Source organism: Microbacterium cremeum (assembly GCF_015277855.1).
Classification (GTDB): domain Bacteria; phylum Actinomycetota; class Actinomycetes; order Actinomycetales; family Microbacteriaceae; genus Microbacterium; species Microbacterium cremeum.
Genome location: NZ_CP063812.1, coordinates 1,878,660 through 1,935,812, shown reverse-complemented (window position 1 = coordinate 1,935,812; position 57,153 = coordinate 1,878,660). Strand labels below are relative to the sequence as shown.

Below are 57,153 nucleotides of genomic sequence, written 5' to 3'. Positions count from 1 at the left end.
GAAGCCCCGCGGCGGAGTCTCGGCGTGCATGCCCACCTGGAGGTCCACCTTCTCGACGTCGGCGTACATCTCCTCCAGCTCACGGGCCCACACCGGGTTGTCGGTGAGCTCGTCGAAGGTCGCCGCCGGCCGCAGATGCAGCTGCCGGCGGAACTCGTTGTAGCGAGGCACCCCGCGCTCGCGGTCCCGCATGATGTCGAGGGCCGCGAGGTCGAGCCGCAGACCGTCGGGAAGCGTGATGTCCTGCATCCACCGCGGGAAGTTGTGCAGTTGCACGGCACCCGGATGCTGCACCCCGAACGAATACCAGAGATCCGCCACGCGCGTGCCCGACGTGAGCACCCGGTGCGCGTTGAGCAGGATGATCTCGGGGAAGTCCATGCTGTCCAGGAGCGAGCCGTCGTCGACGGAGTGCACCTCGAGCGTGTCGGGCAGAAGCGGGTGGAGGCGGTAGACCGCGGCGAACTCCTCGGTGAGCTGGTACGGGCTCCCGTGGTGGTCGGAGGCCGAACCCGGAATGCCGCTGATCACCTCGCTCTTGCTGATCCGCCCGAAAAGGCGGTGCAGCTTCTCTTCGGCCAGCCCCCACCAGTTCGCCCGCATGGCGACTTTGAGGACCGGGTGCGAGATGATCGCGGGCGTCCACTCCACGGTGTGGATCTTCGCGATGAGAGCCGAGATCACCAGCTGGGCGATGCCGAACAGCTCGTCGTCGGTCAGGCCCGGGTGCTCGGCCTTCAGACGGTCGCACACCGCGTTGTGCTCCAGTGTGAACAGGGTGTGCAGCAGGCCCAGTCCGACCCACCAGTTCTCGCTGAACCCGGTGAGCGCGACGCCGGTCTCGGGGTCCAGTGGGAGGTGCCCGTCCTTGAGCACCAGCTTTCCGTCGACGTGGCTGCGCACCTCGTCGCGGCGCTGGGCGGTGCTTCCGTAGATCGCCGACGCGTCCCACCAGTGGGACTGGCTGTTGAGGTAGGTCGGCGGAAGGTCGCGGTCGGCGTCGGTGCGAGTGTCGTCGGCCTTGGTCCTCGGCACGCGCATGGGCGACTCGAACCAGTCGTCGTCCTCGGCGATGTCGATCTCGAGCACGTCGGCGGGCTCGCGGCCGTGCGCGAACCAGTCGTGGGTCTGGAACTGGATCCACGCGGCGGCCAGGAGGTTGAGCGACGTCGCCGGCGTGAAGGCGTCGCGTCTCATCAGCCGGCGGCTGATCTCGCGCGGATTGGGCGTCATCAGCTCGTCGCCCTCGGCCGGCCACGCGTGCGCGAGAGGGACGTTGCGTGCGAAGCGCGTGCCTGCGCGCCCCATGTCGGGATCGGAGAGGTCGTTGTAGGAGCCGTCCGGGGTGCGGAACCGCCGCTGCTCGTCGGTCGCTGCATCCGTCGTCACCGCCGTCGTCCGCGCGGGGTCGCCCGGAGAACGGGTGTCGTGGAGGTTCTGCTCACGCAGCTCGTCCCGCAGCGCGATCAGGTTGAACAACCCGAGGAGGAACGGCAGCCGGTGCCAGGGTCGGCGGCGGTTGATCCGTGCGTAGAAGCTTCGCAACACCTAGGTTCTCCTCACAGCCGGCGGGATTCGCAGGAGGGCAGGTCAGTGGATCTGCCCGAATCATAGTGAAGAGAGCACCGACCGGCCATGGTTCGTACATCGGGTTTCCTCGCCCGTCGCGACGCATCCGTTGCGGCCTGCCGTGAGAGGTCACTAGGTTGTGTCCCACGTGGGACCGGATCATCGCCGGTGCGGCATGTATCTGCGGCGCCGGCCCTGTCTCCTTCCAGTGTGTCGCCTGGCCCGGTCCAGTCGTCGATCCCCGAGAGAGCGAGCCGATGATCCCGTCGCACCACGATCCCTTCCGCCGGCACGATGCCGGGTGTTCCCCGGAGACGCGCTGAGATGGGCGCCGTCGAGTACGTCGACGCGGTCGTCGTCGGATCCGGTTTCGGTGCGTCGGTGTCGGCGTACCGTCTGGCCGAAGCGGGCCGATCGGTCGTGGTGCTGGAACGCGGACGCGCGTACCCGCCCGGGAGCTTCGCGCGCAACCCGTATGAGATGAGCAGGGCGTTCTGGGAGCCGAAGGACGAGCTTCTCGGACTGTTCGACATCCGCTCGTTCCGCAAGCTGGAGGCCATCGTGTCGTCCGGGCTCGGCGGCGGGTCGCTCATCTACGCGAACGTGCTGCTGCGCAAGGACGAGAAGTGGTTCGTTCACGACTCGCCGCTTCCGGGAGGCGGTTACGAGAACTGGCCGATCGGCCGCCACGAGCTCGACCGGCACTACGACGCCGTCGAGGCCATGATGACCCCCGCGCCCAACCCCTATCCCGATCTGCCGAAGGCCCAGGCGCTGCGAGAGGTCGCAGAGAAGCTGGGGCTCGAGGCCTTCTCACCGCCGCTGGCGATCTCGTTCTCGGTGCGCCCCGGTGCCGAGGCGCTGCAGAAGCAGATCGTCGAAACGCCCGAGTACGGGAACATCCACGGCGTCACGCGCCTCACCTGCCGTCTGTGCGGCGAATGCGACATCGGCTGCAACGAGGGCGCGAAGAACACCCTCGATCACAACTACCTGTCCGCCGCCGCACGCTACGGCGCCGACCTGCGCACACTGTGCGACGTCGACGGCATCACGCCCCTCGACGGCGGCGGCTACGAGGTGCGCTATGTGCGGTACGGCGAGATGCTCGCCGACGGACGGTACGAGCGCACGCGCGAGGTGATCCGCTGCGGACAGCTGTTCCTCGGAGCGGGCACGTTCGGCACCACGTCCCTCCTGCTGCGGAACCGCGTCGCGCTGCCCGCGATCGGTCGCGCGCTGGGCACGCGCTTCAGCGGGAACGGAGACCTCATCACCTTCTGCCTGGGTGCGGAGTCCACGACGGAGTCCGGCGCCACGCGGATCCTCGATCCGGCGTACGGACCCGTCATCACCACCGCCATCCGCCAGCCTGACGGGCTCGACGGCGAGGGCCAGGGCCGCGGCTACTACGTCCAGGAGGCGGGTTTCCCCGAGTTCACGAACTGGCTGGTCGAAACCGCCCAGATCACGTCGTCGATGCGACGGGCGGCGAGCGTCGTCTCGCAGATCGTGGCCCACCGACTGGCGAACCGGAACGAGTCGACGATCTCGGGCGAGGTCGCCAAGCTCGTCGGCCAGGGCCGCCTCACCTCGAGTTCGCTGCCTCTGCTCGGTATGGGCCGTGACACACCGGACGGTCGCATCAAGCTGACCGACGGCGAGCTCGACGTCGAATGGACGACCGCCACCAGCAAGGCGTACTTCGACGCCATGCGCACCACGATGCAGCAGATCACGCAGTCCCTCGGCGGGCGCTTCCGCGACAATCCGCTGTGGTGGACGAAGCGCGTCGTCACGGTGCACCCCCTCGGCGGCTCCCCCATGGGGCGTGCCGTGCACGACGGGGTCGTCGACAGCTGGGGCGAGTCCTTCGGCCACCCGGGTCTTTTCGTGGTCGACGGCGCCGCCGTGCCCGGTCCGGTGGGCCCCAACCCCTCGTTGACGATCGCCGCGATGGCCGATCGCGTCGTCGAGCACGTCCTCGAGAATCCCAAACCGGTGCCGGCGCGCACGCAGCGCACCCCCTCGCGCGCGGCACCCGCCGCGTCCGCCGCGCCCGCCGATCCCGTCGCCGGACGCGGGATGGAGTTCACCGAGCAGATGAAGGGCTACCTCGCACTGGACGAGACCGACCCGGTCGCCGGCTGGGAGATCGGCCGTCAGCTGACGCAACGGTTCATGTTCCAGCTCACGATCACCGCGCCCGACGTGGACCGCTTCGTCGCGGGCGACGACCACACCGCTGTGGCGGAGGGATACGTCGACTGCGACGTGCTGGGCGGGAGGCTGCCGGTGCAGCGCGGCTGGGCGAACCTGTTCGTCGCGGCCGGCGCGCACCGTGAGATGCGCTATCGCCTCTGGTTCAGCGATCTGTCGGGCGAGCCGGTGACGATGTACGGGTTCAAGACGGTGCGCGACGACAAGGGCTTCGACATGTGGACCGATACGTCGACCCTGTACATCACGCTGTTGCGGGGACACGTCCCCCCAGGCGCGGAAGGGGCGCAGGATGCCGACGCCGACGTCTTCGGCGCAGGGGTGCTGCGGATCCTCCCCCTGGACTTCGCGCGTCAGCTCACCACGTTCCGCGGCTCCGGGGGCGGTCCGCTCGCTTCGATCGCGAAATTCGGCACCTTCTTCGCGATGTCGATGAAGGATGCCTATCTGCGGCCCAAGCCCGCAGCCTCCGCCGCTGCGCCGAAGGAGCCGTCATGACTTCCGTGCGGTCACGGGTGCGGGACGAGGTCCACTTCCTGGAGGCCGGTGACGGCGCACCGCTCTCGCTCATCCGCGTGCTCGGAGACCTCGACGCGAGCAAGGGCCCGGTGCTGCTCGTGCACGGCGTCGCCATGCGCGCCGAGTCGTTCCGGCCGCCGACCCGGCAGGGGCTCGTCGATGCTCTGCTGGCCGACGGCTGGGACGTCTGGATGCTGAACTGGCGCGGATCGATCGACTTCGGCCCGCTGCCGTGGACCCTCGACGACGTCGCGCTCTACGACCACCCGGCGGCGGTGCGGTACATCCTCGAACGCACGGGGTCCGGCACGCTCAGGGCGATCGCGCACTGCCAGGGATCGACGAGTCTCAGCATGGCCGTCGTCGCCGGCCTCGTGCCCGAGATCGAGGTGATCGTCTCGAACGCGGTGTCGCTGCATCCGTCGCTCCGGCCGTTCTCACGAGTGAAGCTGCACGCGCTGCGTCCCGTACTGCAGCGCGGCAACGCGTACGTCGACATCCCGTGGCGGGACGGACCGGAGCGACTCGTGCCCCGCGTCACCCGGAACGCGGTGCGCTTGTGGCACCCCGAGTGCGGCAATCCGACCTGCAACATGGCGAGCTTCGCACTGGGGTCCGGGCATCCCGCCCTCTGGCGCCACGCGAACATCGACGCGGCCACGCACGAATGGGCATCGACCGAGTTCGGGCGCGTGCCCATGAGCTTCTACGCGCAGCTCGCCGCCTCCGACCGTGCCGGTCAGTTCGTGTCGGTCCGCGCTCGCCATGGCCTGCCTGAGCGCTTCGCGGCGGCGCCGCCGCGCTCCGACGCCCGGTTCGCGCTGTTCACCGGCACACACAACCGGGTGTTCCTGCCGGACAGCCAGCGTGCGACGCACGCGTTCCTGGAACGCCATCAGCCGGGGCGCCACACGCTGCACCTGCTCGACGGCTACGGCCACGCCGACGTGTTCCTGGGCGCACGCGCGCACGTGGACGTGTTCCCGCGCATGCTGGCCGAGCTCAATCGCTGAACCCTCGCGAAGCGCGGGCGCGGATCGCGCCTTGCGAGCCGGCGAGCGTAGCCTCGGACCGATGAGGCGTAGGCATCTGGACTCGAGCGCGATCGCGTCGGCGGGGTACGACCCCGACACCGCTCTGCTGGAACTGGAGTTCACCTCTGGCGAGGTGTACCGGTACTACGCCGTGCCGCGAGCGGTCTACCGCGGGCTGCTCGACGCCGACAGCGCCGGGCGCTTCTTCCGCGACCGCATCCGGGACGTCTATCCGGCCCGTCATGTGCGATGACGCCGGCGCGGCCCCCGCTTCGGGGTCGCGCCGGCGTCGCCGGGAACGCACCTGCCGACGTCACCGCTCGGCGTGCGGACGGATGCGAGGCGGGCTCAGCGGACCCCGGCGCGTCGACGCCTCGCGACGAGCAGGAGGCCCGCCCCGAGCAACGCGACGCCGGCGGCGATCGCCAGTCCGCTGACCGTTCCGCCCGTGACGGCGAGGGCGCCGGTCTGAGCTGCCGTGCCGGCGGGTCCGGCCGAGGGATCTGCCGGGGAGTCGGTGTCGGTCGGCTCGGTCGGGTCAGTGGGGTCCACCGGATCGGTCGGGTCCACCGGGTCGGTGGGGTCCACCGGGTCGGTGGGGTCCACCGGGTCGGTCGGGTCCACCGGGTCGGTCGGGTCCACCGGGTCGGTCGGGTCCGTGGGGTCCACCGGGTCAGTCGGGTCGGTGGGGTCAACCGGATCCGTCTGCGTGCACGGGATCTCGCCGCCGAAGAGGTGGTGGTGCAGTTCCCCGCCGCCGTGTGCGGTGAACGAGCGCGTGATCCACTGACCGTTGTGCGAGATTCCCGAGTCGAACGTGACGTCCGCGTTCGGCGCGAAGACGGCGCCGAGCTCGAGCCCGCTCACCGTCACCGGACCGGCGATCTCCGACAGGTCGAGCATGATGAATCTCGCCAGCGTCTGCTGAGCGCCCTGCTGAGCGCTCCAGCCCTCGATGTTGACCGGCCCGATCGCGGTGGTGCCGGAGGGAACTCGGATGATCAGCGGAGCCTGTGCGGTCGGGACGTAGCCGTCGAATCGGTCCTGCTTGATCACCTTCGGGCCCCACTCGCCGACGAGGTCGGCGTAGTCCAGCACGTTGGGCCGGTCGTCGGCGAAGCCGCTGGGGAACACGAGCCCGCCCTGGTCTTCGACCGTGACGTGGTTGACGCTGTCGGTGTCGTACATCGCCGTCAGGCACGAAGCGGCTGCTGCCGTGGAGCCGAGGTACGCCGCGACGGAGTCCTGATCCGTCGCGACCGCGTCGAGCGCCGCCTCGTCGTAAGGCATGCGAGGCAGGTGCACGACACCACCGGCCGCACTCTGCAGCATCACCTGTCCGGCATCGGGCGCCGCCGTGACGTCGGTGGTGTCGACGAGCTTGGCGGTCGCGTTCCATTCGGGCGTGCCGCTCGTCGCGCCGGCGTTCGTGACGTCGAAGGTGCCGCCTCCCAGGCGGCCGGCGAGGATTCGCACGGGCACGCCATCGACGAGCGGCACGGTGTAGTCAGCGCTTCCTGCCACATGGTGGATGAGCGGATAGTTGGCAGACGGCGTCGACAGCGTCCCGCCCGCAGCGACGGAGCCCTCGAGCTCGTGGTTGCCGAGGCTCACGTCGCCGCTCGCGACGACGGTGAATCCCCGGCTCGACGCGAACGGATTGACGGTGGATCCGGCCGCGTACGCGCCCGGAGCCGCTGCCATCGAGACGATGCCGACGGTCACTGCGCCTGCGATGAGGGCACGCCTCGAGCGCGCGCGGAAGAGTGGGGACATGTGGATGCTCCAGGTCGAGAAGGCACGCTGTCACGAGGGACAGCGGACGACATCGCTCGGGTAGCGAGGTCGGCTCGGTCGTCGCACCGAACGGGTGGCGGTGCAGAACGCGAACACCTATCAAGACGCGCGCGTGGTCGGGACATGACGCGACCCAGGAGACTCCCAGGTTCGCCTGACCGGCAGACCGGAAGCGGCTCGCGGCCTGCGCGCGCGGGGCGATCGGCGAGAACCCCGTAGACAGCGAAAACCCCCGGCGAGCCGGGGGTTTCAGGTGGTGGGCGATACTGGGATCGAACCAGTGACCTCTTCCGTGTCAGGGAAGCGCGCTACCGCTGCGCCAATCGCCCGAGTCGAACTCCGGTCGGGACCGGGAGTGGAGGTGGCGACGGGATTCGAACCCGTGTAAACGGCTTTGCAGGCCGGTGCCTAGCCGCTCGGCCACGCCACCGCGTGTGGTTTGACCCCACGTGCCGCGATCCCCCGGAGGGGATCCCTGCACTCGAGCGGATGACGAGACTCGAACTCGCGACCCTCACCTTGGCAAGGTGATGCGCTACCAACTGCGCTACATCCGCATTTCGTTCCCCGGATTCGCATCCTGGGCACTTGAAAGACTTTAGCCGATCCTCGGCGTCATGCAAAACCGAACGCGCCCCGCGCGTGTCACCTCTGCTGGTTCGAGCCAGGCCTCCACATCCGGTAGGATCGTTACTCGTCCCCCTCGGGGAACGGGCGATTGGCGCAGTTGGTAGCGCGCTTCCTTCACACGGAAGAGGTCATCAGTTCGAGTCTGGTATCGCCCACCGATAGAAGGCCCGGTCACAGCGACCGGGCCTTTTCGTTCGTGGTCCGTCAGTGCCCGACGGGCCAGCCGTAGCGGCGGTGCAGGACGTCGGCGATCCGCACGAATCGATCCAGATCGAGCGCGGATGCCTCGCGCCGCATGCCGTCTCGATGCACGCTGTAGATCTGCTCGACGTCCACCCACGAGGGCCGACGACGGGAGTCCCACTCCCCCGTGCCGATCGCGAGGAAGTCGCGGTCGCCCTCGTGGGCCTTGCTGGTGAGCCGGACCGCGTAGACGCGGTGCTCGTCCTGTCGCGCGATGACCAGCACGGGGCGGTCCTTCCCGCGACCGTCGTTCTCGTTGTACGGGACCCACGTCCAGACGATCTCGCCCGCATCGGGGTTGCCGTCGGGATCGGGCGAGTACGTGATCCGAAGCGCGTCAGGCGACGGCGGCGGGACTTCCACGGTGCCGGCGTCGCCGCGGATCGCGCTGCGCGGGGTCGGCGCGGCGGATGACGGCATCCGCCGGCGGAAGAGGCGCGCCAGTCGCGCGAGAAATCGGGAGGGCTCGGTCACGCGTTCACGATAGGGCACGGTAAAGGGGCGCCGCGGCCGGGGGGAAGCCGCGACGCCCCTGAGGGGTCTGACGATGCGGTCAGACGCGCTCGTCGAGGAGGTATCCCTCTTCGCCGTGGACGACGGAGTCGACGCCGGCGATCTCGTCCTCGTTCTTGACCCGGAAGCCCATGGTCTTCTCGATGATCAAGCCGACGACGAAGGAGACGACGAAGGAGTACACCAGGACTCCGATCGCGGCGACGCTCTGCGACACGAGCTGGCCGGCGTCGCCACCGACGAACAGGCCGGTCTCGGTGGCGAAGAAGCCCAGGTACAGCGTGCCGATGAGACCACCGACGAGGTGGATGCCGACGACGTCGAGCGAGTCGTCGAACCCGAGCTTCCACTTGAGCTCCACGGCGATGGCGCACACGGCACCGGCGACGAGTCCGAGCAGAAGGGCCCATCCGGGCGTCAGGTTGGCGCACGCCGGGGTGATCGCGACGAGACCGGCGACAGCACCCGAGGCGGCTCCGACCGACGTGGCCTTGCCGTCCTTGACCTTCTCGACGATCATCCACGCGAGGATCGCGGCAGCGGTCGCGCCGAGCGTGTTGATGACGATCGTGCCCGCGCTGGTGTTCTCCGGACCGAGAAGACCGAAGGTGCCCTCGGCGCCGGCGTTGAACCCGAACCAGCCGAACCACAGGATCGCGGCGCCCAGCAGCGTCAGCGGCACGTTGTGGGGCTTGTGGATGCCCTTCTGGAAGCCGATGCGCTTGCCGAGGACGAGGGCGAGGGCGAGAGCGGCGGCACCGGCGTTGATGTGGACGGCGGTACCACCCGCGTAGTCGATGACGGCCGGCAGTCCGGTGCTCTCACCCCAGTTGAAGATCCAGCCGTCTCCCCACACCCACGCTGCGACCGGGAAGTAGACGAGCGTGGCGAACACGCCGGCGAAGATCATCCACGATCCGAACTTGGCGCGGTCGGCGATGGCACCCGAGATCAGCGCGACCGTGATGATCGCGAAGGTGGCGCCGAAGGTGGCGCCGACGAGCGTCGCGCTGTCAGCCGAGGCGAGCCCGAAGTCCGAGAACGGGTTGCCCGAGAAGGCGAACGTCCCGCCGCCCAGGCTCATGTTGAATCCGTAGAGGATCCACAGCACGCTCACCAGGCCGAGCGCGCCGAAGCTCATCATCATCATGCTGACGACGCTCTTCGCCTTCACGAGTCCGCCGTAGAAGAAGGCGACGCCGGGCGTCATGAACAGAACGAGCGCCGTTGCTGCGATCGACCACGCGTAGTTTCCGCTATCCATGAGATTCCTCATCCATGTGTCGTGTTACTCAAGCTGCCGCAGCGTCGCACTCGGGTCGTGGACTGTCCGGGCCAAGCCAGTTTCGCGACCGGTGGTTTCCGGGGCGCGCCAAGGTGTGTTTCCCGCACGTTACGCACACCCGTGCCGCGTAAACATCGTGTTTCGCGGGGCCGAGTCGACGCCGGGAATCAGGCGAGAGTGGATGCGACCAGTCGCGAGATGGCCCGCAGATACTTCTTGCGATAGCCGCCCGAGAGCATCTCGTCGGGGAAGACGAGGTCAAGCGATGTGCCGGTTGCGCGGATGGGCAGCTCGGCGTCGTAGACACGGTCGATGAACGCCACGAAGCGCAGCGCGGCCGACTGGTCGGTGAACGGCGTGACATCCCGGATGCCGACCACCGAGAGATCATCGATCAGTTTGATGTACCGCGACGGGTGCACCCGGGCGAGGTGGGCGACGAGATCGTCGAACGCGTCATCCGAGGCGACACCGCGGGACGCGGCATCCGCGATCGCCGCGTCGTACTCGGGCGCCGTCAGCACCGCGGCGTGCCCGTCGACGGCACGGTGGCGATAGTCCGTCCCGTCGATGCGGATCGTCTGGAAGCTGGAGGCCATCGCGTGGATCTCGCGCAGGAAGTCCTGTGCGGCGAACCGGCCCTCGCCGAGCGCGTTGGGCGGCGTGTTGGATGTCGCGGCCAGCCGCGTCCCCGAGGCGACGAGTTCGCCGAGCAGCCGCGTCATCACCATGGTGTCGCCCGGGTCGTCGAGCTCGAACTCGTCGATGCACAGCAGATCGGAGCCGCGGAACAGTTCGACGGTGTTCTGGTAGCCCAGCGCTCCGACCAGAGCGGTGTACTCGATGAACGAGCCGAAGTACTTCCGCCGCGCCGGCATCGCATGGTAGACGGCGGCGAGCAGGTGGGTCTTCCCGACACCGAACCCGCCGTCGAGGTAGACGCCGGGCCTCACATCGGGGCGCTTGGCGCGACGGAACAGACCTCCCTTGACCGGACCTGCGGCACCGGAGAACACGCCGAGAAGATCCTTCGCGTCCTGCTGCGACGGGAACGCCGGGTCAGCACGGTAGGTGTCGAACGCGGCGTCGGTGAACTGCGGCGGCGGAACCAGCGCGGCGACCATCTCGGCGCCGGTGAGCTGCGGGGTCCGCTCGGCCAGGTGGACGACGCCCGTGCGCGCGGCGGGGAGGGTCATGGGGATCCTGTGTCGGAGTCTTACAACGGGGCTGTGCTCGCGCGTCCGGGAATCTAGGGTCGGACACGACGGTTCAACCCTAACCGTCACCGAACGCGCCCCGACCCGGGCGCGGCAGCCGGGTCAGACACCTACCGCGTCCAGGAGCAGCCATGACCGTCGAGCACGACACCTCGTCCCCCAAGTTCGCCGAGTACGCCGAGCCCGGCCGCCTCGTGACGGGCGAGTGGCTTCACTCCCACCTGGGCGAGCCCGGTCTCGTGGTGGTCGAGTCCGACGAGGACGTCCTCCTCTACGAGACGGGTCACATCCCCGGAGCGGTCAAGGTCGACTGGCACACCGAGCTGAACGATCCCGTCGTGCGCGACTACATCGATGGGGCGGGGTTCGCCGCGCTCCTCAGCCGCAAGGGCATCGCGCGCGACGACACCGTGGTGATCTACGGCGACAAGAACAACTGGTGGGCGGCGTACGCGCTGTGGGTCTTCTCGCTCTTCGGTCACGCCGACGTGCGCCTGCTCGACGGCGGTCGCGACAAGTGGATCGCCGAAGGACGCCCCGTCACGACCGAGACGACGTCGCGCGAGCCCACGGACTACCCCGTCGTCGAGCGCGACGACAGCGTCCTGCGCGCGTACAAGGAGGACGTGCTCGCACACCTCGGCAAGGGCCCGCTGATCGACGTCCGCTCTCCCGAGGAGTACGACGGGTCGCGCACGTCCGCACCCGCCTACCCCGAGGAGGGGGCGTTGCGCGCCGGCCACATCCCCACCGCACGGAGCGTTCCGTGGGCGCGCGCCGTCGCGGACGACGGCGGCTTCAAGTCGCGAGCCGAACTCGACGCCCTCTACCGCGGCGAGGTCGGGCTCCAGGACGACGACAGCATCGTGGCGTACTGCCGCATCGGCGAGCGGTCGAGCCACACGTGGTTCGTGCTCAAGCACCTCCTGGGCTTCGGCGACGTGCGCAACTACGACGGGTCCTGGACCGAGTGGGGCAGCGCCGTGCGCGTTCCGATCGCGACGGGCGCGGAACCGGGAGACCTCTGAGCGGCACGCCCGAGGCATCCGCGGCATGGGACGATGGAGGGGATGAACGCCGTGCTGCCTGCGCGTCTCGCCGAGATCCGCGATGAGTTCCTGGAGCTGCCCGAGCCCGAGCGACTGCAGCTGCTGCTGGAGTACTCCCAGGAGCTCCCGCCGATCCCCGCCGAGTACGACGGGCATCCGGAGCTCTGCGAGCGGGTGCTGGAATGCCAGTCGCCGGTGTACATCGTTCTCGATGTCGACGCCGACGGCACCGTCGCGATGCACGCCACCGCACCGCCCGAGGCCCCCACGACGCGCGGCTTCGCGAGCATCCTCGCGCAGGGACTGACCGGACTCGCCGCCGACGAGGTGCTCGCCGTGCCGGCGGACTATCCGCAGACCCTCGGTCTCACGCGCGCGGTGTCACCACTGCGTCTGGCCGGCATGACGGGCATGCTCCTGCGGGCGCAGCGCCAGGTGCGCGAGAAGGCCCCGGCCTGAGTCACGCCTCGGGTGCGGCCAGGCCCTGCGCGGTGAGCCAGGAGCGGATCGTCTCGCTCCAGCGCGCCTGGTCGTAGTTCCACAGCTTGGTGTGCCGTGCGACGTCGAACACCTGCATCTGCACGAGGTCCGGGCGGGCGAGGACGAGATCGTGCGAAGCGTCCGACGGCACGAATCCGTCGTCGTCGCTGTGCAGGATGAGTATGGGATGCCGCAGCTCGCCGGCGCGAGCCACGACGTCGAGCTCGTCGAAGCGGATCGCGCCGCCGGACCGCGTGAGCGGTGCGGCCCACTCGGCCTGCAGGGCGCCGATCGCCAGCCCGCTGACCGCGTTGGGCACCTTCTGCAGTCTCGCCTGGTAGTCCAGCACGACCCGCCAGTCGATCACCGGCGACTCCAGCACGAGCCCCGCGACCACGTCGGCGTGGGCGGAGTTGAGCGCCAGCTGCAGGGCGATCGCGCCACCCATCGACCAGCCCATGACGATGACGCGCCGTGCGCCCCGGCGACGCGCGAAGCCGACGGCGGCATCGACGTCGCGCCACTCGGTCGCGCCGAGGGTGTAGGTGCCGGTGCGACTGCGCGGAGCCTCGCCGTCGTTGCGGTACGACACGACCAGCGACGTGATGCCGAGAGAGTGGAACACCGGCACCGCCCGGAGGCACTCCGCACGATTGGTGCCGCGGCCGTGCACCTGGATCACCCACGTCTCGCCGTCTCCGGCGGGGAAGAGCCACGCCGGACAGGGTCCGACGGTGGACCCGATCAGTTCGGGGGTGAAGTCGAGGTGGAGCTCTTCCGGCCGCTCGTAGTACCAGCCCGAGAACGCCGCCTCGGGAGAGAGACGGGCATCGGTGCCCACGTGCGTGAGAAGTTTGCGCTTGACGCTCGTCTCGTCTTCCGAGAGCACGGACCCGAGCTTGATGTACGCCGAGGTCCCCGTCGTGAACAGGCCGTACCTGCCGGGCAGCTCTGTGTCGGGCGTCCGTTCGAGCGTGATCGTCTGGGCCGCCGTGTCCAGCGCGAGGATGCGCGTGTCGGGCACACGGCGCGCGGGCGTCACGACGCGCCGTGCCATGCGCAGCGACCCGGCGGCGAGCATGCCGAGCACGGCCGCGAGCGCGAGGCTCAGGACCGTGACCGCTGCGCGGATTCCGGCGACGAGAGCAGGAGGCGTCGGCCGGGTGTCTGCGGGGCGGTTGGCGCCGCGCATCGCGGCGCGCCTGGAGTCGACCATCGAGGCCTCACTCTAGTCTGTCCGCGTGGCTGAGCATCGTCCTCCAGCAGCACCGACTTCGTTCGAGCAGGCGGCGGAGGCGGTGCGAGCGATGGAGTTCCGCGCCGACCTGGCGGTGCGAGAGATTCCAGCACCACAAGGGCTCGCGCCGAATGCGCTGGCGATCGCCGGCGACGTGCGGGCCGAAGCGGAGGGCGAGGACTCGCCGTACGGCACCGGGCGACTCGTCCTGCTCCACGACCCGGACGAACCTGCGCCGTGGAACGGCCCGTGGCGCATCGTGTGCTTCGCCCAGGCGCCCCTCGAACCCGAGATCGGCACCGATCCCCTGCTCGCAGATGTCGCGTGGGCGTGGCTGACCGACGCGCTGCAGTCGCGGCACGCGGGGTTCCATTCGGCCTCCGGCACGGCGACCAAGACGCTCTCCAAGGGCTTCGGAACGCTGGCCGATGAAGGCGACGGCGCGCAGATCGAGCTGCGGGCGTCGTGGTCCCCGGAGGGCGCGATCGCTCCGCACGTGGAAGCATGGGCAGAGTTGGTATGCATGCTGGCGGGACTCCCGCCGGGCTCGGAAGGGATCGCGATGCTGGATTCGCGCAGGTCGACGCGTGGCTGAGTACGTCGTCATCGAGGATGCCGCAGGCGCCGTCGATGCTGCGCGCGTGCTCGCGGAAGGCAGCGGCCCGGTCGCGGTGGACGTCGAGCGCGCCTCGGGCTTCCGGTACTCGCAGCGCGCGTACCTCGTGCAGGTGTTCCGGCGCGGCGCCGGGCTCTTCCTGTTCGATCCGCCGCCCATCGGCGACTTCGCCGCGCTCCAGGAGGCGATCGGCCGTGAGGAGTGGGTGCTGCACGCTGCGAGCCAGGACCTCCCGTCGCTGCGGGAGCTGAGCCTCGAGCCCGCGAGCATCTTCGACACCGAACTCGCCGCGCGCCTGCTCGGTCACGAGCGCGTCGGACTCGGCGCCGTCGTGGAGGACACCCTCGGCATCGCCCTGGCGAAAGCGCACTCCGCGTCGGACTGGTCGACGAGACCGCTCCCCCAGTCCTGGCTCGAATACGCCGCGCTCGACGTCGAGCATCTCGTCGACGTGCGCGACAAGCTCTTCGCCGAGCTCGAGGAGCAGGGCAAGACAGAGTTCGCGGCACAGGAGTTCCGTGCGGTCCTCGAGCGCGAGCCGAAGGCGCCCCGCGAGGAGCCGTGGCGGCGGCTGTCGGGCCTGCACACCGTGCGCGGCCGCAAGGCGCTCGCCGTCGCGCGCGAGCTGTGGACGGCACGCGAGGAGTTCGCACGCGAGCAGGATGTCGCGCCCGGCCGCCTGGTGCCCGACCGGGCGATCGTCGCCGCCGTGCTCGCCGACCCGAAGTCCAAGAGCGCCCTGGCCGCGGTCAAGGAGTTCACCGGGCGGGCGAGCCGGTCCCAGCTGGACCGGTGGTGGGCCGCCATCGAGGCCGGTCGCGCCGCGACGCAGCTGCCGTTGGAGAGGACGAGCGGCGGCGACACGCTGCCGCCGCCGCGCGCCTGGGCCGATCGCAATCCCGAGGCCGACGCGCGGCTGAAGGCTGCCCGGCCGGTGGTGGAGCGCCGCGCCGAAGAGCTGCGCATGCCCACGGAGAACCTGCTCACCCCCGACCTGCTGCGGCGCGTGGCGTGGTCGCCGCCCGATCCGGTGACCGCGGCATCGGTCCGCGAGGCCCTGTTGGCCCTTGGAGCGCGAGCCTGGCAGGTTGAGCAGACCGCACAGGGGATCGCTGATGCCTTTGTGGGTTCCGTGCAAGGGGTCTTGCAGGGGTCCGAAACGGCTTCGTAGGTTTCCCCCACTCGATTCTCCGCGGTCTGTCGCCGCTCCTAGGCTGGCGGCATCCCAACTTTTGGAGGCAGAGTGGCCGAGATCTCGGACGTCTTCTTCGTCGATGGAATGCGTACGCCCTTCGGGCGCGCCGGCGAAAAGGGCATGTACTGGAACACCCGCGCGGACGACCTCGCCGTCAAGGCGACGATCGGGCTCATGGAGCGCAACCCAGGTGTTCCCAAGGATCGCGTCGACGATGTCGCCATCGCGGCGACGAGTCAGACGGGCGACCAGGGACTGACCCTCGGCCGCAGCGTGGCGATCCTCGCGGGCCTCCCTCAGACGGTGCCGGGCTTCGCGATCGACCGCATGTGCGCCGGTGCGATGACGAGCGTCACCACGATGGCGGGCTCGATCGGTGTCGGCATGTACGACATCGCGCTCGCCGGCGGCGTCGAGCACATGGGCCACCACCCGATCGGCGGGAACGCCGACCCGAACCCGCGTTTCGTCGCCGAGAAGATGGTCGACCCCGGCGCGCTGAACATGGGCGTGACCGCGGAGCGGATCTTCGACCGATTCCCCCACCTGACGAAGGAACGCTCGGATCGCTACGGCATGCTGAGCCAGCAGAAGGTGCAGGCCGCGTACGACGCCGGCCGGATCCAGCCCGATCTCGTGCCCGTCGCGATCAAGGACGCCGACGGGTCGTGGGGCCTGGCCACCGAGGACGAGGGTCGCCGCCCCCAGACCACGATGGAAGACCTCGCGAACCTCAAGACGCCGTTCCGCCCGCACGGGCGCGTGACCGCGGGCACCTCGTCGCCCCTCACCGACGGCGCGACGATGTCGCTGCTCGCGGGCGGCGGCGCCGTCAAGGAGCTCGGCCTCCAGCCGAAGATGCGACTCGTCTCGTTCGCATTCGCCGGCGTGCAGCCCGAGATCATGGGCATCGGCCCGATCCCGTCGACCGAGAAGGCCCTCAAGAAGGCCGGTCTTTCGATCGACGACATCGGCCTGTTCGAGCTCAACGAGGCGTTCGCCATCCAGGTGATCTCGCTCCTCGACCACTTCGGCATCGCCGACGACGACCCGCGGGTGAACCCGTGGGGCGGCGCGATCGCGTTCGGGCACCCGCTCGCCGCGTCGGGCGTGCGTCTCATGATCCAGCTGGCGGCCCACTTCGCCGAGCGCCCCGATGTCCGCTACGGCCTCACCGCGATGTGCGTGGGCCTCGGTCAGGGCGGCTCGGTCATCTGGGAGAACCCGCACTACGACGGCAAGAAGCGCAAGTAAGGGCACGGCAGGAATGACGAACTACGAGAACATCGACTTCTCCCCCATTCAGGGCCTCGCCGACGACGAGGTGGTGACGCATTCGCGCGTGCGCGACATCCGTCTTCCGTCGGGCAAGGTGCTCGCCCTCATCACTCTCGACAACGGCCGTGACCACACGCGGCCCAACACGCTCGGGCCCGGGACGCTCACCGAGCTCGGCGAGACCCTCGACGCACTCCGCGCGCGGGTCTCGGCAGGCGAGATCCAGGCCGTCGGCATCACCGGCAAGCAGTACATCCTGGCCGCCGGCGCCGACCTGTCCGACATCTCGCGCGTCGGCTCGAAAGACAACGCCCGCCTCATCGCGCAGCTCGGCCACCACGTGCTCGGCAAGCTCTCGGAGCTCGGTGCGCCCTCGTTCGCCTTCGTCAACGGGCTCGCGCTCGGCGGCGGCCTCGAGATCGCGCTCAACAGCACGTACCGCACGGTGGATGCCTCGGCCGCGGCGATCGCGCTGCCCGAGGTCTTCCTCGGCATCATCCCGGGCTGGGGCGGCGCCTACCTCCTGCCGAACCTCATCGGCATCGAGAACGCGCTCGAGGTCGTCATCTCGAACCCGCTCAAGCAGAACCGGATGCTCAAGCCGCAGCAGGCGTTCGACTACGGCATCGTCGATGCGATCTTCCCCGCCGCGAACTACCTCGAGAACTCGCTCGCGTGGGCGGACGGGGTGCTCACCGGCAAGGTCAAGGTCGAGCGCAAGAACGAGCCGGGCAAGATCGAGCGGGCCGTCAAGTGGCCGGTCGCGATCAAGATGGCGCGCGGGATGCTCGAGTCGAAGATCGGCACCGTGCCGAAGTCGCCCTACGCCGCGCTCGAACTGCTCGAGAAGGCGAAGAGCGGCACCAGGGCCGAGGGTTTCGCACGCGAGGACGAGGCCCTCGCCGACCTCGTCGCGGGCGACCAGTTCGCGGCATCCATGTACGCGTTCGATCTGGTGCAGAAGCGCGCGAAGCGTCCCGTCGGCGCACCCGACAAGGAGCTCGCCAAGAAGGTCACCAAGGTCGGCATCATCGGCGCCGGCCTCATGGCCAGCCAGTTCGCGCTGCTGTTCGTGCGCAAGCTGCAGGTGCCGGTGCTCATCACCGACCTCGACCAGGACCGGGTCGACAAGGGCATCGCGTACATCCACGACGAGATCGCGAAGCTCGAGGCGAAGGGACGCCTCGACGGCGACACCGCCAACAAGCTGCGTGCCCTCGTCACCGGTACGACCGACAAGAGCCGCTACGCGGACTGCGACTTCGTCATCGAGGCGGTCTTCGAAGAGGTCGGCGTCAAGCAGCAGGTCTTCGGCGAGATCGAGCAGATCGTCGCGGAGGACGCGATCCTCGCCACCAACACGTCGTCGCTGTCGGTGGAAGAGATCGGCGCGAAGCTCGCCCACCCCGAGCGGCTCGTCGGCTTCCACTTCTTCAATCCGGTGGCCGTCATGCCCCTGATCGAGATCGTCAAGACGCCGCGCACCGCGGATGCCGCGCTCTCGACGGCGTTCGTCGTGGCGAAGAACCTCGGCAAGAACGCGGTCCTCACCGCCGACGCGCCGGGTTTCGTGGTCAATCGCCTGCTCGCGAAGGTCATGGGCGAGGCCGCGCGCGCGGTGTACGAGGGCACGCCGGTGGCGGCGGTCGAGAAGGCGTTCGCGCCGCTGGGCCTGCCGATGGGGCCGTTCCAGCTGATCGACCTGGTCGGCTGGAAGGTCGCGGCCCACGTGCAGGACACGATGGTGCGCGCCTTCCCGGACCGCTTCTACGCGAACGAGAACTTCCACGCGCTCGCGGAGCTTCCCGAGGTCGTCGAGAAAGACAAGGGCGGCCGCGTGACCGGCTGGACCAAGGCCGCCGAGAAGGTGCTGAAGCCCGCCGTGGCCTCCACTCCCGCGTCGGCCGACGAGATCCTCCGCCGCGTGCAGGACGGGCTCGCGCAGGAGATCAAGATCATGCTCGACGAGGGCGTGGTCCCCGAGGTGCAGGACATCGACCTGTGCCTCATCCTGGGCGCCGGCTGGCCCTTCATCGACGGCGGGGCATCGCCCTACCTCGACCGCGAGGGCGCGTCCGAGCGGGTCTTCGGCGACACGTTCCACCACCCGACGATCCGCGGCATCGGCTCATAGCGAGGCGGCGACGCCGTCGCGAAGGGCACGTCCTCCCGGAGGACGTGCCCTTCGTCGTAGGATCCGGCTATGCTCTGAACATGTTCAGTTCGGACGCTCCGATTCCCGGCCGCACTCCCACGAAGAGCGAGCGCACCCGCGCGCAGCTGCGCACCATCGCGCTCCGGTCGTTCCGGGAGCGCGGGTACGACGCCACCACGATCCGGCTCATCGCCCAGGAGGCCGGCGTCTCGGTCGGCACGACGAACTACCACTTCGCATCGAAGAACCACCTGGTGCAGGAGCTCTACCTCGACGTGCAGGAGCGCCATCGAGCCGCGGCAGAGCCCCGGCTCGAGGCAGCCACGGATCTCATCGAGCGGATCGGCGTCGTCTACGCCACGGGACTCGACCAGCTCACGCCGTTCCATGCGTCGGCGCCGGAGTTCCTGTCGGCGGCGATGTCGCCGCGATCGCCGATCAATCCGCTCGCCGAGGAGTCCGCGCCGGCACTCGAGATCGTCGAAGGACTCTTCCGTGAGGCCGTGGAGGGTGCGTCGGGGGCGCAACTGCCCGACGAGTTCCGCACGCTGCTCCCCCACGCGCTCGTGCTCGGCCACCTGCTGCTCGCCCTGTTCTGGGTCTACGACCGCACACCCGGGCAGCGGCGCACGAGGATGCTGCTCGATCGCGGCCTGCGGCTGCTGCGGCTCGCCCTGCCGCTGTCGCGCGTGCCCGGACTGCGGGGACCGCTCCGCGAGCTGCTGCAGCTCCTCGCGGAGGTGAAGGCATGAGCGGCGGCGACGAGGCGTCGCCCCGCACCGACGCTGAGCCCATGGCATTCACCGCCGACGAGTTCCTTCGGGGAATGGTCGCCGCGTGGCTCTGGTTCAATGTGCTCTTCGCGGCGGCGTTCGGGATCCTGCAGGCCCTGACGCAGTCGCCGATATGGGGCTCGTGGTGGTCGGGCGTCTTCGTGGTGCTCCTGTACGCGGTCCCGGTGGCGCTGATCGTGTCAGGCATTGTCACGCTGCTGTGCTGCGGAGCTGCGTGGGCCCTCGGGCGGATGCTGCGGCGTCGTCGTTCGCTCGTCCTGCACGCCGTCTGCTATGCGCTGCTCGGTGCGGCGATCGGTGCTCTCGTCGTGACGGTCTACCAGCTCGCGGTGCAGAGTCCGTGGGATCCGACCCACTGGCTCGCCGTCATCGTCCAAGCGTGCTCCGCAGCAGCTGTCGCCCTCGGATGGGGGTGGACCGTACGCCACTCCATACGCGTCGAGGCGGGACGCACGCGGAAAGCCCGCATCGACCGCGACGCGGCGGCGGAGGACGCGCTCTAGCGTCGCTCGTCTCGCGCGCGGGCGAGGTCCGGGAGCGTCGGGATCTCGGTCGTCTGCGCTCCCCGCGCGACCGGGATGCGGGTGCCGAGCACCTGGGCGACGACGTCCTGAGCGATCTTGGCCGGGGTGAGCCCGGCGTCTTCGAGGATCTGCTCGCGGCTCGCGTGATCGATGAACTCGTCGGGAAGCCCGAGCTCGTCGACGGCCGTGTCGACACCGGCTTCGCGCAGCACCTGACGCACGCGCGTGCCGATGCCGCCGACGCGGATGCCGTCCTCGATGGTGATGACGAGACGGTGGGATGCCGCGAGCTCGACGATCGACGGCCGCACCGGCACGACCCACCGCGGGTCGACGACGGTCGCGCCGATCCCCTGGGCACGCAGGCGGCCGGCCACATCGACGGCGATGTGCGCCATCGGACCGATGCCGACGAGCAGCACGTCCTGCGCGTCCGAGCGCAGCAGCACGTCGACCCCGTCGTCGAGTCGCTCGAGAGCGGGAAGCTCCGCGCTGACGCCGTTCTTCGGGAAGCGGATCACGGTCGGGCCGTCGTCGACGGACACGGCCTCGCGCAATTCCTCCCGCAGGCGCGGTTCGTCGCGCGGGACGGCGATGCGGATGTTCGGCACGAGCTGCAGCATCGCGAGATCCCAGATGCCGTGGTGGCTCGGGCCGTCGGGCCCTGTCACCCCGGCACGGTCCAGCACGAAGGTCACTCCCGCGCGGTGGAGCGCGACATCCATGAGCACCTGATCGAACGCGCGGTTCATGAACGTCGCATAGATCGCGACCACCGGGTGCAGGCCGCCGAAGGCCAGCCCGGCCGCGGACGCGACCGCGTGCTGCTCGGCGATGCCCACGTCGTACACCCGATCGGGGAAGCGCTGCGCGAAGGGGAGCAGTCCGGTCGGGCGCAGCATCGCGGCCGTCATCGCGATCACGTCGCCGTGCTCCTCGCCCACCGCGACGAGCTCGTCGGCGAACACGTCGGTCCAGGTGGTGTCGCCGCCGCTCGCGAGTGCTTCGCCGGTGACCGGATCGATCTTCCCGACGGCGTGGAACTGGTCGGCCTCGTCCTCGAGAGCCGGCGCATAGCCGCGGCCCTTCTCGGTGATGGCGTGGACGATCACCGGGGCGCCATATGCTTTCGCGAGCTCCAGCGTCTCGATGAGAACGGGCAGATCGTGCCCGTCCACCGGGCCCAGGTACTTGATGTCGAGGTTGGAGTACAGGGCCGCGTTGTTCGTGAAGCGCGACAGGAATCCGTGCGTGCCGCCGCGGACGCCGCGATACACCGCGCGCGCGGCGGGTCCGAGCTTGCGGAACAGCGTGTCGGAGCTGCGATGCAGCGTGCGGTACGAATCCGCGGTGCGCACGCGATTGAGATAGCGGGCCATGCCGCCGATGGTCGGCGCGTAGGAACGCCCGTTGTCGTTGACGACGATGATCAGATTGCGGTCGTTGTCGTCCGAGATGTTGTTGAGGGCCTCCCACGTCATGCCGCCGGTCAGCGCCCCGTCGCCGACGACGGCGACCACGTGCCGGTCCTTCCGGCCGGTGCGCGTGAGCGCGCGCGAGACGCCGTCCGCCCAGCTGAGCGAGCTCGAGGCGTGCGAGGACTCGACGACGTCGTGCGGGCTCTCGGATCGCTGGGGGTAGCCGGCCAGGCCGCCTCGCTGCCGCAGCCGCGCGAAGTCCTGCCGCCCCGTCAGGAGCTTGTGCACGTACGACTGGTGCCCGGTGTCGAAGATGAAGGGGTCGGACGGCGAGTCGAAGACCCGATGCAGCGCGATCGTGAGCTCGACGACTCCGAGGTTCGGGCCGAGATGACCACCGGTACGGGCCACGTTCTCGACCAGGAATCCGCGGATCTCGTCGGCGAGCCCCTCGAGCTGTTCGACGCTGAGGGAGTCGAGATCGCGGGGTCCGGTGATCGACGACAGCAGCGACATCCCCGCTCCTTTCCGGCCCCCGGGAGGGCCTAGCCAGTCTACCCGGGCCACGGAGAGGGGACCGGATGCCGCGGCATCCGGTCCCCGTGAATCCGCTGTCAGACCAGCGAGCGCAGCACGTACTGCAGGATGCCGCCGTTGCGGTAGTAGTCGGCCTCACCGGGCGTGTCGATGCGGACGACCGCGTCGAAGACGACGGTCTGCTTGCCCGCCGACGAGAACTCGCTGGGCTCCGCGGTGACCCGCACGGTCTTGGGCGTGACGCCCTCGTTCAGCTGCTCGAGCCCCTCGATCGAGACGATCTCGGTGCCGTCGAGGCCGAGGGACTTCCAGCTCTGACCGGCGGGGAACTGCAGCGGCACGACGCCCATGCCGATGAGGTTCGACCGGTGGATGCGCTCGAAGCTCTCGGTGATGACCGCCTTGACGCCCAGGAGGCTCGTGCCCTTGGCGGCCCAGTCGCGCGACGAGCCCGAACCGTACTCCTTGCCGCCGAAGACGACGAGCGGGGTGCCCTGCGCCTGGTAGTTCATGCTCGCGTCGTAGATGTACGACTGCGGGCCGCCCTCCTGCGTGAAGTCCCGCGTGTAGCCGCCCTCGACGATCTGGCCGTCGTTGACGGCCGCCACGAGCTCGTTCTTCAGGCGGATGTTCGCGAACGTACCGCGGATCATGACCTCGTGGTTGCCGCGGCGGGAGCCGTAGGAGTTGAAGTCCTTCTGCGCGACGCCGTGCTCGGTGAGGTACTGCGCGGCGGGGGTTCCCGCCTTGATGTTGCCGGCGGGCGAGATGTGGTCGGTGGTGACCGAGTCGCCCAGCGTCGCCATCACGCGCGCGCCGGTGATGTCCTGGACCGGAGTCAGCTCCATGGTCATGCCGTCGAAGTACGGTGCCTTGCGCACGTAGGTCGAGTGGTCATCCCACTCGAAGACGGGACCGGTCGGCGTCGGCAGGTTCTTCCAGCGCTCGTCACCCTCGAACACGGTGGCGTACTGCTTGGTGAACATGTCCTCGCTGATCGACGAGTCGATGGTGGCCTGGACCTCCGCCGCGTCGGGCCAGATGTCCTTCAAGAAGACGTCGTTGCCGTCCTGGTCCTGGCCCAGCGGGTCGGTCTCGAAGTCGAAGTGCATCGAGCCGGCGAGCGAGTACGCGATCACCAGCGGCGGGCTCGCGAGGTAGTTCATCTTCACGTCGGGGTTGATGCGCCCCTCGAAGTTGCGATTGCCCGAGAGGACCGCCGTGACGGCGAGGTCGTTCTGCTGCACGGCGGCAGAGACCTCCTCGATCAGCGGGCCCGAGTTGCCGATGCAGGTCGTGCAGCCGTAGCCCACGGTGTAGAACCCGAGATCCTCGAGATCCTTGGTCAGCCCGGCCCGCTCGTAGTAGTCGGTGACGACCTTGGATCCCGGTGCGAGCGTGGTCTTCACCCACGGCTTCGCCTTGAGCCCCTTCTTCACCGCGTTGCGGGCGAGAAGTCCGGCCGCCAGCATCACGGACGGGTTGGAGGTGTTCGTGCACGACGTGATCGCCGCGATCGTGACGGCGCCGTTGTCGATGGTGTACGGGCTGCCGTCCTCCGGCGTGACCGTGACGGGCTTGGACGCTGCGGCAGGTCCGCCGCTGGCGATGTGCACCGTGCGGGTGACGGGCTCCTCCTCACCGGGAACCGCGCCCGGGTCCGACGCCGGGAAGGAGTGCTTCGACTCCAGGTCGACGATCGAGGTGGACTCGGTGGCGTTGGCGTAGTTGAGGATGTCCTGCTCGAACTGCGACTTGGCATCGGACAGCCGGATCCGGTCCTGCGGGCGCTTCGGACCGGCGATGGAGGGCACGACGGTCGACAGATCCAGCTCCATGTACTCGCTGAACACCGGCTCGACCGCGGGGTCGTGCCACAGGCGCTGTTCCTTCGCGTACGCCTCGACGAGGGCGAGGCTCTGCTCGCTCCGGCCCGTCAGACGGAGGTAGGCGATGGTGACGTCGTCGATGGGGAAGATCGCGGCGGTCGAGCCGAACTCGGGGCTCATGTTGCCGATCGTCGCCCGGTTCGCCAGCGGGACCGACGCGACGCCCTCGCCGTAGAACTCGACGAACTTGCCGACGACGCCGTGCTGGCGCAGCATGTCGGTGATCGTGAGCACGACGTCGGTCGCGGTCACGCCGGCCGGGATCTCGCCGGTGAGCTTGAAGCCCACGACGCGCGGGATGAGCATCGAGACCGGCTGGCCGAGCATGGCCGCCTCGGCCTCGATGCCGCCGACGCCCCACCCGAGCACGCCGAGGCCGTTGACCATGGTGGTGTGCGAGTCGGTGCCGACGCACGTGTCGGGGTAGGCGCGCAGCACGCTCTCGCCGGTGGCCGGGCTGGTCGAGACCCGGTCGTAGACCACCTTGGCCAGGTGCTCGATGTTCACCTGGTGCACGATTCCGGTGCCCGGGGGCACGACCTTGAAGTCGTTGAAGGCGGTCTGGCCCCAGCGGAGGAACTGGTACCGCTCGCCGTTGCGCTCGTATTCGATCTCGACGTTGCGCTCGAGGGCGTCCTCGCGGCCGAACAGGTCGGCGATGACGGAGTGGTCGATGACCATCTCGGCGGGCGAGAGCGGGTTGATGCGGTTCGGGTCGCCGCCGAGCGCGGTGACCGCCTCGCGCATCGTCGCGAGGTCGACGATGCAGGGCACGCCGGTGAAGTCCTGCATCACGACGCGCGCGGGCGTGAACTGGATCTCGGTGTCGGGCTGGGCATCCGGATCCCACGAGCCGAGCGCCTGGATCTGCTCCTTCGTCACGTTCGCGCCGTCCTCGGTGCGAAGCAGGTTCTCGAGCAGCACCTTCAGGCTGAACGGAAGCTTCTCGTAGCCTTCGACGGTGTCGATGCGGAAGATCTCGTAGTCGGTGCTGCCGACCGTCAGGGTGCTCTTGGCACCGAAGCTGTCAACCGTGGACACGTCTGTCTCCTTCGTCGGCGGCGGGAGCGGGCCGGGAGCCCGGCATCCCCATCTTCCCCCGCTCCGGGGCCCTCGGCTAGTGAGGCCAACCTAATCGCAGCAGGGAGAATTTATCTCGATATCAAGATAAATGTATCACTTCTGCGGCGCAGGATAGAGCGCACGCACGGCGAGCCACGTGACCGCGACGAGCGGCGCGAACAGCGGGAGACCCATTACGAGCTTGAGCGTGCCGAGGGCGGTCACGTCACCCGCGAAGTACAGCGGCAGCTGCACGAGGAGCCGAGCGGCGAACAGCCCGGCCCACGCGATCGACAGCCAGAAGAACGCCCGGCGCTTGCGCTTGTCGGTGCGCCAGCGCGTCCCCTCCCCCATCAGGAAGCCGACGGCGAGCCCGATCAACGGCCAGCCGACCAGCGCCGAGACCAGGAAGGCGGTGCCGTAGACGCCGTTGGTGAGGAAGCCCCAGACGAAGTTGTCTTCGGCACGTCCCGTCCACAGCGCGAGTGCGGCGGCGGCGACGGTCGCGATCAGCCCGCCGAGAGCCGCGCTGACGGGCTGCCGCTGCACGAGGCGCACGATCGTGAATACCGCGGCGAGACCCACCGAGACGCCGAGCGAGAGCACCAGCTCACGGGTGAACGTGAACAGGAGCACGAACGCGAGGCTCGGGAGGACGGATTCGAGGATGCCGCGCCAGCCGCCCATCGCGGACCACACGACGTGCCTCGTGCTCTTCCCCTCGGCCGGGTCCAGTCCCGCACGGCGGGCGGCGCTGCCCAGCGCCGCGCCCAGGACGTCCGGCGCGCTGGGCTCGGCCGCAGGCGGCGTGAGCGGGGCGGATGCCGCGTCCGAGGCATCCGCCCCGTTCTCGGCCCCGCCGGGTCGGGCGTCGTCGCTCATGCGACGCCGGGAGTCGCGGGCATGCGCAGCGGGATGAGGTCGCGCGGAGGCATCGGCGAGCCTCCGCGCACCACCACGATCGAGCGGAACAGCTCCTCGACCTTCGCGGCGGCCTCGACGTCGCTCGTCGCGGCACCGCCGATCACGCCGCGGAGGAACCAGCGGGGTCCGTCGACCCCGACGAAGCGGGCGAGCCGCTTCCCCGCCGTGCCTTCGGGCCCGGCGACGACAGGCACCTCGGCGAGCAGCTCGGGACCGAGCGGACCCTCGCGCTCCTCGACGCGCCCGCCCTGCTGGCGGACCTGCTGGCGGATCTGCTCGCGCGTCTCGTCCCACAGGCCCGCCGAGCGCGGCGCCGCGAACGGCTGCACCTGCAGCGTCGAGCCGGCGTAGTCGAGACCCACCGCGACGATGCGCTTGGTCTGCTCCTCCACCTCGAGGCGCAGGTTGAGTCCCTCGCGAGGCAGGATCTTGATGCCGCCGAGGTCGATGTAGGGCCGGACCGGGTTCGCCTCGGATTCGTCGAAGGGTCCGTCGGTCTCGCGGTCGAGGGGCGCGACCTTGCGCGGCCCGTCTGCGGAGGTGGGGTCGGTCATGCGAGGATTCCGTCCTTGTCGTGCTTCTGGTAGCCGGTCGAGCCGAAGCCGCCCTCGCCCCGGGCGCTGTCGGGGAGCGCCTCCACGGGGATGAAGCGGGCACGCGGCACCGGCATGACGATGAGCTGGGCGATGCGGTCCCCGACGGCGATGTCATGCGCATGCTCGGGGTCGGTGTTCAGGAGGATGACCTTGATCTCGCCGCGGTAGCCGGCGTCGACGGTGCCGGGGGCGTTCACCACGGTGATGCCGTGCTTGGCGGCCAGGCCGCTGCGCGGGACCACGAAAGCGACGTAGCCGTCGGGCAGTGCGATCCGCACGCCGGTGCCCACCATCGCGCGACGGCCGGGCTCCAGGCGCACCGCCTCCGCGGCGACGAGGTCGGCGCCGGCGTCCCCGGGGTGCGCGTACACCGGAACGTCGGGGGAGATAATGGGGACGTCCACCGTTTCAGTCACCCAACGAGGGTAATGCAGAAGACAGCGCGCAGTACCAGGGCGGCGAACGCCCGGACACCCGGCTATCGAGAGCGGCTCGGGCCCTCCCTGTGGATCCTCGTCGCGGCCGCCGTCGCCGCCCCGATGGCGGCTCTCGTGTTCACCCCCGTCGACGCGACCGCCGCGCTGCTCGTCGGCGGAGCCGTCGGCGTCCTCGCGATCGCGCTGCTGGTCGCCGCGGCGCCCGTCGTCGCCGTCCGTGACGGTGAGCTGCGGGCCGGACGCGCTCACATCGACGTCCGCCATCTCGGCGACCCGCAGGTCCACGTGGGCGATGACGCGCGGCACGCGCGAGGAGCCGGGCTGGACCCGCGTTCGTGGCATCTCATCCGGGGAGGGATCGACGGAGTGGTCGTGATCCCGCTGACCGACCCGGACGATCCGACGACCGCGTGGGTGATCTCCTCGCGGACGCCGGACCGGCTCGCTGCCGCGGTGCGGCAGGCTCAGGCTACGCGGAGCACTCCGAGCAGATAGGCCCGTCGGCGGTGTCGTGGTCGAGCTGCGAACGGTGCTTCACGAGGAAGCAGTTCGAACAGGTGAACTCATCCTCCTGAGGCGGCAGCACGACGACGTCGAGCTCGAGGTCCGACAGGTCGGCTCCCGGCAGCTCGAAGCCGGACGGGTTGTCGGCGTCCTCCACATCGACCGAGCCCGAGAGCTTGTCGGGAACGCGCTCCTTGAGAGCCTCGATCGACTCGCTGTCGTCCTCGGTCTTACGGGGGGCGTCGTAATCGGTGGCCATTCGTGAAGATCTCAACTTCCGGGTATCGCGGGATGCGCTCGCCCTTGCGGGCGGCGATAGTTTGCACGACCGCATCCCTTTTGGCAAATGCGATCTGGACGGGCCGCGGCGTGCGTTCCCGTGAAACTCGCGGCACGCGCCGGATATTCCCGGCGCACGCGATCCGCTGTGACACCATGGGGCGCACAGGCAGGATCGACAGCCATGAGCCCGGCGGGACCCACGCAGCCATGTGCCGGGCTGGAAAAGCGGAGGCGTTCGCATGGAACAGCTCAAGGTCATCGGCACCGAGGACGACAAGCTCATCCTGGCGACCGAGTCCGGAGACAGATTCGCGCTCGACGTCGACGACGTGCTGCGTGCCGAGCTTCGCAAGGCGCGCCGCGACCGCGACGGCGACGCGCAGGGCCCGCGGCCGAGTCCCCGAGAGATCCAGTCGCACATCCGTGCCGGCCTGTCGGCGCAGGAGGTCGCCGAGCTCCTGGGCGCCCGCGTCGAGGACGTCGTCCGCTTCGAGGGCCCGGTCCTCGCCGAGCGCGAGCACATCGTCGGACAGGCACTCGCGGTGCCCGTGCTGCTCGGCGGCGAGTTCGACGGCGACGGGCACGCGACGTTCGGCTCCGCCGTGCGCGCGAAGCTCGCCGAAGCGGGAGCCATCGGCGAACGGTGGACGAGCTGGAAGGAGCCGACGGGCTGGATCATCAAGCTCGAGTTCGCTGCCAACGACGTCGACCACGACGCGCGGTGGGGCTTCGACCCGCGCCGCTCGACGCTCTCGCCGCTGAACAACGACGCCGTCCAGCTCTCGCGTCAGGGCTCCCTGCCGGAAGGGCTCATCCCCCGGCTCCGCGCGCTCGAGGTGGTGCCTGCCAAGGACGACTCCCGCTTCGACAGCGGCGCCTTCGGGCCCCGTCATCTCCCCGACGCCGACCTCGAGTCCCCCGACCTGCCGGCGCCTGCTGCGCCGGCGGTGCAGCAGGCCGCGATCAAGCGCGCCGACGAGCCGATCGTGACGTCGGCTGAGACCGCCGACCTGCTCGAAGCGCTGCGACGCCGGCGAGGGCAGCGCGAGCCGCTGCCGGGCGCCGACGAGACCGCCGCACCGGCGCGCGGCTCGGCTCCCGTCGCGCTCTTCGACGCTCTCGAGCCCGGGTACGACGACGCACCGGCCGAGGAGCCGCAGCCCGAGCCGGCCGACTACCAGCCGTCGGCGCCGGCGGTCGCGGAGGCGGGTCGCCGCAAGGGGCGCACCTCGATGCCGTCGTGGGACGAGATCGTCTTCGGGGCGCGCACCGACGACTGACCGCGGCGACCAGCCCGACGGATCAGGCGAACGCCCCGAGGCGGATCAGCGGGACGATGCGCTCCTCGTCGGTGAGCGAGCCGTGCTGCCCGACCATCTTCTGCGGAGCCTTGTCGCTCAGCCGGTCGTCGTAGTACGCGATCCCGGCCCGCGGTGCGACCACCACGTCGCCGATCCGCTCGGCGACCTCCGGATGGACGACCCCCATCAGCCCGGACTCCGCGATCTCACGGCGCGAGAGCACCCACGAGCGCGCCCCCTCGGCGTCCCGCCACCGCGCGAGCACCGCATCGGCGGCGCCCGGTTCGGTGTAGAGATGCAGCATCCGCGGCTCACCGCCGAGGAGGTGCACGCCGTCCAGGAGCGGATCCCCGTCGGCGAGCAGAACGTGTCGATGGCGGGGGACGTCGATCATGCCGTGGTCGCTGGTCACGAGGACGCCGGTCCCGGGTGCGAGGGCCGACGAGAGGCTGCGGGCCGCGGCATCCACCCGTTCCAGCATCGCGACCCAGTCGTCCGACTCCCAGCCGCGCTTGTGCCCGATGCTGTCGAGATCGGGGGCGTAGAGGTACGTGAGGGATCCCGGATGCCGCGCCGCGAGGTCGGCGGCGATGCGCACGCGTTCATCGAGGTCGTCGGAGCCGTGGAACTCGGCCTCGCCGAGAGTCACCGCGGTGAATCCCGTGCCCTCGTACTCCCGGCGCGACACCGTGAAGAACGGCCTGCCGAGCGTGGCGGACAGGGGCTGTGCGCGCTGGAACGTCCGCGGCAGGCCGTCGGTCTCCCAGCCGCGGAGCTGGTTGACCACCGCATCGGTGCCCGGAACCCGCGCACGGTAGCCGACGATGCCGTGCTGACCGGGCATGGTGCCGGTGAGCAGGCTCGTGAGCGCCGCGGCCGTCGTCGACGGGAAGACCGTGCGAGCGGCGTCCTTCTTCGTGCGCGCGTCCGCGAGGAAGCGCGCATGCCCCGCCCGCGCAGACAGGTTGTGCGCTCCCAGGCCGTCCAGCACCCACACGATCGCACTCGTCGCCGGTGCGAGCCAGTCCGAGCGACCGTCGAGCGCCGCCGACATCTCGGGCACGACACGGGCCAGGCTCCGGGCGCGGGGCGGGTCCACGGGTAGGCTGAAGGACATCGGGGCCAGTCTCGCACACCGCTGAACGGCCTCTCCGCTCCGCCGTCACCCGAGGCTTCACACGTCTATGCCCGCTTCCCGCACCGACTCCGCATCCGCCGACCACGGCCGTATCGAGGACGTCGACGTCTCGTCCGAGATGCAGACGTCGTTCCTCGAGTACGCGTACTCGGTCATCTACTCCCGTGCGCTGCCCGATGCGCGCGACGGTCTGAAGCCCGTGCAGCGGCGCATCCTGTTCCAGATGTCCGACATGGGCCTGCGGCCCGACCGCGGCCACGTCAAGAGCGCCCGCGTCGTCGGCGAGGTCATGGGCAAGCTCCACCCGCACGGCGATGCACCCATCTACGACGCGCTCGTGCGCCTCGCGCAGCCGTTCTCGCTGCGCGTCCCGCTCGTCGACGGCCACGGCAACTTCGGCTCACTCGACGACGGTCCCGCCGCTCCCCGGTACACCGAGGCCCGGCTCGCCGCCGCCGCGCTCGCGCTCACCGAGAACCTCGACGAAGACGTCGTGGACTTCATCCCGAACTACGACGGACAGTTCCAGCAGCCGGAGGTGCTGCCGGCGGCGTTCCCGAACCTGCTGGTCAACGGCACGACGGGAATCGCGGTCGGCATGGCCACGAACATGGCACCGCACAACCTCATCGAGGTCGTCGGGGCCGCGACCCACCTGCTCGAGAACCCCGAAGCCACCGTCGAAGACCTCATGGAGTTCGTGCCCGGCCCCGACCTGCCCGGCGGCGGGATCATCGTCGGCGTCGACGGCATCAAGGACGCCTATACGACCGGCCGCGGCAGCTTCCGCACCCGCGCGAAAGTCTCGATCGAGTCGCTGGGCCCGCGCCGCACCGGCCTCGTCGTCACCGAGCTGCCGTACCTGGTCGGCCCGGAGCGCGTGATCGAGAAGATCAAGGACGCGGTCAACGCGAAGAAGCTCCAGGGGATCTCGGACGTCACCGATCTCACAGACCGTCACAACGGATTGCGCCTGGTCATCGGGATCAAGACCGGGTTCGACCCGCAGGCCGTCCTCGACCACCTCTACCGGCTGACCCCCCTCGAGGACTCGTTCAGCATCAACAACGTCGCCCTCGTCGAGGGGCAGCCGCAGACGCTCGGACTCCGCGAGCTGCTGCGCGTCTACCTCGACCACCGCATCAGCGTCGTCACCCGGCGCAGCCGGCACCGGCTCAACCGGCGCAAAGAGCGTCTGCACCTGGTCGAGGGCCTCCTCATCGCCATCCTCGACATCGACGAGGTCATCCAGGTCATCCGCGCCTCCGACGACGGCGAGCAGGCGCGTGGGCGACTCATCGACGTGTTCGACCTCTCGGAGGCCCAAGCCGAGTACATCCTCGAACTGCGGCTGCGGCGCCTCACGAAGTTCTCGCGCATCGAGCTCGAGACCGAGCGCGACAACCTCAAAGCCGAGATCGCCCAGCTCGAAGAGCTGCTGGCGAGCGACGTGCTGCTGCGTGCGCAGGTGGCACGCGAGCTCGACGCGGCGGCCGAGGCGTTCGGAACCCCCCGGCGCACGCTGCTGCTGAACGGCGGACCGGTCGTGCCCCGATCGCGGGCGGCCGCTGCGGCCGCAGACCTGCAGATCGCGGACGAACCGTGCCGGGTGTTCCTCTCGGCGACCGGGCGCATGGTCCGTGCCGCCCTTCGGCCGGCGCAGGAGTCGGGTTCCGAGGATCCCGGCGGTGGCATCGTGCCGCCGGCGCGACGCTCCAAGCACGACGCCATCCGGTCGGCCGTGGATGCGACGACCCGAGGCGATCTCGGCGCCATCACCAGCGCGGGGCGCCTGGTGCGGTTCTCCCCCGTCGACCTTCCCTCCGTGCCCGGCAACTCCGTCCAGCTCGCGGCCGGTACGCGCGCCGACCAGTACCTGGGCCTGAGCGGCGGTGAACACGTCGTGGCACTGGTGCCGCTGACGGATGCCCCGCCCGTCGCGATCGGAACGCTGCAGGGCATCGTCAAGCGCGTCGCGGCGACTGAGCTCGGGACCAAGCACGACATCGAGATCATCGCGCTGAAGGACGGCGATCGCGTGGTGGGCGCCGCCCCCGCTTCGGACGGCGCCGAGCTGGTGTTCGTCGCCAGTGACGCGCAACTGCTGCGCTTCGACGCGTCGTCGGTGCGCCCGCAGGGGCGTTCGGCGGGCGGCATGGCCGGCATCCGGCTGAGCGACGGGGCGCACGTCGTCTCGTTCGACGTCGTCGGGCCCTCGGAGTTCGACGCGGTCGTGGTGACCGTGGCCGGCTCAACGACCGCGCTCGCCGGCACCGACGCCGGCAGCGCCAAGGTGTCGCTCTTCAGCGAGTTCCCGGCGAAGGGCCGCGCGACCGGCGGGGTGCGGGCGCAGCGCTTCTTGAAGGGCGAGGACGCCGTGACGGTCGCCTGGGTGGGCACCGAGCCGCGTGCGGTCGGCACGGACGGGTCCGTTCGCGCGCTTCCCGCCTCCGGTGCCAAGCGCGACGCGTCGGGCGCAGCGCTGGACGGCGTGATCGGCTCGGTCGGCACCGGCGTGCGCTGACGCAGCGAGACGAAACGCGTGGGACTCGCGTCGGCTAGGTTTCGACTCGCTCCGCTCGCTCAACCTTGAGCCGGTGCGCGTCAACGCTCCTTCGTCGCATTGACCCGCACCGACTCAAGCGTCGATGCGCTCGCGTCCGAGGCGGTCGCTGGAGTCGATGATGAACTCCTTGCGCGGGGCGACGTCGTTGCCCATGAGCAGTTCGAAGACGGATGCCGCAGCCTCGGCATCCGTCATCCGCACGCGGCGCAGCGTGCGGCCGGCGCGATCCATCGTCGTCGTCGCCAGCTGATCCGCGTCCATCTCGCCGAGGCCCTTGTAGCGCTGGATCGGTTCCTGCCACCGCTTGCCGGCCTTGGTCAGCTTGGCCAGAAGACCGTGCAGCTCCTGCTCGGAGTACGTGTAGATCGTCTCGTTCGGCTTGGAGCCGGGGTTCATGACGACAACCCGGTGCAGCGGCGGGACGGCGGCGAATACGCGGCCGTCCTCGATGAGCGGGCGCATGTAGCGGAAGAAGAGCGTGAGCAGCAGCGTGCGGATGTGCGCGCCGTCCACGTCGGCATCGCTCATCAGGATGATCTTGCCGTATCGGGCGGTGTCGAGGTCGAACGACCGGCCAGAGCCGGCACCGATGACCTGGATGATCGCGGCGCATTCGGCGTTCGAGAGCATGTCGCTGATCGACGCCTTCTGCACGTTGAGGATCTTGCCCCGGATCGGCAGCAGTGCCTGGAACTCGCTGTTGCGCGCGAGCTTGGCGGTGCCGAGCGCCGAATCGCCCTCGACGATGAACAGCTCGGACTCGGCGACGTCGTTCGATCGGCAGTCGGCGAGCTTGGCCGGCAGCGACGACGACTCGAGGGCGTTCTTGCGCCGCTGCGTCTCTTTGTGCGTCCGCGCCGAGATGCGCGCCTTCATCTCGGAGACGACCTTGTCGAGCAGCAGCGACGTGTGCGCCTTGTCGTCGCGCTTGGTGGAGGTGAACCGCGCCGTCAGCTCGCGCGTGACGACGTTGGCGACGATCTGTCGAACCGCCGGAGTGCCGAGGATCTCCTTCGTCTGCCCCTCGAACTGAGGCTCGGCCAGTCGCACGGTCAGGACGGCGGTCAGGCCCGCGAGGATGTCGTCCTTCTCGAGCTTGTCGTTGCCGACCTTGAGACGGCGCGCGTTCTGCTCGATCTGCGTGCGGAGCACCTTCATGAGCGCCTGTTCGAAGCCCTGCTGGTGCGTCCCGCCCTTGGGGGTGGCGATGATGTTGACGAACGACCGCGACACCGTCTCGTAGCCGGTCCCCCAGCGCACGGCGACATCGACATGACACTCGCGCTCGACCTCGGTGGGGATCATCGCACCGGTCGGCTGCAGCACGGGCACCGTCTCGGTGAACGTCCCCGAGCCGGTGAGGCGCCACGTGTCGGTCACGGCGGCATCGGGAGCGAGGAACTCCGCGAACTCCGAGATGCCGCCGTCGAAGCGGTAGCTCGTCTCGACCGGGGCGCCGGTCTCGGCGGTCGACGCCGGGCGCTCATCGCGGATCACGATCTCGAGTCCAGGCACGAGGAAGGCGGTCTGCCGCGCGCGCTGCTCGAGTTCCTGGAGGTTGAACGCGGCGTCCTTCGTGAAGATCTGGCGGTCCGCCCAGTACCGGATACGTGTGCCGGACACGCCCTTCGGAGCGCGACCCACGACGCGCAGCTCGCTGCGATCCTCGAACGGCGTGAAGGCGGAGTCGGGGCTTCCGTTGGAGAACACGCCCGGCTCGCCGCGATGGAACGACATCGCCCACGTCTTGCCGCCGCGATCGACTTCGACGTCGAGGCGCTCCGAGAGAGCGTTGACGACGGATGCGCCGACACCATGCAGGCCGCCGGACGCGGCATACGAGCCGCCGCCGAACTTGCCGCCCGCGTGCAGTTTGGTGAACACGACCTCCACGCCCGAGAGCCCGGTGCGGGGTTCGATGTCGACGGGGATGCCGCGCGCACGGTCGCGGACCTCGACGCTGCCGTCGGTGTGCAGCACGATGTCGATGCGGCTGCCGTGGCCCCCGAGCGCCTCGTCGACGGAGTTGTCGATGATCTCCCAGAGGCAGTGCATGAGGCCGCGGGAGTCGGTCGAGCCGATGTACATTCCAGGCCGCTTGCGGACCGCCTCGAGGCCCTCGAGCACCTGGAGATGATGGGCGGAATACTCGGCGGTCACAATCTCCCATCGTAATCGCGAGCCTGCCCGGCGCAGGGTCGACACGCTCCCGAGGACCCGGGGCGTACGCGCTCAGCGAAATGTGCTCGGTTCGCGGCATTCTCGCATCGTGGCCGTGGTTGTATTTCATGACCGCAATGGAGTTCTACGCATACGAGGAGGGAACGAGATGACCACGCTTTCGACACCCACGGAGAACGCCGCCGTCCTCGAGTACCGCCTCACGGCGATGGACCGGTGCGACTCGTGCGGGGCTCAGGCCTATATCGCGGCCGAGGTCAATGGCAGCGAACTGCTGTTCTGCGCCCACCACGGCCGCAAATACGAAGAGAAGCTGCGTACCATCGCCACGTCGTGGCACGACGAGACCGAGCGACTTCAGGCCTGACCGCAGGCCGTGGCGGCGCCCATCCGGATCATCCGGTGGGCGCCGTTCTCGTTGTCAGCCCGAATAGACGCGCGGGATCAGCGGAGACACGCGCAGCAGCGGCTCCTCGCCGACAGTGCCCGCTGCTTCGCCGAGATCAGTGGTACTCGGCACGCCCTCGCCGGGCGCGCCGAAGATCATCACGTCGTCGCCGACGTGAGCGCCGTCCCACGCCTCGACGTCGGCATCGAACGGCCCGACGCGCAGCAGGAGGCGCGGCCCGGCGGGGGTCGCGACCTGAACGCGGCCGGCGAGCGTGGAGAGCACGCCGTCCGCCGCGCCGACGTCGATCGTCGCCCGGCCCGGGCTCACGCCCACGACTCGCGCGGCCAGCGTCGCGATCGGCTCGATCCCCGCCAGCTCCGGACCCTCCGCAGAGCGGACGCCGTAGCAGAACGCTCCGACTCGCACGAGGTCGTACCGGAATTCCGGTCGATGCCAGGCCGCGGCACTGGCAGCGAGGTGCCGGACATCGGGGTCGAGCCCGGCAGCGCGCGCGCGGTCCACGGCCGCGTCGAACACGGCGCGTGAGGTGTCGTCCTCGGCGTCGCTGGCCTCGGCGATGTGGCTCCAGATCCCGGCGACGCGGATCCGTCCGGCCCGCTGCAACTCGACAGCCCGCGCCACGACTTCGGGCCAGTCCTCGGGGCGCACGCCGTTGCGATGCAGCCCGGTGTCGACCTTCAGATGCACCGTCGCGGGCAGCCCGATGACGGACGACGCCGTCGAGACACGCTCCAGGTACGTCGCGTCGCCGATCCCGAGCTCCAGACCGGCCCGCAGCGCCTCCTCGGTCTCGTCGGCGCCGAGGGTGAGCCAGACGAAGACACGCGCCCGCTCCCCTGCGATCTGCTTGGCGCGCAGGGCGCTCGCAGGATCCAGTGCGCCGAACCACGTCGCGCCGGCCTCGAGGGCCGCCGTCACGATCGCGTCGACCCCGAGCGCATACGCGTCGTCTTTCACGACCACGAGCACCTCGGCCGGTGCCATGCGCGCCCGGACGACGCGGACGTTGCGCCGGAAGCGGTCGAGGTCGACCCGCAGCTCCGCGGTCATGCGGTCACCTCACGAGCGGTGTGCAGGCCGACCGCGGCCACGAGCTCGAGCTCGGTGAGCCCGGTCGCCCGCGCCCACGTCGCCGCGGCATCGGGGTGGTCCGGACCCAGGAAGACGGCTCGATCTCCCGGCGCGACGTCTGCGTCCTCGAGGTCGACCACGCAGACGTCCATCGCCACACGACCGATGATGGGCAGCTCGGCTCCGCCGATGCGCACCATCGCGCGACCGCCGATCGCGCGTGCCACGCCGTGGGCATAGCCGCCGGAGACGAGCGCGACACGGGTGTCCCGCTCGGCGCGATGGAGATAGCCGTACGAGACTCCCTCTCCCGCGAACAGCGGCTTGATCGAGAGGACCGGACCGGTGAGCGCGAGCGCCGGCGTACCGCGCCCCTCGAGTCCGAAGACGGCCTCGAGGGCGAGGACATCGCGGCCATGCCGGTCCGCAGCAGAGTCGGCGTCGGACAGGACGTACGCGGCTCCCGCCTCGAGTGCGGCGTCGGCGACGAGCCGGGCGCCGTGTCCGCATGCGTCCCGTCGCACGTCGACGGCGGCTGAGGGGTGCTCCCGCAGCGCGGCGCGGACGTTCGCCACGACGGCGGCGCGCGACACGCGCACGAGGGGCGCGCTCGCGCGCGGCTCGGCCACGATCATGCGTCCCAGCCTAGGTCGGCAGTGCCGGGAGTCCGCGGAGGCGTCATACGCCCATCGAGTTGAACACCTTGCCCGCGCGAGCCAGGATCGCCTCGCGGGCGCCGGCTGCGAGGCGGTCGATCTCGGCGTGCGCCTCGCCGGTGCGGTACTCGACGCCGCGGCGCGAGGCGGCGGCGCTCAGGAGCACGTCGGTCAGCTGCGGGTTGAGGGGCAGCACCGGGCCCTGGACGTTCAAGGCGTACGCGTCGCCGCGCCGCACGCCCTCGCCGCGACCCTGGGTGCGCGCGAACGATCCCTTGCCGGCCGTGACGACACCGTACTCGACGGCACCGTCGCCGAGCGTCCAGTCCGATGCGTGGTCCTCGAAGCCGACGAGGCGCCCGTGCTCGGTGTCGGCGACGACGTAGCCCACGCGACGGTCGCGGACCCGGTGCACCCGGAACGGGAACAGGCCGACGCCGGTGAGCGTCTCGCCCTCGAGCGTCTCGACGCTCTCGCCGAGCAGCTCGGCCCCGCCGCCGACGGCGAGGAGGGGCGCGCCCTGGGCCACGAGCGTCTCGAGTGACCCGGCCTTCTCTCGCAGGTCGGACAGCACCAGGCGCATGGCCGACAGGGGGCCATTGCCGATCACGACGATGTCGGTGTCGGCGGGGATCTCGTCACCCCGGCCGACGAGCACGCGGACGGCGTCCCCGCCGAACCGCTCCCAGCGCGCTTGGAGGGCGAGCACGTTGCCGCGATCGCCGGTGACTCCGAGCTCGTCGGCGTAGAGCTGTGCGATGCGAAGCGTCTGGCTCATCGGGACCCTCGATCCGCGGTGTCTCGGCGCGCCGCGCGGCGCGCGACCTCCTGGTCGCCGTGCCCGAGCAGGCGGCGACCCACGAACATGAGCTCATAGTTGACGAACCAGGTCTGGCGACCAGCCGCGGTGGGCGGAAGGCTCCGCATGTGCGCGACCGCCTTCTCCATGTCGGGCTCGACCATATCGATCGGGATTCCGGCGTGCTCCAGCCGCAGAGCGAGCTGGTAGGCCTTCTCGCCGGCGACGACGTCCACGTGCCCGATGGCGTCGAGGTCGACGTCATAGAGCCACGAGACGTCGGGCGTGCCCTCGTCGATCGCCATGAGCAACCGTTCCGGTGACCCGTCGAGCGCATCGAGATTCATCTGCAGACTCGGGCCGTTCTTGAACATCACGAACTCGACCTGTTCGCCGGCCGGATCGCCGTTCAGCGGGACGACCTCGCCGCGGCCGTACGCCGGCGCCATCCGCGCGAATCCGGACGCGGCATCGCCGGAGCGGAAGTCGTCGCCGAGCATGCGCGCGGCGACCGCGATCGCCGCTGCGGCATCGGCGGCGTAGTGCATACCGCGAGCCGGGATCCGGATGCCGAACCGCTCGTCACCGACAGTGACGGTGACGTCGCGGCCCGTGACGGCCGTCACCTCGGCGAAAGGCGAAAGCGTCGGGTGCGCGGCACCGGACTCGCCGCTGCGCAGATCGGCGGCGTTCGCCAGGCCGTGCGCCGAGGCGGCGACGAGCTCGGGGGCGACGCCGAAGTAGGAGACCGGGGCGCGCATCGCGCTCTCGTCGATCTTCGACAGGTAGGGATCGTCACGGTTGACGATGACGTGCGCGGACGCGCGCGTCGAGGCATCCAGCATCATGTCTGCGACGCGCTCGGTCTCGAAGAATCTGTAGAGCTGATCGACCTGCACGTTCAGCGACACGATGACCGAAGGCGACAGCAGGTCGGCCAGATCCGCGGCGAAGCCCTCGTCGACCTCGAGCACGGCGACATCGGCCTTCACGCGGCCGGTGAGCGTGGCCTCGGCGAGCATCGCGCTGGTGACACCCTGCGGCAGGTTCGCCCCGGTGGGGTTCGTGAACACGTTCAGGCCGTGGGCGCGCAGCACCTCGCTGATCATGTGCGTCGTCGTCGTCTTGCCGTTCGACCCGAGCACGAACACGACGCCGTGGCCGAACTGATCGGCGAGCGTCGGCAGCAGCGTCGGTGCCATCCGGTTGGTCAGGTATCCCGGGAACGCCGACCCGCCGCCGCGCAGGCGCGTCGCGAAGCGCGCGAGCTTGCCGGCGAGGACGGGCACGACGTACCGCAGGCCCGGCCGACGCGGGGCCGGGGCGTCCGCCTCGCTCACTCCAGGTAGTCCCGGAGGGACTGCGACCGGGACGGGTGCCGCAGCTTGGCCATCGTCTTGGACTCGATCTGGCGGATCCGCTCGCGCGTGACCCCGAACGTGTCACCGATCTGGTCGAGGGTCTTGGGCTGGCCGTCGCCGAGACCGAAGCGCATGCGGATCACGCCCGCCTCGCGCTCCGACAGCGAGTCCAGGAGCGACTCGAGCTGACGCTGCAGCATCGTGAAACCGACGGCGTCCGCGGGCACGACCGCCTCGGTGTCCTCGATGAGGTCGCCGAACTCGCTGTCGCCGTCCTCACCGAGCGGGGTGTGCAGCGAAATGGGCTCGCGCCCGTACTTCTGCACCTCGACGACCTTCTCCGGGGTCATGTCGAGCTCACGGCTCAGCTCTTCCGGCGTGGGCTCGCGCCCGAGGTCCTGCAGCATCTGACGCTGCACGCGCGCGAGCTTGTTGATGACCTCGACCATGTGCACCGGGATGCGGATGGTGCGGGCCTGGTCTGCCATCGCCCGCGTGATCGCCTGGCGGATCCACCACGTCGCGTACGTCGAGAACTTGAAGCCCTTGGTGTAGTCGAACTTCTCGACCGCACGGATGAGACCGAGGTTGCCCTCCTGGATGAGGTCCAGGAACTGCATGCCACGACCGGTGTAGCGCTTGGCGAGCGAGACGACCAGACGCAGGTTCGCCCCCAGCAGGTGGCTCTTCGCGCGCTGGCCGTCGCGGGCGACCCACTGCAGGTCCAGACCCAGCTGCGACGACTTCTCGGCCGCCGACATGTGCGACAGCTTCTCTTCGGCGAACAGACCCGCCTCGATGCGCATCGCGAGCTCGACCTCTTCGGCCGCGTTCAGCAGCGGCACCTTGCCGATCTGCTTCAGGTAGTCCTTGACGGGGTCGGCCGTCGCGCCGGTGATCTGCGTGGAGTAGACGGGGATGTCGTCCTCGTCGCTCGACGAGATGACGATCGCGCCCGTGGGCAGCGGCTCGGTGAACGCCGGCTTGGTGCTCTCCTCGTCGTCCTCCTCGTCGTCGGACGCGTTGGCTGCGCCCGCCGCGGGCTTGCCCGGGGCCTTCGCCGCGGCCGGCTCGGCGTCGTCGCCGGAATCCGACTCGTCGTCGGCAACGAGCTCGACGTCGTCGTCGAGCTCCTCGACGTCGTCCTCGAACTCGTCGTCGGCCTTCGCACCGCGCTTGGACGCCTTCTTCGGCGCGGCCTTCGCCTTCGCAGTCGACTTCGCCTTGGCGGGCTGCGCCTTCGGCGCGGACTTCTTCGCCGAGGGCGCGACCGTCGCCTCGTCCGTCTCGGTGTCCTTCGCGGCCGTGCTGGCCTTGGTCTTCGTGCCTGGAGTCACGTTTCGCCTTTCACCGGTCGACGTGCCGCGCACGCTCCGGTCGGTTTCGGACACTAGTAAGACCCTTGTCAAGTCCGCGTCTCGCAGAGAAACCCCGCGAAGACGGTTGACAACGGGTCAGAGCATCCAGTATCTCACACTTGCCGCGCGCCGCCAGCATCGCCCCACCACGGTCGGCGCGTCTCCGTCGGTGAAGACAACGCACCGGGTGGGCGCATCATTCCGCCGCGGGCGGATGCCGTCAGGCGCCGCGCTTGTCGTCGTCGCCCGGACGCGATGCCAGGAAGCGCTCGAGCTCGGCGGCGAGCTCGTCCGCGCTCGGCAGATCGCCGGTGTGGATCATCGGCGTGGCGAGGGTGGACCCGGCCATGTACGCGTCATAACGCTCTTCCAGCCCCTGCACCATGCGTGCGAGCTCCTCGCTGCCCGCGATCTGCTCCGACACTTTCTCGAGGTAGGCGCGGTTCTCGTCGCGCAGCTCGTCACCGGCGAAGACGAGTCCCGTCGCGGCGGTGAGGCTGTCCAGGGCCGCCAGCGCGGCCGCCGGATACTCGGTGTCGCCCAGGTAGTGCGGAATCAGCAGCACGAAGCCCGCGATCCGGGCCCCCGCTTCGGCCAGGCGGAACTCGAGGAGGTGACCGGCGGTCGCGGGGACCTGCGTGTGTGGCTGCCACACCGAGTGGGCCTCGGTGAGCTCGGAGCGGGTTCCGCTGACCGTCGTGCCGATCGGGCGGGTGTGCGGCACGGGCATGGGGATGGCGTGGACCCAGGTGACCGTCGACACGCCGTACGACTCCGCGAAGGCGACGACGGATGCCGCGAACGCGTCCCATCCGAAGTCGGGCTCGTACCCCGCGAGGAGGAGGAACGGCTGACCGAGTGAATCGTGAGCGAACGAGAGCTCGAGCCGCTGCGGGCGGTAGTCCGTCAGGTGGTCCTTCTCGAACGACACGATCGGCCGGCGCGCGCGGTAGTCCAGCAGGGAGTCGTTCGAGTACACCGCGAGCGGCGACGTCGACAGCTCATCGCGGAAGTACTCGATCAGACGGCTCACCGCGCTGCCCGCGTCGGTGAAGCCGGTGAGAGCGATCACGAGCGGCAGTCCGCGCGGGACCGGCGGCGCGGAGGCCGCACGCTCGTACAGCGGGCCGGGAAAGGGCATGGCTCAATGCTACGAGCCGGACGCACGCGCCGGGTCGCGGCCATCGCGCTCAGAGCGAACAGCCGGGTCGCAAGGTTGAGTGGTGCGACGAAGGAGCACGTATCGAAACCCGCCGGGTTGAGTGGTGCGACGAAGGAGCACGTATCGAAACCCGCCGGGTTGAGTGGTGCGACGAAGGAGCACGTATCGAAACCCGCCGGGTTGAGTGGTGCGACGAAGGAGCACGTATCGAAACCTAGGATGGAGTCCATGTCGCTCCCCGACCTCGAGTACCGCACCACCCCTGTCCGAGAGTCCGACGCAGACGCGATTCTCCTCGCGCTTCCCCCGCTCGAAGCCGACGATGCCCCCGATCTCGCCGACTGGCCGGGATTGCGGGATGCGCTGATCGCGGTGGGGTTCAGTGGTGGGGCCGGATCGCTCGTGCGCGTGCATGCACCCGAGGCGACGACGCACCCGCTCGCGGTCGTGGGAACGGGGGCGGCACCGAATGCCGGCACCCTGCGCAGCGCCATCGGAGCCGCCATCCGTGCCCTCACCGGGTTCGAGACCGTGGCCGTGGCCGCACCGTACGCGGACCCGGCGGAGTGGACCGCCCTCGCGGAGGGTGCCGCGCTCGGGGGCTACCGATTCGACGGGTACAAGTCCGACGCCCCGCCTTCCCGGGCCGCGCGCGTGATCGTGCACGGGACCGCCGATTCCGACGAGGACGCCCTGCGCGCCATCAGTGCCACGGCGTCCGCGGTGGCACTCGTCAAGGATCTCGTCTCGACGCCCGCCGAATGGCTCGGACCCGCCGATTTCGCTGAGCGCGCCGCCGAAGCCGTCAGCGAGCTTCCGGTGACGGTCGAGATCCTCGATGAGACCGCGCTGGCGGAGCAGGGCTACGGGGGGATCCTCGGAGTCGGCGTCGGCTCGGATCGCCCGCCGCGGCTGGTCCGCCTCGAGTACGCACCCGCGGGAGCATCCCGGCATGTGGCGCTCGTCGGCAAGGGCATCACCTTCGACACGGGCGGCCTCTCGCTCAAGCCCGCGGCGTCCATGGTCGGCATGAAGTACGACATGGCCGGCGCCGCGACCGTGCTCGGCGTGCTGCAGGCGGCGGCATCCATCGGCGCGCGGGTGAAGATCACGGCGTGGCTGTGCATCGCCGACAACATGCCGTCCGGACGCGCCACGCGACCCGGTGACGTGTTGCGCATGCTCGACGGCACGACCGTCGAGGTGCTCAACACCGACGCCGAGGGACGACTCGTGCTCGCCGACGGGATCGCCGCCGCGAGCCGCGAGCACCCGGACGTGATCGTCGACGTCGCCACCCTCACCGGCGCCATCACGATCGCCCTCGGCACGCGGCACGTCGGCGTCATGGGCGACGACGCCGCGACCGCCGCCTATCTCGCTGCGGCCGACGAGGCCGGCGAGCTCGCGTGGCGACTGCCGCTGCCCGATCACATGGTCGAGGAGCTCGACTCCCCCATCGCCGATCTGCAGAACGCCAAGATCGGCGATCCTGCGGGGGGATCCCTCTTCGCCGGGCTCTTCCTGCGCCACTTCGTGGGTCGCACCGGCGAGGACGCCGACGCCCCGCGCATCCCGTGGGTGCACCTCGACATCGCGGGTGCCGGCAACACCAAGAGCGCATACGGCTTCACCGACAAGGGGCCCACCGCGGCGACCGTCCGCAGCCTCGTCCGCTTCGTCATGACAGAGGAGTCACGATGACCGATCACACCTTCGACCTCGTCGTCCTGGGCGGCGGCAGCGGCGGGTACGCCGCAGCGCTGCGCGCCGCCGAGCTCGGCAAGTCCGTCGCCCTCATCGAGAAGGACAAGGTCGGCGGCACGTGCCTGCACCGCGGCTGCATCCCGACCAAGGCGCTCCTGCACGCGGCCGAGGTGGCCGACACGGCACGGGATGCCTCGGCCATCGGCATCCGCGCGTCGTTCGAAGGCATCGACCCGGTCGGCGTGCGCGCCTACCGAGAGGGCATCGTCGCGAAGAAGTACAAGGGCCTCGAAGGCCTCGTGAAAGCGCGCGGCATCACCGTGGTCCCCGGCGAAGGGCGCCTGGAGTCCGGACCGGCCGTCCGCGTCGGCGACGACCTGTATCGCGGCACGGACGTGGTGCTGGCGACCGGCTCCTACAGCCGCACGCTCCCCGGCCTCGAGATCGGCGGCCGCATCCTCACGAGCGAGCACGCGCTCGAGCTCGACGAGGTTCCCGGGCGCGTCGTCATCCTGGGCGGCGGAGTCATCGGCGTCGAGTTCGCCAGCGTCTGGCGGTCCTTCGGCGCGGAGGTCACCATCGTCGAGGCCCTCGACCATCTGGTGCCCAACGAGGACGTCGCGTTGAGCAAGGCGCTCGAGCGCGCGTTCCGGCGCCGTGGTATCCAGTACTCGCTCGGAGTCCGATTCCAGGGCGTGAAGCAGACCGCCGACGCCGTGACGGTGACGCTCGAGGACGGGAAGACCTTCGAGGCCGACTACCTGCTCGTCGCCGTCGGGCGAGGCCCCGCGACCGCGGGACTCGGGTTCGAGGAGTCGGGCGTCACGATCGACCGTGGGTTCGTCATCACCGACGACCGTCTCCGCACCGGAGTGGACCACGTCTGGGCCGTCGGCGACATCGTCCCGGGCCTCCAGCTCGCCCACCGCGGGTTCCAGCAGGGCATCTTCGTCGCCGAGGAGATCGCGGGCCTCGACCCGGTCGTGATCCCCGACGCGCAGATCCCCAAGGTCACCTACAGCCACCCCGAGGTCGCGTCGGTGGGCCTCACCGAGGCGCAGGCGACCGAGGCGCACGGCGCCGACGGCGTGGTCGCGTACGAGTACAACCTCGCGGGCAACGGCAAGAGCGAGATCATCGGCACCGGCGGTCTCGTGAAGGTCGTGCGGGCGAAGTCGGGCCCGGTCCTCGGCGTCCACCTCGTCGGCGACCGCGTCGGCGAGCTCATCACCGAGGGTCAGCTCGCCGTGGGGTGGGAGGCGCACCCCGAGGACATCGCGCCGTTCGTCCACGCCCACCCCACGCAGAGCGAAGCGCTCGGCGAGGCGTTCCTCGCACTTGCGGGCAAGCCGCTGCACGCGCTCTGACGCTCAGGCAGCCCACGATCACTAAGCTAGATCCGATATCCATTCCGAAGGAGACATCGTCATGAGCACTTCCGTGGTCCTCCCCGCTCTCGGTGAGAGCGTCACAGAGGGAACGGTCACCCGCTGGCTCAAGAAGGTCGGCGACACGGTCCAGGCGGACGAGGGCCTGCTCGAGATCTCCACGGACAAGGTGGACACGGAGATCCCTTCGCCGGTCAGTGGTGTGATCGAAGAGATCCTGGTCCAGGAGGACGAGACGGTCGAGGTCGGCGCGATCCTCGCGAAGATCGGCGACGGCAGCGCCGCGGCGCAGTCGCCCGCGCCGCAGGACGCCGCCGAGGCCCCCGCCGCCGAGGCACCCGCCGCTGAAGCCCCCGCGGCCGAGGCCCCCGCCCCTGAGGCACCCGCCGCCGAGGCACCCGCCGCTGAGACCCCTGCTCCTGCTCCTGCTGCCGCTCCGGCCGCGCAGGCCTCTGCGGCTCCGGCCGCCGCTGCCGGGGGCAAGGACGTGGTCCTTCCCGAACTCGGCGAGAGCGTGACCGAGGGAACCGTCACCCGCTGGCTCAAGCAGGTGGGCGACGACGTCGCCGTCGACGAGCCGCTGCTCGAGATCTCGACCGACAAGGTCGACACCGAGATCCCGTCGCCGTTCGCCGGCGTGCTGCAGGAGATCCTGGTCGCGGAGGACGAGACCGTCGCCGTCGGCTCGCCGCTCGCCCGCATCGGCGAGGGCGGTGCCGCGCCGGCCGCCGCGGAGGCTCCGGCACCGGCAGCCGCCCCGGCACCGGCCGAAGCAGCGCCTGCTGCGCCGGCTCCCGCAGCACCGGCTCCCGCAGCACACGGCTGCGGAGGCTCCGGCACCCGCAGCACCGGCTGCGGCTGCCCCGGTGGCCGCTGCGAGCGACGATGGCGACGGTGTGGCCTACGTCACGCCGCTCGTCCGCCGTCTCGCGCAGCAGCAGGGCGTCGACCTCTCCAGCGTCAAGGGCACCGGCGTCGGAGGACGCATCCGCAAGGAGGACGTGCTCAAGGCGGCCGAGGCCGCCACCGCACCGGCCGCTCCGGCGGCCGCCGCGCCGGCACCGCTCGAGGTCTCGCCGCTGCGCGGCACGACCCAGCCGATGTCGCGTCTGCGCAAGGTGCTCGCCGAGCGCGCGGTCGCCTCGATGCAGTCGACGGCTCAGCTGACCACCGTGGTCGAGGTCGACGTCACGAAGCTCGCCGCGTTCCGCGACAAGGTGAAGGGCGACTTCCAGGCCAAGACGGGCGACAAGCTGTCGTTCCTGCCGTTCTTCGCGCTGGCTGCCGCCGAGGCGCTGCAGGCCTACCCGGTCGTCAACTCCACGGTGGACGGCGACCAGATCGTGTACCCGGCGACAGAGAACCTCTCGATCGCCGTCGACACCGAGCGCGGCCTGCTCACGCCGGTGCTGCGCGACGCCGCGGGCAAGAACCTCGCGCAGATCGCCCATGAGATCGCCGATCTCGCGGCTCGCACCCGCGACAACAAGCTCAAGCCCGACGAGCTGGCCGGCGGCACGTTCACGCTGACGAACACGGGATCGCGCGGCGCCCTGTTCGACACGCCGGTCGTGTTCCTCCCCCAGACTGCCATCCTCGGCACGGGTGTCGTCGTCAAGCGCCCCGGCATCGTGACGGTCGACGGCAAGGACGCCATCTCGGTGCGCTCGTACGTGTATCTCGCGCTCTCGTACGACCACCGCGTGATCGACGGAGCCGACGCGGCGCGCTTCCTGGGCGCGGTGAAGACCCGTCTCGAGGCGGCGGCCTTCGAGGGCCAGCTCGGCATCTGACCCGATCCCGACGGAGCGGTTCTACGGCTGCTGCGCGACGTCATGGACGTCGCGCAGCAGCCATTTTCCGTCGTGGCGCGCGACCACCACGAGCTGCGCGGGCAGCGAACCGTCGACGGCGTCGACGCGGAGCACTGCGACGTCGCCGAAGTCGTCCAGCAGTGTGACAGCGCGCTCCGCGTGCGGCACGTCGATCACGCCCGCAGCGAACGGCGTGGTGGGATCCGCGACGACGCCATCGAGGCAACCGGCCTCTCCCGCGCAGGTCGTGCGCGCCTCGAGGAGCGCCACCGTCGCCGTCGCCGGATCGCCGGACGCCGGTGCGGAGGGCACCGGCGTCGCGGTCGCCCCGTCCACCGGTGAGTCGGCCGCCGGCTCGCCCGCAGCTGCCGTCGCGTCGGCGCCTGCCGGAGCGTCCGCGGCGGGTGGGTCATCGGCACTCGCCACGCCGCCCGCTGCCGGCCACAGCGCACCGCCGGCGAGGACTGCCGCTGCGACGGCGCCCCCGACGAGCAGCGGCGCGCGACGGGAGCGCGACGGTGTGCGCACGCGCCGCCACACCGCCGTCGTCGCGCGCGACACCGTGTCGGCGAGATCGGCGTCGACGCTCCCGATGAGCGACTGCCACAGCGGCCGTGGCGCGGCGTCGTCCGTCCGAAGCGCCGGCACCCGCGGCTCCGGCGCGACCTCGACGGCCCGGCGAGGACTGAGGCTGATCGTGCTCAGCGGCTCGGGAGCCGCGGCGGCGAAGAGCAGCTCCTCGGCGTCGACGAGGTCGCGCGCCGTGACGCGATCCGCCGACACCGCGTCGACCGCGGTGTCCCACGCCCGCCGCAACCCCGGATCGACGACCGCGGCGCCGAGCACGGCCGCCGCAGCGGCGAGCCCGGACTGCGCGGATGCTTCTGTCGCCAGCAGGGGTCGGCCGGCGTCGTCGAGCCACCACTCCCCCGTGACGTGGGGCTCGTCCAGGATCTGGACGCATCCTCGCAGAATGCTCACGCCGAGCGTGACGGCTTCTCCCGGCGGAAGCGCGGACCGGGCGCTGCGGCGGCGGACGAAGTCCTCCAGGCGCTCCGTGCACACGGGCAGGAGCACGTCGTGACCGCCGGCCTTCCTCACGAGATCGACGGGCGTCAGCACGTGTCCGTCCGGCGCGGCATCCCATCCGCGCCAGTCGGGCCCGAGCACCCGCGCATCCACGAGGACGCGGACAGAGCCCGACGACAGGCGCACCAGCACGCCCGGCCAGGGGCCGTCCTCCCGTTCTCGCACCGCCCGGATCTCGTGGAACGGCGAGCGAAGGGCACTCTCATCACGGGTCACCCGCCCAGTGTCGAACCGACCGCGGCGGCCGGACGGGCACGGCGCGGCTTCTGTGGACGGAGCCGCCGCGGTCCTGCCTGGGGAGGAGCCGACGAGGGTTCCCGCGAAAGGTAGGCTGGAGCGCATGGCCGCGCGCAGTACTGCTCCCGAGAAGAGGCCCGGGTTCTTCTCCCAGATCCGGACGCTCTACACGTTCACCCAGAAGGAATTCCGCTGGCTGCCGTTCCTGCTGGTCGGCATCGTGCTGGCCGGCATCGCCATCGGCGTGGGAATCGGCTTCGCCATCCCCCCGGTCGCGCCCTGGAGCGTCGTCCTGTGGGGCGTCACCGGCCTCATGCTCGGCATCCTCGCGTGCCTCATGACCATGACCCGGCTGTCGACCCGTGCGATGTACAAGAAGATCGACGGGATGCCGGGGGCCACGGGCCACGTGCTCTCGACCTCGCTCGGCCGGCGCTGGCAGGCCAGCGAGATGCCGGTCGGCATCAACCCCAAGACGCAGGAGGCCGTGTACCGCGCGGTCGGGCGCGGCGGCGTCGTGATCGTCGGCGAGGGCGCCCGCGGGCGGCTCACGCGACTCGTGAACGACGAGCGCTCCAAGGTGCAGCGTGTGGCATCGGGCGTTCCCGTCACGGTGCTGTACGTCGGTCACGGCGACGACGAGGTGCCGATCGCAAAGCTGGCGCCCACCATCAAGGCGCTCCCGAAGAAGATCGACCGCGCCACCATGGCCGCGGTGATCAAGCGGATCGACTCGGTGTCGCAGTCGCTGACGTCGCTGCCGATCCCGAAGGGCATCGACCCCACCAAGGTCCGCGCGCCCCGGCCCCGCTGAGCGGGTCCCGGGTCTGATGCCGCGGCGATCTCGCCGCGGCATCCGTCGTCACGCCCGGACGAGAACGGTCCCCGCGGCCTTGTCGTGCAGCCCGCGCTGGTCGGGGTCCCAGATGACCGCCGGGATCACCACGATGAGCAGTGCCGTGCGGATGATCGGCCGCCACAGCCCCACCCACGCACCGTCGAGGCGGACGAGGCGCAGTCCGAACAGTCGGTGGCCCGGGCTGCCCTGAAGTGTCGGGAGGAACACCAGCTGGATCGCCGCGAAGATCGCGAGGATCGCCAGTGCGTCCCAGGCGAAGAAACCCGAGATGAGGTACGCCGCTCCGTAGTCGACGAACAGCGCGCCCACGCGGCGGCCGAGTCGTCCGATGGATCCGCTGCCCTCGCGGGGCAGCCCGAGGCGCTCGCCCGGATAGTCCTGTGCGCTCTGTGTCACACGCTCCAGCGTATCCAGCCGCCCGTAACATGCCGGAAACATAGGTGACACTGCCGGGCAATCCCCTGCCGATAGCGTGCCAGCAAGTCCGCGCCGTGCGCGGGCGTTCCCGAATGCCCTACCTCTGGAGTCTTCATGTTCAAAGATTCATCCGAGGTGCTGAAGTTCATCAAGGACGAGGACGTCAAGTTCCTCGACATCCGGTTCACGGACCTTCCTGGCGTGCAGCAGCACTTCAACATCCCGGCCTCCACCGTCGATGAGGAGTTCTTCACGGTCGGCCAGCTGTTCGACGGCTCCTCGATCCGGGGATTCGCGAACATCCACGAATCGGACATGCAGCTGATCCCGGATGTGTCGACGGGGTTCCTCGACCCGTTCCGCGAGGCGAAGACCCTCGTCATGGTCTTCGACATCTACAACCCGCGCACCGGTGAGATCTACCACAAGGACCCGCGCCAGGTCGCGAAGAAGGCCGAGAAGTACCTCGCCTCCACGGGCATCGCCGACACCGCGTTCTTCGCCCCCGAGGCCGAGTTCTACATCTTCGACGACGTCCGCTACGAGGTGAAGCAGAACTCGAGCTTCTACTCCGTGGACTCCGAGGAGGGCGCCTGGAACTCGGGTCGCGTCGAGGACGGCGGCAACCTCGCCAACAAGACGCCGTACAAGGGCGGCTACTTCCCGGTGTCGCCGGTCGACAAGACCGCCGACCTGCGTGACGACATCAGCTTGCGGCTCATCGAGTCGGGGCTGCACCTCGAGCGCGCGCACCATGAGGTGGGCACCGGCGGCCAGCAGGAGATCAACTACCGCTTCGACACGATGGTGCACGCGGCCGACGACATCCTGAAGTTCAAGTACATCGTCAAGAACGTCGCCAACGAGTGGGGCAAGGTCGCGACCTTCATGCCGAAGCCGCTGTTCGGCGACAACGGCTCGGGCATGCACACGCACCAGTCGCTGTGGCTGGACGGCAAGCCGCTGTTCTTCGACGAGAAGGGCTACGCGCAGCTCTCCGACACCGCCCGCTGGTACATCGGCGGGCTGCTGGCGCACGCGCCGGCGGTCCTGGCGTTCACCAACCCCACGCTCAACTCGTACAAGCGCCTGGTGAAGGGCTACGAGGCTCCGGTCAACCTCGTGTACTCGGCCGGCAACCGCTCCGCGGCGATCCGCATCCCGATCACCGGATCCAACCCGAAGGCCAAGCGCATCGAGTTCCGTGCGCCGGACTCCTCGGGCAACCCGTATCTCGCGTTCGCCGCCCAGCTGATGGCCGGCATCGACGGCATCATCAACCGCATCGAGCCGCACGAGCCCGTTGACAAGGACCTTTACGAGCTTCCCCCCGAGGAGGCGAAGAACATCCCGCAGGTGCCGAACTCGCTGCTCGACTCGCTCGAGGCGCTCCGCGCCGACCAGGAGTTCCTGACGCGCGGCAACGTGTTCACGCCCGAGCTGATCGAGACTTGGATCGAGTACAAGATCGAGAACGAGATCCAGCCGATCAACGCACGTCCGCACCCGTTCGAGTACGAGCTGTACTTCGGCGTCTGACGGTTTCCGGCAGCGAAGGGGCCCCGGGTTTCGACCCGGGGCCCCTTCGCGTTCGCCGACGGATGCCGCGGCCCGCCGCACGACGCCGCGGCGCGGCATCCGTCGCTAGCCGTAGAAGAGCTTCTCGAACACGCGGCGCGCGCGACGCGTGGTGCCGAGGTAGTCCTCCTCGACCTGCGTCGCCGAGCGCGGGGGGTACTCGAGGAGGCGGCCGATCCCGTCGAGCTTCTTGCGGTCCACGGGCAGGACGTCGCTCGTCTGCCCCGAGAGCAGCGTGTTGGCCGACCGCAGGCGGCTCGCGAGCCGCCACGCCTCGGCGAGGCGGCCGGCCGCGTTGGCGGGCACCAGCCCGGCGTCCGCGGCGGCGCGGAGCGCGCCGAGCGTCGACGTCGTGCGCAGCCCGGGTACGGCATGCGCGTGCTGCAGCTGCAGCAGCTGCACGAGCCACTCCACGTCGCTGAGCGAGCCAGGGCCGAGTTTGAGGTGCCGCGACGGGTCCACCCCCTGCGGCAGCCGCTCGCTCTCGACACGGGCCTTGATGCGCTTGATCTCGCGCACGGCGTTCGGCTCGACCGCGCTCGGGTAGCGAACCTGGTCGGCGAGGGCGATGAAATCGCCGATCAGCTTGACGCTGCCGGCGACGCCGCGCGCGCGCAGAAGGGCCTGCGCCTCCCAGGGGAGCGCCCACCGCCGGTAGTACTCGGCGTACGCGTCGAGCGAGCGCGCCATGGGCCCGTTGCGGCCCTCCGGCCGCAGGTCGGCGTCCAGCTCGAGCGGCACGCGCTGATCCTCGGAGTGGGTGCGCAGCGCCGAGACGAGCTTGAGGGCGAGCTCGTGTGCACGCTGCGGATCCACGCCGTTGGGGCGATACACGTACATGACGTCGGCGTCCGACCCGAAACCCAGCTCGGCTCCGCCGAAGCGGCCCATCGCGATCACCGAGAAATCGAGGGCGGAGTCCTCGGCCGGCACGATCTCGCGCCGCACCGCCCGCAGCGTGGCCTGGATCGTGACGTCGGTGATGGTGGTCAGCGCCTCGGCGATCTCCTCGATCGTGACCGAGCCGAGGATGGCAGCCATCGCGATGCGCAGCTGTTCGCGCCGACGAAGTGCTCGCACCGCGCGCATCGCGTCGATCGTGGTGTCATGGCGGGTCTGGATGGCGCGCGCCTCGTCCTGCAGCGCCACGCCGGAGCGCGGCCGCAGCAGGTCGGGATCGTCGAGCCACGCGGCGGACTCGGGGATCCACTCCATCAGCTCGCCCACGTACCGCGATCCGGCGAGCACGCGCGAGAGGCTCTCGGCGGCGCCGGACGAGTCGCGCAGCATCCGCAGGAACCAGTGCGTGTCGCCGAGGCGCTCACTCAGCCGCCGGAACGCGATGAGACCGTAGTCCGGATCGACGCCGTCGGCGAACCACCGGATCATGACCGGCATCAGATGCCGCTGGATCGTCGCCTTCCGGCTCAGCCCGCTGGTGAGCGCCGCGATGTGCCGCAGCGCGCCGGCGGGGTCGGCGAAGCCGATCGCGGCCAGCCGGTCATGCGCCTGCTGAGGCGAGAGCAGTCGTTCGTCGGCCGGAAGCGCCGCCACCGCCGACAGCAGCGGCCGGTAGAAGAGCCGCACATGGATGTCGCGCACCTCGCGTTTGACGGACTCCCACAGCTGCCACACACCGTCGCCGGTGTCGGCGAGTCCGGAAGCCCGCGCGAGCACGCGCAGGTCTTCGGGGCGCGCCGGCATGAGGTGCGTGCGACGCAGGCGACGCAGCTGCACGCGATGCTCGAGCAGACGCAGCACACGGTAGTCGCGCGAGAATGCGGATGCCTCGGCACGGCCGATGTACCCCTGGTCGACGAGCGCGTCCAGAGCCTCGAGCGTTCCCCGCTGCCGGATGCGGTCGTCGGTGAGTCCGTGCACGAGCTGGAGCAGCTGCACGGTGAACTCGATGTCGCGGATCCCGCCCGGGCCGAGCTTGATCTGGTACGGCACGTCGTCCGCGGGGATGTGCTCGGTGACGCGTTCCCGCATCCGCTGCACGCTGTCGACGAAGTTCTCGCGCGCCGCGCTGGTCCACACCTTCGGCTGCACCGCGTCGAGATAGGCCTGCGCGAGCGCGGGGTCGCCTGCGATCGGGCGTGCCTTGAGCAGAGCCTGGAACTCCCAGCTCTTCGCCCACCGCTCGTAGTACGCCAGGTGCGAGTCGAGGGTGCGCACCAGGGCGCCCTGCTTGCCCTCGGGGCGCAGGTTCGCGTCGACCTCCCACAGCGGCGGCTCGACCTCGATCTCGGAGATGCCGCGCATCGTCTGGACGGCGAGCCGGGTGGCGATGTCGACGACGCGGCTCTCCCCCAGCTCGTCGATCACGGCATCGTCGGCTCCGGCGACGTAGATCACGTCCACGTCGCTGACGTAGTTCAGCTCACGCGCGCCGGTCTTGCCCATGCCGATGATCGCGAGCCGGGTGCGCGCCACGTCCTCCCGCGGGAACAGGCCGGCTCCGGCGGCGCCGCGCGAGACACGGGTGCGGGCGACGGCGAGGGAGGCCTCCAGCGCGGCGCCCGCGGCATCAGCGAGGGCGGCCGAGACGGCCGCGATCTCGTCCACCGGAGACGCGCTCAGCAGGTCGTAGGCGGCGATGCGGGCGAGGATCCGGCGATAGCGGGCACGAAGCGCCACCCATGCCGTCTCACCGCCGTCGTCGGCGAATCCCTCGACGGCACCGACGGCATCCAGCAGCGATGCGCGCATCTCGGCATCCGTCGGCAGCACGTCCCCCGCATCGGCGAGCTCTGCGAGCTCGGCGGGATGCCGCAGGAAGAACTCGCCGAAGCCCGTCGACGCGCCCAGCAGCGCCCACAGCACGCGCCACGCGCGATCGTGCCCGGCGGCCTGCCGGACGGCCCCGGCGTCGCGGCGCGCGAGCCGTGTGACCGCGTGCAGCGCCTCGTCGGGGTCCGCCGCGCCGGCGGCGCCGTCCAGAGCCCGCTCCCGCGGGATCCCGGCGGCATCGTGCAGCTCAGCCAGGAGCGCCTCGGCCTCGGTGAGGCGGCCGAACCCCAGCCGCGCCAGCGGCGTCAGAGAGCCCGATCGTTCGCTCGCAGACATTCGCGCGACGAGGTCAGAGCATCTCGAGGTTGCTCTTGAGCTCGAAGTGCGTCACCTGCGATCGGTACTCCTGCCACTCGCGGCGCTTGTTCAGCAGCACGTAGTTGAAGACCTGCTCGCCCAGCGTCTCGGCGACGAGCTCGGACTCCTCCATGTACTCCAGCGCGTGATCGAGGCTCGCCGGCAGCGGCGCGTAGCCGAGCGCGCGACGCTCGGCATCCGTCAGCGACCACACGTTGTCTTCCGCCTCGGGGGGCAGCTCGTACTCGCCCTCGATGCCCTTCAGACCGGCTGCGAGCATGAGAGCGAACGACAGGTACGGGTTCGCGGCGGAGTCCAGTGCACGGTACTCCACGCGCGAGGACTGGCCCTTGTTGGGCTTGTACAGCGGCACTCGCACGAGCGCGGAGCGATTGTTGTGACCCCAGCAGATGAAGCTCGGGGCCTCGTCTCCGCCCCACAGCCGCTTGTAGGAGTTGACGAACTGGTTCGTCACCGCCGAGATCTCGTTGGCGTGGCGGAGCAGGCCGGCGATGAACTGGCGCCCGACCTTGGAGAGCTGGTACTGGGCGCCCTCCTCGTAGAACGCGTTCATGTCTCCTTCGAACAGCGACATGTGCGTGTGCATGCCGCTGCCGGGCTTGCCGGTCATCGGCTTCGGCATGAACGTCGCGTAGACGCCCTGCTCGATCGCGACCTCCTTGATGACGGTGCGGAACGTCATGATGTTGTCGGCGGTCGCCAGTGCATCGGCGTAGCGCAGGTCGATCTCGTTCTGGCCCGGGCCGCCCTCGTGGTGGCTGAACTCGACCGAGATCCCCAGGTCTTCGAGCATGCGCACCGAGCGGCGGCGGAAGTCGTGCGCAGTGCCTCCCGGCACGTTGTCGAAGTAGCCGGCGGAATCGACGGGCTCCGGCCCCTCGGCGCCAAACGCCGACGACTTCAGCAGGTAGAACTCGATCTCGGGGTGCGTGTAGAAAGTGAACCCGGAGTCCGCCGCCTTCGCGAGCGTGCGCTTGAGCACGTGCCGCGGGTCGGCGACGGCCGGCTGACCGTCGGGCGTCGTGATGTCGCAGAACATGCGGGCCGTGGGGTCGATCTCGCCGCGCCAGGGCAGGATCTGGAACGTGGTGGGGTCGGGATGCGCGAGCAGATCCGACTCGTACGAGCGCGTGAGCCCCTCGATCGCGGATCCGTCGAAACCGAGGCCCTCGCTGAAGGCGCCCTCGACCTCTGCGGGCGCGATGGCGACCGACTTGAGCGTTCCGATCACATCGGTGAACCACAGCCGGACGAACTTCACGCCCCGCTCCTCGATGGTCCTCAGAACGAAGTCACGCTGCTTGTCCATCGCATCCTCTCCGGTGCCTGCACCGCCGGGCCGATCGCGGCCGATGCCAGACTACTGGTCGCGGGTCGACTTGCCGGACTCGCCATCCCCCCACGAGTCGTCGCGCGCTTCGTCCTCGGCCCACGCGCGGGAGCGCTCGCGCATGATCTCGGGGGCGCGGGCGGCCTCCTCCGGCGTTTCGAAGGGACCCGCGCGATCGACGGAGGGCGATTCGTACCCCTTCTCGACGTCCCCGGTCTTGAGGTTGTACCAGTACTTCTCGCTGTCACCGCTCATCCTGCACTCCTCCCGATCGCGGGCACCGCCGCCGTCAGCACGATCCTACTGATCCGCGCCGCGTCGGCGTCGACCCGCTTCCGACCGCGTGCGGCCGCCTGGCTAGGCTGTGGCCATGGCATCTGAGGCAGCGCGCGCGGTAGGCGTGGACATCGGCGGAACCGGCATCAAGGCGGGCATCGTGGACCTCGAGCGCGGCGAGCTCGTGAGCGATCGCGTGAAGGTCGCGACGCCCGCGGGTGCACATCCGCCCGATGTGCTCGCCGCCGTGACCGAGGTGCTCTCGACCCTCGGCGTCGAGGACGACGCGTCGGTGCCGCTGGGCGTCGCGTTCCCGGCGATCGTGAAGAACGGCCGCACGCTGTCTGCGGCGAACGTCTCGGACGACTGGATCGACTTCGAGGCCGAGAAGTTCTTCGAGGACGGCCTCGGACGCGACATCCACTTCGCCAACGACGCCGATGTCGCCGGCGTCGCCGAGGTGCGATACGGCGCGGCGAAGGGCCAGCCGGGCCTGACCATCCTCACGACCCTCGGCACCGGCATCGGCTCGGCACTGCTGTACAACGGAGTCCTGGTGCCCAACTCCGAGCTCGGGCACGTGCAGCGTGCGAAGCACGGGAGGGATGCCGAGGCCTACGCCGCGTACTCGGCCATGGAGCGCGACGACCTGACGTGGCAGCAGTGGGCCAAGCGCCTGCAGTGGTACTACAGCCACATCGAGTTCCTCTTCAGCCCCGACCTGTTCGTCGTCGGCGGCGGAGTGTCGAAGCACTCGGACCAGTTCCTGCACCTGCTCGATCTCAAGACTCCGATCGTGCCGGCGGTGCATCGCAACAATGCCGGCATCATCGGGGCGGCGGCGCTCGCGCGCGACTGACGCCTCGGCGCCGGGGCCGACGAGAGCGCGAATGGGCCGGCCTGTACGCCGGGTTCTGTCCGGGGGCGAAGCCCCGTGGACGGTCATCTCTCTCGGCGACACGTTGCCGTGCCGCTCCAGCGGCCTACCCGGGGACTCGGCGGGCCGCGTCGTCATCCCCTGTCTGGCCTTGCTCCGGGCGAGGTTTACCTTGCGGGCCGCGTCACCGCGACCCCGGTGGTCTCTTACACCACCCTTTCACCCTTACCGGGACTCGCGTCCCGGCGGTCTGCTCTCTGTGGCACTGTCTCGCGGATCGCTCCGGGTGGGTGTTACCCACCGCCCTGCCCTGTGGAGCCCGGACGTTCCTCGGCGCGGGGCGGCGAACCGCCCGCGACGCGACCGTCCAGCCGACCCATTCGCGGGTGCGAGTCTATCGTCGCGGCCTGGATGCGGCCTCCGAGCTGCTCAGTCCTTGAGCGCGGTGTCGGCGACGCGCA

The 57,153-nt window shown here is 70.0% G+C and carries 47 protein-coding genes, 4 tRNA genes, 1 other RNA gene and 1 pseudogene (2 of these 53 running past the window's edge); 23 read left to right on the top strand and 30 right to left on the bottom strand.

Annotated features, from left to right (window positions below):
* Positions 1–1,548, bottom strand: partial view of a peroxidase family protein gene (locus IM778_RS08740; RefSeq protein WP_228484810.1) — the 5' portion only. It extends 291 nt beyond the left edge of the window; 1,548 of the gene's 1,839 nt are visible here — the first part of the coding sequence; its start codon is at positions 1,546–1,548; the stop codon falls past the left edge of the window.
* A gap of 345 nt (positions 1,549–1,893) precedes the next feature.
* Here IM778_RS08740 and IM778_RS08735 point away from each other — a divergent pair, with 345 nt between their 5' ends.
* The 3 genes from IM778_RS08735 (at position 1,894) to IM778_RS08725 (ending at position 5,595) form a co-directional block, all read left to right on the top strand.
* Positions 1,894–4,287, top strand: a complete 2,394-nt coding sequence (locus IM778_RS08735) for a GMC oxidoreductase (protein ID WP_194411608.1) — start codon at positions 1,894–1,896, stop codon at positions 4,285–4,287.
* Complete coding sequence (locus tag IM778_RS08730) at positions 4,284–5,321, top strand: alpha/beta fold hydrolase (protein WP_194411607.1); 1,038 nt, start codon at positions 4,284–4,286, stop codon at positions 5,319–5,321. Before IM778_RS08735 ends, IM778_RS08730 begins: the two co-directional genes overlap by 4 nt.
* A gap of 61 nt (positions 5,322–5,382) precedes the next feature.
* Positions 5,383–5,595 (top strand): KTSC domain-containing protein, encoded by a 213-nt coding sequence (locus IM778_RS08725; RefSeq protein WP_194411606.1) that lies wholly within the window; start codon positions 5,383–5,385, stop codon positions 5,593–5,595.
* Between the two features lie 95 nt (positions 5,596–5,690).
* On the opposite strand, the gene IM778_RS08720 is transcribed toward IM778_RS08725, so the two are convergent.
* The 4 genes from IM778_RS08720 to IM778_RS08705 all read right to left on the bottom strand — a co-directional run bounded on the left by IM778_RS08720 (position 5,691) and on the right by IM778_RS08705 (position 7,696).
* Positions 5,691–7,118, bottom strand: a complete 1,428-nt coding sequence (locus IM778_RS08720) for a collagen-binding domain-containing protein (RefSeq protein WP_194411605.1) — start codon at positions 7,116–7,118, stop codon at positions 5,691–5,693.
* 275 nt (positions 7,119–7,393) lie between these two features.
* A tRNA-Val gene (locus IM778_RS08715) sits at positions 7,394–7,468 on the bottom strand.
* A gap of 27 nt (positions 7,469–7,495) precedes the next feature.
* Positions 7,496–7,569: transfer RNA gene (locus IM778_RS08710), tRNA-Cys, on the bottom strand.
* 54 nt (positions 7,570–7,623) lie between these two features.
* Positions 7,624–7,696, bottom strand: a tRNA-Gly gene (locus IM778_RS08705).
* Between the two features lie 155 nt (positions 7,697–7,851).
* On the opposite strand from IM778_RS08705, the gene IM778_RS08700 reads away from it, so the two are divergent.
* Positions 7,852–7,924: transfer RNA gene (locus tag IM778_RS08700), tRNA-Val, on the top strand.
* A gap of 49 nt (positions 7,925–7,973) precedes the next feature.
* On the opposite strand, the gene IM778_RS08695 is transcribed toward IM778_RS08700, so the two are convergent.
* The 3 genes from IM778_RS08695 to zapE form a co-directional block, all read right to left on the bottom strand.
* Complete coding sequence (locus IM778_RS08695; protein WP_420488850.1) at positions 7,974–8,486, bottom strand: type II toxin-antitoxin system PemK/MazF family toxin; 513 nt, start codon at positions 8,484–8,486, stop codon at positions 7,974–7,976.
* Between the two features lie 79 nt (positions 8,487–8,565).
* Positions 8,566–9,789, bottom strand: a complete 1,224-nt coding sequence (locus IM778_RS08690) for an ammonium transporter (protein WP_194411604.1) — start codon at positions 9,787–9,789, stop codon at positions 8,566–8,568.
* 188 nt (positions 9,790–9,977) lie between these two features.
* Complete coding sequence (gene zapE, locus IM778_RS08685) at positions 9,978–11,006, bottom strand: cell division protein ZapE (protein WP_194411603.1); 1,029 nt, start codon at positions 11,004–11,006, stop codon at positions 9,978–9,980.
* Between the two features lie 152 nt (positions 11,007–11,158).
* Here zapE and IM778_RS08680 point away from each other — a divergent pair, with 152 nt between their 5' ends.
* A complete protein-coding gene (locus IM778_RS08680) occupies positions 11,159–12,055 on the top strand; it encodes a sulfurtransferase (RefSeq protein ID WP_194411602.1) in 897 nt (298 codons plus the stop codon).
* Between the two features lie 42 nt (positions 12,056–12,097).
* Positions 12,098–12,535 (top strand): SufE family protein, encoded by a 438-nt coding sequence (locus IM778_RS08675; protein ID WP_194411601.1) that lies wholly within the window; start codon positions 12,098–12,100, stop codon positions 12,533–12,535.
* A gap of 1 nt (position 12,536) precedes the next feature.
* Here the strand turns inward: IM778_RS08675 and IM778_RS08670 are convergent, their stop codons facing one another.
* Complete coding sequence (locus IM778_RS08670; protein ID WP_194411600.1) at positions 12,537–13,772, bottom strand: alpha/beta hydrolase family protein; 1,236 nt, start codon at positions 13,770–13,772, stop codon at positions 12,537–12,539.
* Between the two features lie 25 nt (positions 13,773–13,797).
* On the opposite strand from IM778_RS08670, the gene IM778_RS08665 reads away from it, so the two are divergent.
* The 6 genes from IM778_RS08665 to IM778_RS08640 all read left to right on the top strand — a co-directional run bounded on the left by IM778_RS08665 (position 13,798) and on the right by IM778_RS08640 (position 20,334).
* The gene (locus IM778_RS08665; protein WP_194411599.1) at positions 13,798–14,388 is read left to right on the top strand and encodes a DUF3000 domain-containing protein; all 591 of its coding nucleotides are present in this window, start codon (positions 13,798–13,800) and stop codon (positions 14,386–14,388) included.
* Positions 14,381–15,580: a ribonuclease D gene (locus IM778_RS08660; protein WP_194411598.1), complete on the top strand. Its 1,200-nt coding sequence runs from the start codon at positions 14,381–14,383 to the stop codon at positions 15,578–15,580. The genes IM778_RS08665 and IM778_RS08660 overlap by 8 nt, the downstream gene beginning before the upstream one ends.
* A gap of 72 nt (positions 15,581–15,652) precedes the next feature.
* On the top strand, positions 15,653–16,858 hold the full coding sequence (locus IM778_RS08655) for a thiolase family protein (RefSeq protein WP_194411597.1): 1,206 nt from the start codon (positions 15,653–15,655) through the stop codon (positions 16,856–16,858).
* A gap of 13 nt (positions 16,859–16,871) precedes the next feature.
* On the top strand, positions 16,872–19,016 hold the full coding sequence (locus IM778_RS08650) for a 3-hydroxyacyl-CoA dehydrogenase NAD-binding domain-containing protein (RefSeq protein ID WP_194411596.1): 2,145 nt from the start codon (positions 16,872–16,874) through the stop codon (positions 19,014–19,016).
* 80 nt (positions 19,017–19,096) lie between these two features.
* Positions 19,097–19,789 carry a TetR/AcrR family transcriptional regulator gene (locus tag IM778_RS08645; RefSeq protein ID WP_194411595.1) on the top strand — a complete coding sequence of 231 codons (693 nt, stop codon included), beginning with the start codon at positions 19,097–19,099 and terminating at the stop codon, positions 19,787–19,789.
* 41 nt (positions 19,790–19,830) lie between these two features.
* Positions 19,831–20,334 carry a hypothetical protein gene (locus IM778_RS08640; RefSeq protein ID WP_194411594.1) on the top strand — a complete coding sequence of 168 codons (504 nt, stop codon included), beginning with the start codon at positions 19,831–19,833 and terminating at the stop codon, positions 20,332–20,334.
* Here the strand turns inward: IM778_RS08640 and dxs are convergent.
* The 5 genes from dxs to dut form a co-directional block, all read right to left on the bottom strand.
* Entirely contained in the window at positions 20,331–22,289 is a 1,959-nt protein-coding gene (gene dxs, locus IM778_RS08635) for a 1-deoxy-D-xylulose-5-phosphate synthase (protein WP_194411593.1), read from the bottom strand. The genes IM778_RS08640 and dxs overlap by 4 nt on opposite strands.
* Before the next feature lie 98 nt (positions 22,290–22,387).
* A complete protein-coding gene (locus tag IM778_RS08630) occupies positions 22,388–25,240 on the bottom strand; it encodes an aconitate hydratase (RefSeq protein WP_194411592.1) in 2,853 nt (950 codons plus the stop codon).
* 135 nt (positions 25,241–25,375) lie between these two features.
* A complete protein-coding gene (locus IM778_RS08625; protein ID WP_194411591.1) occupies positions 25,376–26,143 on the bottom strand; it encodes a DUF3159 domain-containing protein in 768 nt (255 codons plus the stop codon).
* Positions 26,140–26,739, bottom strand: a complete 600-nt coding sequence (locus tag IM778_RS08620; RefSeq protein ID WP_194411590.1) for a DUF3710 domain-containing protein — start codon at positions 26,737–26,739, stop codon at positions 26,140–26,142. The genes IM778_RS08625 and IM778_RS08620 overlap by 4 nt, the downstream gene beginning before the upstream one ends.
* Positions 26,736–27,197: a dUTP diphosphatase gene (dut, locus tag IM778_RS08615; protein ID WP_194411589.1), complete on the bottom strand. Its 462-nt coding sequence runs from the start codon at positions 27,195–27,197 to the stop codon at positions 26,736–26,738. Before dut ends, IM778_RS08620 begins: the two co-directional genes overlap by 4 nt.
* Positions 27,198–27,209: 12 nt before the next feature.
* Here dut and IM778_RS08610 point away from each other — a divergent pair, with 12 nt between their 5' ends.
* Positions 27,210–27,713, top strand: a complete 504-nt coding sequence (locus tag IM778_RS08610; RefSeq protein WP_194411588.1) for a DUF3093 domain-containing protein — start codon at positions 27,210–27,212, stop codon at positions 27,711–27,713.
* On the opposite strand, the gene IM778_RS08605 is transcribed toward IM778_RS08610, so the two are convergent.
* Entirely contained in the window at positions 27,688–27,981 is a 294-nt protein-coding gene (locus tag IM778_RS08605; RefSeq protein WP_127817896.1) for a DUF4193 domain-containing protein, read from the bottom strand. The genes IM778_RS08610 and IM778_RS08605 overlap by 26 nt on opposite strands.
* 262 nt (positions 27,982–28,243) lie before the next feature.
* On the opposite strand from IM778_RS08605, the gene sepH reads away from it, so the two are divergent.
* On the top strand, positions 28,244–29,284 hold the full coding sequence (sepH, locus tag IM778_RS08600; RefSeq protein WP_194411587.1) for a septation protein SepH: 1,041 nt from the start codon (positions 28,244–28,246) through the stop codon (positions 29,282–29,284).
* Positions 29,285–29,306: 22 nt separating this feature from the next.
* Here sepH and IM778_RS08595 read toward each other — a convergent pair whose 3' ends face one another.
* Entirely contained in the window at positions 29,307–30,422 is a 1,116-nt protein-coding gene (locus tag IM778_RS08595) for an alkaline phosphatase family protein (RefSeq protein ID WP_194411586.1), read from the bottom strand.
* A gap of 67 nt (positions 30,423–30,489) precedes the next feature.
* Between IM778_RS08595 and IM778_RS08590 the strand changes: the two genes are divergently transcribed.
* The gene (locus IM778_RS08590; RefSeq protein WP_194411585.1) at positions 30,490–32,967 is read left to right on the top strand and encodes a DNA gyrase/topoisomerase IV subunit A; all 2,478 of its coding nucleotides are present in this window, start codon (positions 30,490–30,492) and stop codon (positions 32,965–32,967) included.
* Between the two features lie 114 nt (positions 32,968–33,081).
* Here IM778_RS08590 and IM778_RS08585 read toward each other — a convergent pair whose 3' ends face one another.
* Positions 33,082–35,169, bottom strand: coding sequence for a DNA gyrase/topoisomerase IV subunit B (locus IM778_RS08585; protein WP_420488849.1), 2,088 nt, complete (start codon positions 35,167–35,169; stop codon positions 33,082–33,084).
* Between the two features lie 169 nt (positions 35,170–35,338).
* On the opposite strand from IM778_RS08585, the gene IM778_RS08580 reads away from it, so the two are divergent.
* Positions 35,339–35,557, top strand: coding sequence for a DUF7455 domain-containing protein (locus IM778_RS08580; protein WP_194411584.1), 219 nt, complete (start codon positions 35,339–35,341; stop codon positions 35,555–35,557).
* A 54-nt stretch (positions 35,558–35,611) separates the two neighbouring features.
* Here IM778_RS08580 and IM778_RS08575 read toward each other — a convergent pair whose 3' ends face one another.
* The 6 genes from IM778_RS08575 to IM778_RS08550 all read right to left on the bottom strand — a co-directional run bounded on the left by IM778_RS08575 (position 35,612) and on the right by IM778_RS08550 (position 41,988).
* Positions 35,612–36,652 (bottom strand): alanine racemase, encoded by a 1,041-nt coding sequence (locus tag IM778_RS08575; protein WP_194411583.1) that lies wholly within the window; start codon positions 36,650–36,652, stop codon positions 35,612–35,614.
* Positions 36,649–37,308 (bottom strand): alanine racemase C-terminal domain-containing protein, encoded by a 660-nt coding sequence (locus tag IM778_RS08570; RefSeq protein ID WP_194411582.1) that lies wholly within the window; start codon positions 37,306–37,308, stop codon positions 36,649–36,651. The genes IM778_RS08575 and IM778_RS08570 overlap by 4 nt, the downstream gene beginning before the upstream one ends.
* A gap of 43 nt (positions 37,309–37,351) precedes the next feature.
* On the bottom strand, positions 37,352–38,107 hold the full coding sequence (locus tag IM778_RS08565; protein WP_194411581.1) for a type 1 glutamine amidotransferase: 756 nt from the start codon (positions 38,105–38,107) through the stop codon (positions 37,352–37,354).
* Entirely contained in the window at positions 38,104–39,468 is a 1,365-nt protein-coding gene (locus IM778_RS08560; RefSeq protein ID WP_194411580.1) for a MurT ligase domain-containing protein, read from the bottom strand. Before IM778_RS08560 ends, IM778_RS08565 begins: the two co-directional genes overlap by 4 nt.
* Positions 39,465–40,826, bottom strand: a complete 1,362-nt coding sequence (locus tag IM778_RS08555) for an RNA polymerase sigma factor (RefSeq protein WP_194411579.1) — start codon at positions 40,824–40,826, stop codon at positions 39,465–39,467. Before IM778_RS08555 ends, IM778_RS08560 begins: the two co-directional genes overlap by 4 nt.
* Before the next feature lie 241 nt (positions 40,827–41,067).
* Complete coding sequence (locus IM778_RS08550) at positions 41,068–41,988, bottom strand: PAC2 family protein (RefSeq protein ID WP_194411578.1); 921 nt, start codon at positions 41,986–41,988, stop codon at positions 41,068–41,070.
* A 249-nt stretch (positions 41,989–42,237) separates the two neighbouring features.
* Between IM778_RS08550 and IM778_RS08545 the strand changes: the two genes are divergently transcribed.
* The 4 genes and pseudogenes from IM778_RS08545 to sucB all read left to right on the top strand — a co-directional run bounded on the left by IM778_RS08545 (position 42,238) and on the right by sucB (position 46,897).
* Positions 42,238–43,713, top strand: coding sequence for a leucyl aminopeptidase (locus IM778_RS08545; RefSeq protein ID WP_194411577.1), 1,476 nt, complete (start codon positions 42,238–42,240; stop codon positions 43,711–43,713).
* Positions 43,710–45,083 carry a dihydrolipoyl dehydrogenase gene (gene lpdA / locus IM778_RS08540; RefSeq protein ID WP_194411576.1) on the top strand — a complete coding sequence of 458 codons (1,374 nt, stop codon included), beginning with the start codon at positions 43,710–43,712 and terminating at the stop codon, positions 45,081–45,083. The genes IM778_RS08545 and lpdA overlap by 4 nt, the downstream gene beginning before the upstream one ends.
* Before the next feature lie 61 nt (positions 45,084–45,144).
* Positions 45,145–45,747: pseudogene (locus IM778_RS17750) on the top strand (biotin/lipoyl-containing protein); the annotation flags it as partial.
* Positions 45,748–45,817: 70 nt separating this feature from the next.
* A complete protein-coding gene (gene sucB / locus IM778_RS17745) occupies positions 45,818–46,897 on the top strand; it encodes a 2-oxoglutarate dehydrogenase, E2 component, dihydrolipoamide succinyltransferase (RefSeq protein WP_228484809.1) in 1,080 nt (359 codons plus the stop codon).
* A 21-nt stretch (positions 46,898–46,918) separates the two neighbouring features.
* On the opposite strand, the gene IM778_RS08530 is transcribed toward sucB, so the two are convergent.
* A complete protein-coding gene (locus IM778_RS08530) occupies positions 46,919–48,223 on the bottom strand; it encodes a hypothetical protein (protein ID WP_194411575.1) in 1,305 nt (434 codons plus the stop codon).
* Between the two features lie 124 nt (positions 48,224–48,347).
* On the opposite strand from IM778_RS08530, the gene IM778_RS08525 reads away from it, so the two are divergent.
* The gene (locus IM778_RS08525; protein ID WP_194411574.1) at positions 48,348–49,058 is read left to right on the top strand and encodes a DUF4191 family protein; all 711 of its coding nucleotides are present in this window, start codon (positions 48,348–48,350) and stop codon (positions 49,056–49,058) included.
* Between the two features lie 48 nt (positions 49,059–49,106).
* Here IM778_RS08525 and IM778_RS08520 read toward each other — a convergent pair whose 3' ends face one another.
* Positions 49,107–49,499 (bottom strand): RDD family protein, encoded by a 393-nt coding sequence (locus IM778_RS08520; RefSeq protein ID WP_194411573.1) that lies wholly within the window; start codon positions 49,497–49,499, stop codon positions 49,107–49,109.
* A 135-nt stretch (positions 49,500–49,634) separates the two neighbouring features.
* On the opposite strand from IM778_RS08520, the gene glnA (IM778_RS08515) reads away from it, so the two are divergent.
* Positions 49,635–51,059, top strand: a complete 1,425-nt coding sequence (gene glnA / locus IM778_RS08515; protein ID WP_194411572.1) for a type I glutamate--ammonia ligase — start codon at positions 49,635–49,637, stop codon at positions 51,057–51,059.
* 105 nt (positions 51,060–51,164) lie between these two features.
* Here glnA (IM778_RS08515) and IM778_RS08510 read toward each other — a convergent pair whose 3' ends face one another.
* Genes IM778_RS08510 through IM778_RS08500 form a run of 3 tightly spaced genes read right to left on the bottom strand, consistent with a single transcriptional unit; the run spans position 51,165 to position 55,794 of the window.
* Positions 51,165–54,167, bottom strand: a complete 3,003-nt coding sequence (locus IM778_RS08510) for a bifunctional [glutamine synthetase] adenylyltransferase/[glutamine synthetase]-adenylyl-L-tyrosine phosphorylase (protein ID WP_194411571.1) — start codon at positions 54,165–54,167, stop codon at positions 51,165–51,167.
* 13 nt (positions 54,168–54,180) lie between these two features.
* Positions 54,181–55,518 carry a type I glutamate--ammonia ligase gene (gene glnA / locus IM778_RS08505; protein WP_194411570.1) on the bottom strand — a complete coding sequence of 446 codons (1,338 nt, stop codon included), beginning with the start codon at positions 55,516–55,518 and terminating at the stop codon, positions 54,181–54,183.
* 51 nt (positions 55,519–55,569) lie between these two features.
* Complete coding sequence (locus tag IM778_RS08500) at positions 55,570–55,794, bottom strand: SPOR domain-containing protein (protein WP_194411569.1); 225 nt, start codon at positions 55,792–55,794, stop codon at positions 55,570–55,572.
* Positions 55,795–55,909: 115 nt separating this feature from the next.
* On the opposite strand from IM778_RS08500, the gene ppgK reads away from it, so the two are divergent.
* Positions 55,910–56,674: a polyphosphate--glucose phosphotransferase gene (gene ppgK, locus IM778_RS08495; protein WP_194411568.1), complete on the top strand. Its 765-nt coding sequence runs from the start codon at positions 55,910–55,912 to the stop codon at positions 56,672–56,674.
* Positions 56,675–56,702: 28 nt separating this feature from the next.
* On the opposite strand, the gene rnpB is transcribed toward ppgK, so the two are convergent.
* Both rnpB and IM778_RS08485 read right to left on the bottom strand, forming a co-directional pair.
* Positions 56,703–57,071: RNase P RNA component class A (gene rnpB / locus IM778_RS08490), an RNA gene on the bottom strand.
* Between the two features lie 50 nt (positions 57,072–57,121).
* Positions 57,122–57,153, bottom strand: the end of a protein-coding gene (locus IM778_RS08485) for a bifunctional 3'-5' exonuclease/DNA polymerase (RefSeq protein ID WP_194411567.1). The gene runs 1,699 nt beyond the window's last position; 32 of the gene's 1,731 nt are visible here — the last part of the coding sequence; its start codon lies beyond the right edge, outside the window; it ends in the stop codon at positions 57,122–57,124.

Bases quoted from the DNA above. Each gene is read 5' to 3' on its own strand.
- IM778_RS08735 (WP_194411608.1), top strand. From the start codon at position 1,894: ATGGGCGCCGTCGAGTACGTCGACGCGGTCGTCGTCGGATCCGGTTTC.
- IM778_RS08730 (WP_194411607.1), top strand. From the start codon at position 4,284: ATGACTTCCGTGCGGTCACGGGTGCGGGACGAGGTCCACTTCCTGGAG.
- IM778_RS08725 (WP_194411606.1), top strand. From the start codon at position 5,383: ATGAGGCGTAGGCATCTGGACTCGAGCGCGATCGCGTCGGCGGGGTAC.
- IM778_RS08720 (WP_194411605.1), bottom strand. From the start codon at position 7,118: ATGTCCCCACTCTTCCGCGCGCGCTCGAGGCGTGCCCTCATCGCAGGC.
- IM778_RS08690 (WP_194411604.1), bottom strand. From the start codon at position 9,789: ATGGATAGCGGAAACTACGCGTGGTCGATCGCAGCAACGGCGCTCGTT.
- zapE (WP_194411603.1), bottom strand. From the start codon at position 11,006: ATGACCCTCCCCGCCGCGCGCACGGGCGTCGTCCACCTGGCCGAGCGG.
- IM778_RS08680 (WP_194411602.1), top strand. From the start codon at position 11,159: ATGACCGTCGAGCACGACACCTCGTCCCCCAAGTTCGCCGAGTACGCC.
- IM778_RS08675 (WP_194411601.1), top strand. From the start codon at position 12,098: ATGAACGCCGTGCTGCCTGCGCGTCTCGCCGAGATCCGCGATGAGTTC.
- IM778_RS08670 (WP_194411600.1), bottom strand. From the start codon at position 13,772: ATGGTCGACTCCAGGCGCGCCGCGATGCGCGGCGCCAACCGCCCCGCA.
- IM778_RS08650 (WP_194411596.1), top strand. From the start codon at position 16,872: ATGACGAACTACGAGAACATCGACTTCTCCCCCATTCAGGGCCTCGCC.
- IM778_RS08645 (WP_194411595.1), top strand. From the start codon at position 19,097: ATGTTCAGTTCGGACGCTCCGATTCCCGGCCGCACTCCCACGAAGAGC.
- IM778_RS08640 (WP_194411594.1), top strand. From the start codon at position 19,831: ATGGCATTCACCGCCGACGAGTTCCTTCGGGGAATGGTCGCCGCGTGG.
- dxs (WP_194411593.1), bottom strand. From the start codon at position 22,289: ATGTCGCTGCTGTCGTCGATCACCGGACCCCGCGATCTCGACTCCCTC.
- IM778_RS08625 (WP_194411591.1), bottom strand. From the start codon at position 26,143: ATGAGCGACGACGCCCGACCCGGCGGGGCCGAGAACGGGGCGGATGCC.
- IM778_RS08620 (WP_194411590.1), bottom strand. From the start codon at position 26,739: ATGACCGACCCCACCTCCGCAGACGGGCCGCGCAAGGTCGCGCCCCTC.
- IM778_RS08610 (WP_194411588.1), top strand. From the start codon at position 27,210: ATGCAGAAGACAGCGCGCAGTACCAGGGCGGCGAACGCCCGGACACCC.
- IM778_RS08605 (WP_127817896.1), bottom strand. From the start codon at position 27,981: ATGGCCACCGATTACGACGCCCCCCGTAAGACCGAGGACGACAGCGAG.
- sepH (WP_194411587.1), top strand. From the start codon at position 28,244: ATGGAACAGCTCAAGGTCATCGGCACCGAGGACGACAAGCTCATCCTG.
- IM778_RS08595 (WP_194411586.1), bottom strand. From the start codon at position 30,422: ATGTCCTTCAGCCTACCCGTGGACCCGCCCCGCGCCCGGAGCCTGGCC.
- IM778_RS08590 (WP_194411585.1), top strand. From the start codon at position 30,490: ATGCCCGCTTCCCGCACCGACTCCGCATCCGCCGACCACGGCCGTATC.
- IM778_RS08580 (WP_194411584.1), top strand. From the start codon at position 35,339: ATGACCACGCTTTCGACACCCACGGAGAACGCCGCCGTCCTCGAGTAC.
- IM778_RS08575 (WP_194411583.1), bottom strand. From the start codon at position 36,652: ATGACCGCGGAGCTGCGGGTCGACCTCGACCGCTTCCGGCGCAACGTC.
- IM778_RS08570 (WP_194411582.1), bottom strand. From the start codon at position 37,308: ATGATCGTGGCCGAGCCGCGCGCGAGCGCGCCCCTCGTGCGCGTGTCG.
- IM778_RS08565 (WP_194411581.1), bottom strand. From the start codon at position 38,107: ATGAGCCAGACGCTTCGCATCGCACAGCTCTACGCCGACGAGCTCGGA.
- IM778_RS08550 (WP_194411578.1), bottom strand. From the start codon at position 41,988: ATGCCCTTTCCCGGCCCGCTGTACGAGCGTGCGGCCTCCGCGCCGCCG.
- IM778_RS08545 (WP_194411577.1), top strand. From the start codon at position 42,238: ATGTCGCTCCCCGACCTCGAGTACCGCACCACCCCTGTCCGAGAGTCC.
- lpdA (WP_194411576.1), top strand. From the start codon at position 43,710: ATGACCGATCACACCTTCGACCTCGTCGTCCTGGGCGGCGGCAGCGGC.
- IM778_RS08525 (WP_194411574.1), top strand. From the start codon at position 48,348: ATGGCCGCGCGCAGTACTGCTCCCGAGAAGAGGCCCGGGTTCTTCTCC.
- glnA (WP_194411572.1), top strand. From the start codon at position 49,635: ATGTTCAAAGATTCATCCGAGGTGCTGAAGTTCATCAAGGACGAGGAC.
- IM778_RS08510 (WP_194411571.1), bottom strand. From the start codon at position 54,167: ATGTCTGCGAGCGAACGATCGGGCTCTCTGACGCCGCTGGCGCGGCTG.
- glnA (WP_194411570.1), bottom strand. From the start codon at position 55,518: ATGGACAAGCAGCGTGACTTCGTTCTGAGGACCATCGAGGAGCGGGGC.
- IM778_RS08500 (WP_194411569.1), bottom strand. From the start codon at position 55,794: ATGAGCGGTGACAGCGAGAAGTACTGGTACAACCTCAAGACCGGGGAC.
- ppgK (WP_194411568.1), top strand. From the start codon at position 55,910: ATGGCATCTGAGGCAGCGCGCGCGGTAGGCGTGGACATCGGCGGAACC.